This is a genomic window from Photobacterium halotolerans DSM 18316 (assembly GCF_000425165.1).
Taxonomy (GTDB): domain Bacteria; phylum Pseudomonadota; class Gammaproteobacteria; order Enterobacterales; family Vibrionaceae; genus Photobacterium; species Photobacterium halotolerans.
Window position 1 is genome coordinate 1 of record NZ_KE384325.1, and the last position, 48,234, is coordinate 48,234.

At 50.1% G+C, this 48,234-nt stretch carries 47 protein-coding genes; 31 read left to right on the forward strand and 16 right to left on the reverse strand.

What is annotated here, in order from left to right; genetic code table 11:
• Positions 1-441: IS110 family RNA-guided transposase (locus tag H511_RS0121120; protein WP_027254135.1), on the forward strand; the 441-nt coding region annotated here is incomplete at its 5' end.
• Between the two features lie 469 nt (positions 442-910).
• Entirely contained in the window at positions 911-3,280 is a 2,370-nt protein-coding gene (locus tag H511_RS0121125; protein WP_027254136.1) for a Lon protease family protein, read from the forward strand.
• Between the two features lie 67 nt (positions 3,281-3,347).
• On the opposite strand, the gene H511_RS0121130 is transcribed toward H511_RS0121125, so the two are convergent.
• Positions 3,348-3,755: a hypothetical protein gene (locus tag H511_RS0121130; RefSeq protein WP_027254137.1), complete on the reverse strand. Its 408-nt coding sequence runs from the start codon at positions 3,753-3,755 to the stop codon at positions 3,348-3,350.
• A gap of 112 nt (positions 3,756-3,867) precedes the next feature.
• Between H511_RS0121130 and H511_RS0121135 the strand changes: the two genes are divergently transcribed.
• From H511_RS0121135 to H511_RS0121150, 4 genes are all read left to right on the forward strand, one after another.
• Positions 3,868-4,776, forward strand: coding sequence for an aldo/keto reductase (locus H511_RS0121135; RefSeq protein ID WP_027254138.1), 909 nt, complete (start codon positions 3,868-3,870; stop codon positions 4,774-4,776).
• Positions 4,777-5,191: 415 nt separating this feature from the next.
• A complete protein-coding gene (locus H511_RS0121140) occupies positions 5,192-5,665 on the forward strand; it encodes a GNAT family N-acetyltransferase (protein ID WP_036760173.1) in 474 nt (157 codons plus the stop codon).
• 104 nt (positions 5,666-5,769) lie between these two features.
• Positions 5,770-6,621, forward strand: a complete 852-nt coding sequence (locus H511_RS0121145) for a GNAT family N-acetyltransferase (protein ID WP_027254140.1) — start codon at positions 5,770-5,772, stop codon at positions 6,619-6,621.
• Positions 6,622-7,145: 524 nt separating this feature from the next.
• Positions 7,146-7,883: a helix-turn-helix domain-containing protein gene (locus H511_RS0121150; RefSeq protein ID WP_027254141.1), complete on the forward strand. Its 738-nt coding sequence runs from the start codon at positions 7,146-7,148 to the stop codon at positions 7,881-7,883.
• Here H511_RS0121150 and H511_RS0121155 read toward each other — a convergent pair.
• The 6 genes from H511_RS0121155 to H511_RS0121180 all read right to left on the reverse strand — a co-directional run bounded on the left by H511_RS0121155 (position 7,880) and on the right by H511_RS0121180 (position 13,647).
• Positions 7,880-9,109 (reverse strand): ATP-grasp domain-containing protein, encoded by a 1,230-nt coding sequence (locus tag H511_RS0121155; protein ID WP_027254142.1) that lies wholly within the window; start codon positions 9,107-9,109, stop codon positions 7,880-7,882. The two genes, H511_RS0121150 and H511_RS0121155, sit on opposite strands and share 4 nt — an antisense overlap.
• Positions 9,110-9,126: 17 nt before the next feature.
• Positions 9,127-9,984: a DMT family transporter gene (locus H511_RS0121160; protein ID WP_027254143.1), complete on the reverse strand. Its 858-nt coding sequence runs from the start codon at positions 9,982-9,984 to the stop codon at positions 9,127-9,129.
• Positions 9,977-11,377, reverse strand: coding sequence for an FAD/NAD(P)-binding protein (locus tag H511_RS0121165; protein ID WP_027254144.1), 1,401 nt, complete (start codon positions 11,375-11,377; stop codon positions 9,977-9,979). Before H511_RS0121165 ends, H511_RS0121160 begins: the two co-directional genes overlap by 8 nt.
• Before the next feature lie 77 nt (positions 11,378-11,454).
• Positions 11,455-12,087: a LysE family translocator gene (locus H511_RS0121170; RefSeq protein WP_027254145.1), complete on the reverse strand. Its 633-nt coding sequence runs from the start codon at positions 12,085-12,087 to the stop codon at positions 11,455-11,457.
• Between the two features lie 8 nt (positions 12,088-12,095).
• Positions 12,096-12,821 (reverse strand): alanyl-tRNA editing protein, encoded by a 726-nt coding sequence (locus H511_RS0121175; protein ID WP_027254146.1) that lies wholly within the window; start codon positions 12,819-12,821, stop codon positions 12,096-12,098.
• 4 nt (positions 12,822-12,825) lie between these two features.
• The gene (locus tag H511_RS0121180; protein ID WP_027254147.1) at positions 12,826-13,647 is read right to left on the reverse strand and encodes a 2OG-Fe(II) oxygenase; all 822 of its coding nucleotides are present in this window, start codon (positions 13,645-13,647) and stop codon (positions 12,826-12,828) included.
• A gap of 277 nt (positions 13,648-13,924) precedes the next feature.
• Between H511_RS0121180 and H511_RS0121185 the strand changes: the two genes are divergently transcribed.
• On the forward strand, positions 13,925-14,308 hold the full coding sequence (locus tag H511_RS0121185) for a DUF1090 domain-containing protein (protein ID WP_051288348.1): 384 nt from the start codon (positions 13,925-13,927) through the stop codon (positions 14,306-14,308).
• A gap of 214 nt (positions 14,309-14,522) precedes the next feature.
• Here the strand turns inward: H511_RS0121185 and rcnR are convergent, their stop codons facing one another.
• On the reverse strand, positions 14,523-14,795 hold the full coding sequence (gene rcnR, locus H511_RS0121190; RefSeq protein WP_027254149.1) for a Ni(II)/Co(II)-binding transcriptional repressor RcnR: 273 nt from the start codon (positions 14,793-14,795) through the stop codon (positions 14,523-14,525).
• A gap of 155 nt (positions 14,796-14,950) precedes the next feature.
• Here rcnR and H511_RS0121195 point away from each other — a divergent pair, with 155 nt between their 5' ends.
• From H511_RS0121195 to H511_RS0121210, 5 genes are all read left to right on the forward strand, one after another.
• On the forward strand, positions 14,951-16,027 hold the full coding sequence (locus H511_RS0121195; protein WP_027254150.1) for a nickel/cobalt efflux transporter: 1,077 nt from the start codon (positions 14,951-14,953) through the stop codon (positions 16,025-16,027).
• Between the two features lie 51 nt (positions 16,028-16,078).
• A complete protein-coding gene (locus H511_RS0121200; protein WP_027254151.1) occupies positions 16,079-16,429 on the forward strand; it encodes a DUF3147 family protein in 351 nt (116 codons plus the stop codon).
• A 96-nt stretch (positions 16,430-16,525) separates the two neighbouring features.
• Positions 16,526-16,882, forward strand: a complete 357-nt coding sequence (locus tag H511_RS24730; protein ID WP_155804978.1) for a hypothetical protein — start codon at positions 16,526-16,528, stop codon at positions 16,880-16,882.
• Between the two features lie 55 nt (positions 16,883-16,937).
• Positions 16,938-17,681: a HupE/UreJ family protein gene (locus H511_RS0121205; RefSeq protein ID WP_027254152.1), complete on the forward strand. Its 744-nt coding sequence runs from the start codon at positions 16,938-16,940 to the stop codon at positions 17,679-17,681.
• A 19-nt stretch (positions 17,682-17,700) separates the two neighbouring features.
• A complete protein-coding gene (locus H511_RS0121210) occupies positions 17,701-18,336 on the forward strand; it encodes a hypothetical protein (protein ID WP_027254153.1) in 636 nt (211 codons plus the stop codon).
• Between the two features lie 646 nt (positions 18,337-18,982).
• Here H511_RS0121210 and H511_RS0121220 read toward each other — a convergent pair.
• Positions 18,983-19,657, reverse strand: a complete 675-nt coding sequence (locus H511_RS0121220; protein WP_027254154.1) for a GIN domain-containing protein — start codon at positions 19,655-19,657, stop codon at positions 18,983-18,985.
• 221 nt (positions 19,658-19,878) lie between these two features.
• Positions 19,879-22,458, reverse strand: a complete 2,580-nt coding sequence (locus tag H511_RS0121225; RefSeq protein ID WP_027254155.1) for a hypothetical protein — start codon at positions 22,456-22,458, stop codon at positions 19,879-19,881.
• A 249-nt stretch (positions 22,459-22,707) separates the two neighbouring features.
• On the opposite strand from H511_RS0121225, the gene H511_RS0121230 reads away from it, so the two are divergent.
• Entirely contained in the window at positions 22,708-23,091 is a 384-nt protein-coding gene (locus tag H511_RS0121230) for an MAPEG family protein (RefSeq protein WP_027254156.1), read from the forward strand.
• 59 nt (positions 23,092-23,150) lie between these two features.
• On the opposite strand, the gene H511_RS0121235 is transcribed toward H511_RS0121230, so the two are convergent.
• Positions 23,151-24,257 (reverse strand): anhydro-N-acetylmuramic acid kinase, encoded by a 1,107-nt coding sequence (locus H511_RS0121235; RefSeq protein WP_027254157.1) that lies wholly within the window; start codon positions 24,255-24,257, stop codon positions 23,151-23,153.
• Between the two features lie 326 nt (positions 24,258-24,583).
• Between H511_RS0121235 and doeB2 the strand changes: the two genes are divergently transcribed.
• The 4 genes from doeB2 (at position 24,584) to H511_RS0121255 (ending at position 29,771) form a co-directional block, all read left to right on the forward strand.
• Entirely contained in the window at positions 24,584-25,756 is a 1,173-nt protein-coding gene (doeB2, locus tag H511_RS0121240; RefSeq protein ID WP_027254158.1) for a N(2)-acetyl-L-2,4-diaminobutanoate deacetylase DoeB2, read from the forward strand.
• A gap of 105 nt (positions 25,757-25,861) precedes the next feature.
• Positions 25,862-27,121, forward strand: coding sequence for an aspartate aminotransferase family protein (locus H511_RS0121245; RefSeq protein WP_027254159.1), 1,260 nt, complete (start codon positions 25,862-25,864; stop codon positions 27,119-27,121).
• A complete protein-coding gene (doeA, locus tag H511_RS0121250) occupies positions 27,118-28,389 on the forward strand; it encodes an ectoine hydrolase (protein ID WP_027254160.1) in 1,272 nt (423 codons plus the stop codon). Before H511_RS0121245 ends, doeA begins: the two co-directional genes overlap by 4 nt.
• 17 nt (positions 28,390-28,406) lie before the next feature.
• The gene (locus H511_RS0121255; protein ID WP_027254161.1) at positions 28,407-29,771 is read left to right on the forward strand and encodes an NAD-dependent succinate-semialdehyde dehydrogenase; all 1,365 of its coding nucleotides are present in this window, start codon (positions 28,407-28,409) and stop codon (positions 29,769-29,771) included.
• Between the two features lie 33 nt (positions 29,772-29,804).
• Here H511_RS0121255 and H511_RS0121260 read toward each other — a convergent pair whose 3' ends face one another.
• On the reverse strand, positions 29,805-31,028 hold the full coding sequence (locus tag H511_RS0121260; RefSeq protein WP_051288349.1) for an MDR family MFS transporter: 1,224 nt from the start codon (positions 31,026-31,028) through the stop codon (positions 29,805-29,807).
• A 286-nt stretch (positions 31,029-31,314) separates the two neighbouring features.
• Here H511_RS0121260 and H511_RS0121265 point away from each other — a divergent pair, with 286 nt between their 5' ends.
• The 4 genes from H511_RS0121265 to H511_RS0121280 all read left to right on the forward strand — a co-directional run bounded on the left by H511_RS0121265 (position 31,315) and on the right by H511_RS0121280 (position 34,392).
• On the forward strand, positions 31,315-31,761 hold the full coding sequence (locus H511_RS0121265; protein WP_027254163.1) for a DoxX family protein: 447 nt from the start codon (positions 31,315-31,317) through the stop codon (positions 31,759-31,761).
• A 54-nt stretch (positions 31,762-31,815) separates the two neighbouring features.
• Positions 31,816-32,511: a pirin family protein gene (locus tag H511_RS0121270; RefSeq protein WP_027254164.1), complete on the forward strand. Its 696-nt coding sequence runs from the start codon at positions 31,816-31,818 to the stop codon at positions 32,509-32,511.
• Positions 32,512-32,698: 187 nt separating this feature from the next.
• Positions 32,699-33,232: a molybdopterin adenylyltransferase gene (gene mog / locus H511_RS0121275; protein WP_027254165.1), complete on the forward strand. Its 534-nt coding sequence runs from the start codon at positions 32,699-32,701 to the stop codon at positions 33,230-33,232.
• 140 nt (positions 33,233-33,372) lie between these two features.
• On the forward strand, positions 33,373-34,392 hold the full coding sequence (locus H511_RS0121280; protein WP_027254166.1) for an adenosine deaminase: 1,020 nt from the start codon (positions 33,373-33,375) through the stop codon (positions 34,390-34,392).
• A gap of 385 nt (positions 34,393-34,777) precedes the next feature.
• Here the strand turns inward: H511_RS0121280 and H511_RS24225 are convergent, their stop codons facing one another.
• Positions 34,778-35,365 carry a hypothetical protein gene (locus tag H511_RS24225; protein WP_155804980.1) on the reverse strand — a complete coding sequence of 196 codons (588 nt, stop codon included), beginning with the start codon at positions 35,363-35,365 and terminating at the stop codon, positions 34,778-34,780.
• Positions 35,366-35,504: 139 nt separating this feature from the next.
• On the opposite strand from H511_RS24225, the gene H511_RS0121290 reads away from it, so the two are divergent.
• Positions 35,505-35,993 (forward strand): glutathione peroxidase, encoded by a 489-nt coding sequence (locus tag H511_RS0121290; RefSeq protein ID WP_027254167.1) that lies wholly within the window; start codon positions 35,505-35,507, stop codon positions 35,991-35,993.
• Positions 35,994-36,153: 160 nt separating this feature from the next.
• Here H511_RS0121290 and H511_RS0121295 read toward each other — a convergent pair whose 3' ends face one another.
• Positions 36,154-36,492, reverse strand: a complete 339-nt coding sequence (locus H511_RS0121295; protein ID WP_027254168.1) for a hypothetical protein — start codon at positions 36,490-36,492, stop codon at positions 36,154-36,156.
• A 146-nt stretch (positions 36,493-36,638) separates the two neighbouring features.
• The gene (locus H511_RS0121300) at positions 36,639-37,601 is read right to left on the reverse strand and encodes a CHAD domain-containing protein (RefSeq protein WP_027254169.1); all 963 of its coding nucleotides are present in this window, start codon (positions 37,599-37,601) and stop codon (positions 36,639-36,641) included.
• Between the two features lie 434 nt (positions 37,602-38,035).
• On the opposite strand from H511_RS0121300, the gene hppD reads away from it, so the two are divergent.
• Together hppD and H511_RS0121310 are read left to right on the forward strand one after the other, a co-directional pair.
• Positions 38,036-39,115, forward strand: coding sequence for a 4-hydroxyphenylpyruvate dioxygenase (gene hppD, locus H511_RS0121305; RefSeq protein WP_027254170.1), 1,080 nt, complete (start codon positions 38,036-38,038; stop codon positions 39,113-39,115).
• Positions 39,116-39,353: 238 nt separating this feature from the next.
• Entirely contained in the window at positions 39,354-40,802 is a 1,449-nt protein-coding gene (locus tag H511_RS0121310) for a hypothetical protein (RefSeq protein WP_027254171.1), read from the forward strand.
• Here the strand turns inward: H511_RS0121310 and H511_RS23880 are convergent.
• Positions 40,799-41,863 (reverse strand): bZIP transcription factor, encoded by a 1,065-nt coding sequence (locus tag H511_RS23880; RefSeq protein WP_036760176.1) that lies wholly within the window; start codon positions 41,861-41,863, stop codon positions 40,799-40,801. The two genes, H511_RS0121310 and H511_RS23880, sit on opposite strands and share 4 nt — an antisense overlap.
• 447 nt (positions 41,864-42,310) lie before the next feature.
• Between H511_RS23880 and H511_RS0121320 the strand changes: the two genes are divergently transcribed.
• The 7 genes from H511_RS0121320 (at position 42,311) to rbsB (ending at position 48,201) form a co-directional block, all read left to right on the forward strand.
• On the forward strand, positions 42,311-42,838 hold the full coding sequence (locus tag H511_RS0121320) for a CbrC family protein (protein WP_027254172.1): 528 nt from the start codon (positions 42,311-42,313) through the stop codon (positions 42,836-42,838).
• A 279-nt stretch (positions 42,839-43,117) separates the two neighbouring features.
• Positions 43,118-43,567 (forward strand): acyl-CoA thioesterase, encoded by a 450-nt coding sequence (locus H511_RS0121325; RefSeq protein ID WP_027254173.1) that lies wholly within the window; start codon positions 43,118-43,120, stop codon positions 43,565-43,567.
• 81 nt (positions 43,568-43,648) lie between these two features.
• Positions 43,649-43,897 (forward strand): hypothetical protein, encoded by a 249-nt coding sequence (locus H511_RS0121330; RefSeq protein WP_027254174.1) that lies wholly within the window; start codon positions 43,649-43,651, stop codon positions 43,895-43,897.
• Between the two features lie 431 nt (positions 43,898-44,328).
• On the forward strand, positions 44,329-44,748 hold the full coding sequence (rbsD, locus tag H511_RS0121335) for a D-ribose pyranase (RefSeq protein ID WP_027254175.1): 420 nt from the start codon (positions 44,329-44,331) through the stop codon (positions 44,746-44,748).
• Positions 44,749-44,760: 12 nt separating this feature from the next.
• Positions 44,761-46,266, forward strand: a complete 1,506-nt coding sequence (gene rbsA / locus H511_RS0121340; RefSeq protein ID WP_027254176.1) for a ribose ABC transporter ATP-binding protein RbsA — start codon at positions 44,761-44,763, stop codon at positions 46,264-46,266.
• Positions 46,263-47,246, forward strand: a complete 984-nt coding sequence (gene rbsC / locus H511_RS0121345) for a ribose ABC transporter permease (protein ID WP_027254177.1) — start codon at positions 46,263-46,265, stop codon at positions 47,244-47,246. Before rbsA ends, rbsC begins: the two co-directional genes overlap by 4 nt.
• Positions 47,247-47,319: 73 nt before the next feature.
• Positions 47,320-48,201, forward strand: a complete 882-nt coding sequence (rbsB, locus tag H511_RS0121350; protein WP_027254178.1) for a ribose ABC transporter substrate-binding protein RbsB — start codon at positions 47,320-47,322, stop codon at positions 48,199-48,201.
• Positions 48,202-48,234 lie beyond the last annotated feature (33 nt).

Here is a 48,234-nt window from a genome sequence, read left to right on the forward strand (position 1 = left end):
CAAGAACAAAAATTAATCAAAATGACATCTGATAATGAAATCGGTGAATTGCTCATGACGATCCCTGGTATTGCTCATATCACAGCAAGCTCTTGCTTAGCAGAGATTGCCTCTCCGGGCAATTTCAAGTGTGGGCGTGATATGGCGGCATGGATAGGACTGGTTCCGAGACAGTACTCAACTGGCGGGAAAACCACATTATTAGGAATAAGCAAGCGAGGGAATAAAAGGCTCAGAACGTTATTTATTCATTGCGCCCGCGCTGTCTTATCTAAGCCAGAAACAACAGGGAAATGCTTCGAACCCTGGCTCACTAATCTGAGGGCAAGCAAACCTTTTAATGTCGTTGTTGTCGCACTCGCTAACAAGTTAGTGCGGATCGCCTGGGCTGTGATGAACTCACACCGAGCGTTCAACGCCAACAAACTTGCTTGCCAATAAACTCATTAACCCATTTTGCAATGACAATGATGACGATAACGGTCAATCGGCCAGATATGTAACCTGACGGCAAAAATAGCACTTAGATGCATTTACTCTTTTAAGGATTATCTGGCGCAGATATCATCGTGGAGCTGGAATGCGAGAGCTTCCAAGAGAGACTCCGAATACATTAGCGCAAACCACTCCCGTTAAAATTGTAGTTGCAAAAACGGGGCGGACCATACATTTGCCATAAAAGAGTACCTGGCGCGCATCAGAAAATGCTGAGGCAGGCACAAAAGTGAAAGCGCGACATACAAATTCACCTAAAGGTAGGCTGGACATTTTAGACATCCCAACCCCCTCCCATCGCACAAAAAACCACCAATCAAACGATTAACTCCTTAAAACCAAGCTAAGTCACTAAAAAGTAACTAATTGCTGGCTACACTGAAATGACTATCAGTGGAGAGATAAGGGGAAGGGTATGACAATGAAATCATTACAAGCAGATACCCTGTACCGCACCTGCACCTTAAACGGGCTGGATGCCGAGTTTTCATCAACCAAACATTTAGCACCCCTGAACGAAATTGTGGGGCAGGAGCGCGCTCAGCAGGCGGTTGAGTTCGCGATGTCGATTAAAGAAAAAGGTTACAACATATATGCCATCGGCCGGAACGGGCTGGGGAAACGGACCATGGTCCTGCGTTATCTGAACCGTCATGATCCGAACGGGGATGCCACGCCACTGTATGACTGGTGTTATGTCGCCAATTTTGAAGATACACGTACCCCTAAAGTGCTGAAATTGAAGCCGGGTACGGGCTTGCCGTTTAAGAAAGACATTGAAAAGCTGATGCTTCGCCTGGTGAAAGCCTTGCCGCTGGCGTTCGATAACGAAATGTATTATTCGCGCTCGGAACAGCTGAAAAATCAGTTGGCGGAGAAACAGCAAACGGCCCTGGGTAATCTGACCGAACAAGCGAAAGAGCAAAAGGTGAGTCTGACCCTGACGACTCAGGGCGATTATCAGTTAGTGGCGATGAATGGCGAAGAGCCACACACCGAAGAAAGTTTTGTCGCGCTGCCTGAAGAAGAGCAGGAAAAATTCGAAACGATTATCACGGCGCTGGAAGTGAAACTGCGCGGCATTGCGCGCCAGCTCACGGACTGGGAAGAAGAGTTTTCCGATAAGATCCAGAAGCTCAATGAAGAAGTGGCGCTGGAAGTCGTCTCGCATTTTGTCAAACCGCTCAAAAAGCAGTACCGCGGTCATACTGAGATAAAAGACTATCTCACGGCGATGCAAAAAGACATTCTGGACAACCTCGATATCTTTTTAGAAGAAAGTGAAGATCAGGTCGCGCTGTCTTATGCAGCCTTGGATAAGAAAATGCCCCGTCGCTATCAGGTTAATGTGCTGGTCAGCCAGGAGAGTGAGCGCTTCCCGATTGTGGTGGAAGAAAGCCCTAACTATCACGCCATCTTTGGCTACATAGAGAACGCGACCTACAAAGGCACTGTGTTTACCGATTTCTCGCTGATCCGCTCCGGCAGTCTGCACCGTGCCAATGGCGGCGTGTTGCTGATGGATGCGGTGAAGGTGCTTGAGCGGCCTTATGTGTGGGACGGCCTGAAACGGGCATTGCGTTCGCGCAAGCTGAACCTGAGCTCGCTGGAGCGGGAAGTCACGCTGTCGGGGACGATTTCGCTGGAACCTGAACCCATTCCGCTGGATGTCAAAATCATCTTGTTTGGTGATTATCAGACCTATCAGTTACTGGTTCATTATGATCCTGACTTCAGTGAGTTGTTCCGTGTCACTGCGGATTTTGAAGATGAAATGGAACGCACCGATGAGTCTGAGCTGCAGTATGCGCGTTTTATTTCCAGCATCGTGCACGATAACGGCATGCTGCATTGCGACCGCAAAGCCATTGCCCGCATCATTGAATACAGCTCCCGCCAGGCCGAAGATCAGAATAAACTGTCGCTGCATTCGGCGGATATTGCCAATCTGCTGCGCGAGACCAATTACACCGCTAAAGCGGCCAATGCCAACATGATACGTGTCGCGCATGTCGAACAGGCTTTGCTGCGCCAGGAAAAACGGGTCAGCCGCCTGCAGGATCAGATGCTGCATACCTTCAGGAACGGTACCACCCTGATAGATACGCAGGGTGACGTTATCGGCCAGATCAATGGCTTGTCTGTGGTATCGACCTCGGATCACCGTTTTGGCTTACCGAACCGGATCACGGCCACCACCTCTTGGGGGGAGGGCGAGGTGATGGACATTGAGCGCAGCGTGAAGCTGGGCGGGCGGATTCACTCAAAAGGCGTGATGATACTGACTGCTTACCTGTCGTCGCTGTTTGGCAAGAGCGCACGCATTCCGCTGACCACCCACCTTACCTTTGAGCAATCTTACGGTGGCGTGGATGGCGACAGTGCGTCGATGGCCGAGCTGTGCGCCATTATCTCTGCGTTTTCCGGCTGCCCGATCAACCAGTCTATTGCGATTACCGGCTCGATGAATCAGTTTGGTCAGGCACAACCGATTGGTGGCGTGAACGAGAAAATCGAAGGCTACTTTGACGTCTGTACCATCAAGGGACGGCATAATAACCAGGGGGTGATTATCCCGCAGTCGAATGCCCATAACCTGATGCTCCGCAAAGATATTCTCACCGCTGTTGAAAAAGGTGATTTCCACATCTGGGCCATTTCCCATGTCAGTGAGGCGATCAGCTTACTCACCGGTAAAGACGCCGGTGACTGGCAGGACGGTAATTACCCGCCGGAATCTGTACTGGGCATTGCGCAAAACAAGCTCAACGCGATGCGTAAATAAACGCGTGTGATTGGAAACCTGTTATCGGAAACAGAGAATGCCATCCGGCCGGATGGCATTTTTTCGGCTATACAGGTTCGCGCTGCCGGGCGACGGACAGAAAGGTCGCCATGGCCTGAATATCGAGAAACCCGTCTGTCTTCTTGTGGCTGCGCAAAAACTGATAGCCCGCCAGCACTTTGATTAACTCTTGTGCGCGAACACCCTCAAATGGCTGCCCTGTTACATGCTCCCAGGCTGCCGCCAACGCTTCTTTGTCAACCACTTCAGCCTGTCGGTACAGGTAACCACAGCCGGTGGCTAACCACTCCAGTGAGCAATTGGCTTTTACTGCAATTTGATTGGCTTTTTGCAGGCTGGGTTCGCTGCCGTTGAGGTATTTGCGGATCAGGGCTTCATTGAGATCCACCCGGCGGGCGAAGCCGCTGATACTTTCTTCACCAATCAGGCTGCGCAAGCGTTGAGCAAATGACATAGACTCGTACTCTGGTTCGAAACTTGTGGGTTATATCATTGCCCGAGGGGCCGATCCAGCCTAGGATACGTTCAGCGAATTATTTCGGGCAATGAATAAAGGAGTATTGACCATGGTGGCAAACGTCGAACTGACGCCAGAGGGGCCGCAGTTTTCTGAGTTGGTTCAGGGCTACTGGCGTCTGGCGGACTGGGGTATGACTCCGCAGGAACGTCTGACCTTCCTGAAACAGCACATTGAATTGGGCATTACGACCGTTGATCATGCCGACATTTATGGTGGTTACAGCTGCGAGCAGTTGTTTGGGGAAGCGCTGGCGCTGGATCCCAGCGTGCGCGAGCAGATTCAGATTGTCTCTAAATGCGATATCAAGCTGTGCGGCAGCCAGTATCCCGAGCAGAGAATCAACCATTACAACACAGGTAAAGCGCACATTACTGAGTCGGTGAACAATTCACTGCAACGTCTGGGCGTTGAACAGCTGGATGTGCTGTTGATCCACCGCCCGGATGTGCTGATGAATGCGGACGAGGTAGCAGAAGCCTTTGCCGCGCTGAAACAGCAGGGCAAAGTGGCCCACTTTGGGGTGTCTAATTTCTCTCCGGCACAGTTTGATCTGCTGCAGTCACGTCTGGATGCGCCTCTGGTGACCAATCAGGTGGAAATCAATCCGCTTAATTTTGAGGTTTGCCATGACGGCACGCTGGATCAACTGCAGATGAAACGCACCCGGCCGATGGCATGGTCCTGCATGGCCGGCGGTGAGATCTTTAATGGTCAGTCAGAGCAGGTGATCCGGGTTCGCAGCGAACTGGAAGCGATCCGCCAGGAAATCGGCGCCAGCTCCATTGATCAGGTGATTTACGCCTGGGTACGCCGTCTGCCGTCTAAGCCGCTGCCGATTGTCGGTTCCGGCAAAATTGAGCGGGTTGAAGATGCCGTCTCGGCGCTGGCATTTGAATTGAGCCGCGAGCAATGGTTTCGCGTGTGGGTGGCGTCCAAAGGCCACGGCGTGCCGTAAGCCGTTTTTCTTCTGCTATAACGACACAACCCCGCATCTGGCGGGGTTGTGGTTTTTATCGCGCTAAAGGATTAGCCGCTTATTTTTTCTTCTCAGTGGTTTCTTTCAGGATTTCTTTGATGCGCTTATTCGATACTCGTTTAGCCATAAATCGCTCCTTGTAAAAAGACTACTCATACTGAAAAAACGGTCGATGCCACTTGCTTGAGTGATCCTGCGGTCTTTGGTGGTGACGCTGTCACTTTGTGGAGTACAGAATGTCACTCCGTTGCATCCGACCTCACTCCACTATAGCGTCTGAGAGACTGAAAAAAGGGATCTGGCTCAACCTCTCGGGATTTGATGTTCGGAAAATGCGAGCCGCACACCTTACTATCACGTATATAACTAATTGTTTTTGATTGAGTCATGCGCCATGAAAGAGATTAGCATCCAAAGGATGACCCCAGCGCATTTACCGCAGGTGGCTGAGTTGTCGGTAGCCACAGAGCAGGTGAAATTTGTCGGCACTATGGAAGAGATTCTGGTCAATATCGACGATACCGTGCATCCGCACGTGATCATGGATAGTGACACGGTTGTCGGCTTTTTTCTGATCGATACGCAGTACGGGCACAGCTACGACTTCGCCGATTCAGCGGCGCTCGGTTTACGCGCTTTCTTTATCGATCACCGCCAGCAGGGCAACGGTTATGCCAAGCGTGCGGTTCTGGCCCTGAAAGCGTTTCTGGAAACCGCGTATCCCGGCTTTGAGCAGATTTATCTGACAGTGAACTGTAAAAATCCCGCCGCCAGACATTGTTATCAGCAGGGTGGGTTTACCGATACCCATGAGCTCTATCTCGGCGGAGCCGCTGGCCCGCAGCATATTATGAGAATGGCGTTATAGCACCCACAGCGCAGACTGGCTGAGCCAAACGGGTTATGTCACAGTGTCAGTGCTGATTTCAAACTATATTTTAATCATATCAGCTATCTGCCAGAGGGATGCGCATGGACAGCAAGCACTACAAGATCAGAGCCATGAAACCGGATGAAGTCAGCATTGCTGTCGAATGGGCCGCGCAGGAAGGCTGGAATCCCGGCCTGCACGATGCCGACAGTTACTATTATGCCGACAAAACCGGTTTTCTGGTCGGTGTACTGAATGATGAACCGATAGCGACCATTTCGGCGATTCGCTACGACGCGTCTTTCGGTTTTATTGGCTTTTATATCGTCAAACCCGAATACCGCGGCCAGGGCTACGGCATGCAGATATGGAATGCGGCACTGGCGCACCTCGAAGACTGCAATATCGGCCTGGATGGGGTGGTAGAGCAGCAGGACAACTATAAAAAATCCGGCTTTCAACTGGCCTACAGCAACCTGCGGTATGAAGGGGTCAGCGGCGGCGAATCACCCGATGACCATGCCATTGTGTCGCTGAAAGCCTTGCCGTTTGAAACCGTTGCCGCCTACGATCAGCTTTTCTTCCCTGCCCACCGGCCGGTGTTTTTCAAACACTGGATCACCCAGCCAGACAGCCATGCTTTGGGCATTCTGGAAAATGGCATGCTGTCAGGTATAGGCGTGATCCGCCAGTGCCGCAACGGCTATAAAATCGGCCCGCTGTACGCCGAGAATGCCGATCTGGCCGAGCGCTTGTTCGTCGCCCTGAAATCAGCGGTGGACCCCTCACAACCGCTTTTTCTTGATGTCCCGGAAGTGAATCAGGCCGCCATCGCGCTGGCGGAACAATACGACATGACGGTGACGTTTGGCACCGCGCGTATGTATACCCAGGAACAACCGGCATTACCGCTGGAGCGGGTATTTGGTGTGACCTCGTTTGAGATTGGTTGAGGTGAGTCAGGCTTGTGTGAGGCGGGTAAATAGGTTTGATGGTTTGTCGCGCTTAGGTTCTGTGTTTCTCTCCACATTTTCTTGTGCGCGCGAGGTACTCTTTTGGGGCAAAAAGCATACCCAGAAATGCTTTTTTGTTCTCTGGTGTGGTCCGGGTCGGTTGCAGGCGCTCCCTGCGCCGACAACCTGAAAATTCGTCCTGAATTTTTCCCTGGGTTGTACATTATGCTGAAACTCAGAATTGCTCATTTCTGCGTTAGCGAACAGCACGACTCATTCAACATAGATCACGGCTTGCAATAGAATAGTTTTGCTGATAACAATTCACGATACGTACAGATATATCCCAATTCATCGTATTTTCTCTCTCGCAGGAACAATATCGCCAGTTACAGTCTATGCAAAACAGCATGTTAAGATGTTTTTGGGTTAACTTAGGCTGTGAAAAGATCACTCAGTATGTGTATATTTTCGCTACCCGGTTGGGATCGTTAAATGCTGATAGATGGAAGTTAGGAATCGCAATGAGTCAAATTAGCTTCAAGAACGTAGAAACCGCTAAGCTTGTCACGCTTGATGTCAATCTAAAAATATTGAAATCTTCTGGCCGAGAAATGTTTATACAAGACTCTGCGGTGTATGTTCTCCTTCACCACCTTTTTACACAAAAAGCGTCTTTGATTAGCTATAGCGATATAGGCAGCATTGTCAGAGATCAGAAGTCGACATTTCACATGGAAGATAGCCCTGATAGCATCATCGCAAATAAATATGTCTTTAAATCTCGCGCTGTTTTAAAGAATGTATTGGTAGATGATTTCATAGTTACTGTTCGGGGGCTGGGATATAAAGCTTCCAGCAAATGGTTACCGGTTTTGGAAGAGAAACGGGACGAACAAAGCAAAAATTCCTGTTTGAAGGAAATCACGGCAATTATTGAAGACTGTATTGCGTATAGTGAGTCGGCCGATATTACTCAGGATAAGAGTGGCTTTTCCTTCATCAAACCAGACCAGGAAACGGCCTTGGAGCACTTTCGCCGTATGAACGATTGTTACCATGCTTTCTTAAGCAGATATTCGGCACCCGGAAACAGTATTGAACTGTTGGAGTTAAGAGAAAAAATCACCAAAGTACTTCTTTATGCAATATATTGGCGGGTGGGTGATAGCCTGACCGCTGAGAAATTCCGGTCAGACTATAAAAATGAACTGCAAGTACTTCTCAGGCAGGTAAAGCAAGCGGTAGACTTACTTGATTAAGAAGCGTACTGGACAGGTTTAAATTTGCTCATATATTTATAGGCACTATCAATTGCCGCTTTATCAACGGCAGAGCAAGTGATGAAGGCACTGAAATCCAGATTTGAAAAACATCCTTCATGCTGTTCTCCTATAATCGAATGATTAGAAAAATTCATCTCAATATCACCGTGACTCGAAGGTGTATTCAGAGCTTGAACTTGACCATTTCTCTTCGGATAAACTAAATAAAAGGCATGTTTCTGTCTCGCGAATGAGAAGTCATTTGGCACTGAACGGGTTTGAATCAATATATCGAGGTTAAGCAAATTGACACCTGTCGCTTTTTCATACATGGTTGTTACCAGCATGCCTGGCGGCCGGGCTCCGACTTCAAGAAAGACGAGATCTTTAGCATCATTATTCCGAACAAAAATTTCCATGTGATAAACCCCGTCACTTGAGTTAAGTGCGTTGAGTGAAGCTTTAGCGAACTCGATCAACTGTTCTCTTAATGGATTGTTGGTATCCATAACTCTTCCACCTAGCGGAGAGCCTGACTGAAAATCAATAGTAGGACAGAGGTATTCTGTACACTCTGCAAAGATGCTTTCTTTCATCCACAAAGCGATATCACAGTGATACAAGTCACCATCTATGTACTCTTCCGCTTCATAACCACGTAGAGATTCAGCGACTGCGTTCTTCATTTCTAAGAAGTCGTCTTTAGTGCGAATAATGTATATGTTGTTAGAGCCTGCAGATCGTTTTGGCTTTACTACAAACGGTGTTCCGACTTTAGCACTGATCTCATCAAATCCCTGATTTTCAGAAATGGTTTCTATAAAGAAAGGGGTTGGGATATTCCTTTTTTTTAACCATCTTTTCATTTCAATCTTATCTCTGAACCTTTCGATATTTTGGTTACTTTTTGATTTCTGGCGCAGAGAATCGGCAAGTTCGACATTGCCTTCATCAAAGCAGATAAAATCAACCATTGAATAAGACTGTCTGATAGAAGCGATGATCTTAATGATTTCGTCATGATCGTACTCGATAATCACACCATCATCGGCAGAGATTGATACAGGGAACTGAAGTGTAAAACGCGATGAGATGCGATCAGGTAAACGGTCAATCTCCTGCTTTGACGCGACAAGTATTAGGTCGTGTTCACTAAGAAGAGGCATAGTAAAGTCGACTTGCGTTAGCTGTCTTGTTGAAAGAAATAGGATTGCTGTTGTCATTCATTTTATCCTTGAAATTATGGATTTTTAAGCATGGTTTGGTAGAGCATCGCCAACGCCATGAGCAACGTCAGGCTGACTTCCAGCGCTGAAAAGCGTTCGTTCTCTACAAGCGTCATAAATATCAGGCAAAGGATTGGGGTAAGTGGCGTAAATTGGGCTGTGACTTTGGCACCTAATTTCTTGATCGATTTCTGCATCAAAAATAGCGGTACGATACATCCAGTAATCGCAATCACAGACAATAACGCGAGATCATGGAAGCTGATGCCATATTGATCAATAGAAAAAATGCTATAGGTACCACACAAAATGATGACCATGAAAAAGCGAACAGAGAGGATTTGCGAAGCCGATATACCCGTCTCCTGGTGAAGGTGAGCGCTCTCTCTCATGTAGAATGCACCAAAAAGTGTTGAGATAAGCGTCAGCCCCAGACCAACAATAGTGTCATATACTCCTGCGTTAGAAATTAAGAATGATATAGAAACAGCAAGTGCGAGTGCCGCGATGTTAATAAATTTTTCAAGGTTGCTGATCATACGATAGTTATGAAGCGCATTGAAAAATGACAGTCCTGCGAAAAAAACCATTATGTAAGCAATCGGGCTAATATATAGTACGACGTAAAACGCTAATAATGTGTTAATAAGAGTGGATAAATTAATTTTGAAAATAAGTTTCTTATTGCTGATCAAAATGTTTAGGATGAACTTCCGGCTCTTTACATTTACAGAGAAAAAGAAAATAGCTGCCAAGCCATAGGTGATAAATGTAGAGACAATGGGGTCTACGCTTTTCACGACTTTTGACATAAATACAAAAGACAGTGAGAAGAACATGCAGAATGCGATAATTTCTTTATATTTAAGCATAATAACTAAGTAATCCTTTCTTTGATGTCCGTGAGATGTGGACTATGTCTGAGACGATTTTTTTAGCCTGAATGACAGAAGAGCGTACATAGTTAGTAATTGGCACTTCTCCTGCGGCTGGTCCTCCAATTACATACAAAGGAACACTGTCATTCTCAGAGATCACCCTCATTGAATCGGGACTAATTTTTAAACCTCCTTGTTTATTTTTAGTAACGGAAAACTTAGATAAACTTTGAATGAGAGTGTCATCTATTGGCTTATGGGAGATCCCAGAGGCATTAATGACGATATCAAAATTCTTTATTCCGTACTTCTCTCTTCCAAAAATCTTATTATCCTTCATCACAACATAATCAGATATGTCCTTTCTAAGGATGATGAGGTTTCCAGACTTTATCGCTTTTAAAATGATTTCTGCATTTGATAGTGGAAACGATGAGACATAGTGTTTAATAAAGTATTGGTACTTAGAAATTAACTGTTGTTGTCGATCGGGTGTCATTGTAGGTATTTGTTCATTAAACTCCTCAATAAACTGACCTACTATGTCCTCCCAGTGATTGAGACTGGATTTACAACAGGTTATATCTTGTTCCAGCTTGTATTCTGCATTGACTCTACCGGTACAGGAAGAAGTGCTGAGCCTGCTTAAGATGTTGTAGTCTTGTGGGACAGCGTTCTTAATGAGGAGGGAACTTCGAACTGATGGAAGCTCTCCGGATCGTGAAATCATAGTCATCTGAGCATCGGGGTACTTGTTGTATATTGCTACAGAGACATCGATAGCTGACAGCTTAGAGCCGAGTATCAGAACTTTACTTTTATTGTTAACGCGGTTAAGAAATTGACTTTCAGGGTAAGGGTCTGTAATTAGGTTGGTACAGCTGTTATCTAATCCGCTAGGAGTTGTTGTCGTCACGCCAGTTGCTAAGATAACTGCATCAAAGAAAAAATTGATGTCGTTACGGCTCGTGACAATCATCCTGTCATTCTTGAAAGCAATTTTTTTAACCTCTGAATTTTCAACAAACGTTGAACACCCAAATGCATTTGCATATTCTTTTGATTGCCAGAAACGATCCTGACAATACTCTTTGAAATAATATCGGCTGATGAAGTCTGAAGAAGATACATTCAAATCTGATTTTTTGTCTTGTAGCCATTTGAAGTAATCAAGCTTATCATCAGCATATAAAGAGCTGACACCAATACTTGTATTGTTAAGGGACGATGCCAAATCAGTATTGAAACTGAAACTTTTAGCTATACCAAGCGGATCAAAAATGGTGATGGAGGTTAAATCGTTGTGCAGTTCTTTTACGAGTTGCAAATAAGTAGAAATCCCACTTGGCCCTGCACCAACAATCGCAATATTCTTGATGTTTGTCATAAATTTCCGTTCCATAGAGGATAGACTTTGAGGTTAAGGAATAGTTTTAGATGCCTGATAACCATCAAATAATGAACTTACCCAAAGGTATAGGTGGCAATCATATAAAACCCCATTAATGCCATGAGTGTTCCTAACGTGCGGTCAATCAGATAGACTTTACTGTCGAATTTCACTCTGACGCTTGGGATGGTCACAAAATAGATGAATGTCAGATACCATGCCATTTGCACTGCAATGATCGAGACAATGATCAGCAATAGTTTCTCTGCGCCCATAGTGGGTGAAATAATGATTGAAAATAAAGAGATGAAATAAATCGCAGCCTTCGGATTGAAGATGTTTACAATCAAGCCGCTCCAAAAAGCCGACTGAGTAGCGCTTTGTCTCCCTTCATTGACGATTATCTCTGCTTGTTCTGAGAATGAACCTTTTATGGATTTATAGCCAAGGAATACAAGGTAGCTTCCACCAAAAATCCCTATTCCCTGAGCAATATGTGCAGAGTGTCCCAGCGCGGTTGTTAATCCGGCTATGGAGTAACCGATGTGAACCAATAATCCAACACAAACACCAATACCGCAAAAAATACCGGCTTTTCGCCCTTGGAGCAGGGTTTTCTGAGAAACCACAACAAAATCCGGGCCTGGTGAAATTGAAGCCATTAAATGAATGGTTAAAATAGAAAACAATGCGGTCGTGAAATCCATGCCTTACCTCAATTGATTAAATAACTCACTTTTATGCGGTCTTTTTTACGTTTGATACGCGTTACCCGCAGCCCTTTCAGTTCTGAAGTGCTGCTGACATGAGTGCCTCCGCATGGGACGGGTGTAAATCCATCAATGGCAATCATGCGGATATGCGTACTTTGAGGTATGAACTTGCTTAATAGCGGACGAAGAGACTGAACCTCAGCCAAATCTAATTCGATCGACTGAATAGGTCTGGGGGTTTTATCCACCAAGGCGTCGATTTGCTCGTTAATCAACGCCACTGAGAAGGTATCGTTGGTTCTTTCACTTTCTATCAGCTCAATGTAGGCATCATCGGGATAGTGATGTCCCTTTGCCGGAGATAAATTGCTGTCCAGTTCTTCGAAGAGATGAGAAATAAGGTGTCCGGCAGTGTGAGACTTCGCATTGAACAGACGACGCTGTATATCAATACGCTGTATACATAGCTTACCAGTGCAGGTTAAAAGTAAAGGGTGCGATTCTAAAACATGAGCGATGCCATCTTCTGTTGTTTCAGTGTGATGCACTTGGTATGTGCAGCCGTCAATAACTATTATGCCAAGGTCACAAGGCTGACCTCCGCCTTGGGGATAAAAAATTGTGTCATCACAATACACTGCCACAGAGTCATCCATTTCGATCACTTTGGTAATTTTTGCTGTGAATTCTTCTAGATAAGTGTCCGTAAGATATTTAGGTGTTGTCATAGAATCAGCTCCAGATTTGAAGTGCATTGGTATCGTTCTCCAGACCTATGAAGCATGACCAAGTGAGCCTGGAGCCTTGCAGGATTTTTTCTACAGAGTGAATACGCATAGGATTAAACAGAATCAGCTCGCCTGCTTCAGGTGTGATTTCAAGGTAGCTACCGTTTAGCCGTTCTTCTTTAACGCCATAGCTACCTTCAATGCGGATACTGTCGTATTCTTCTTTCGTCGCTGGCCACTCGTGCCAGAGTCTCAGCTCTCCACCTCTTTCCGAGGTCTCTAAATACACATTGGCAGCAAGCTGGTTAGTAATGCCTGTATTCATTTCATTGACGAGATCCCAGTTTAGGACGTCGTTGTGGGGCTCTGCGTAAGAACCTTCTTTGAACTCTCTTACTAAGCCAGCGAAAGCCTTGTGACCATCAATCTCAGCAAGGTTGCAATGGGAAGGCCAAACTTCACCTAGTTCTAATCGCAAGCGATCGATCGGGGACAGAAACGGGCTTACTTCTTTGCGCATTTCTTTTATCCAAACTTTCGCAAATTCGCGGTAGCGGCTTAACGAAATTTCGTCGTTCTGACATTCGAAAAAGGCTTGTCCAATACGTCCAATTTTTGGAGCATTCACATAGCTGCCAAAAAGCGCACTTTGTTTTATTTTATTTGCGATCGCCGCGGCATTCTGTTTGCTGAAGTATTCAGGCACTCGCACCACATCAATAGTGCGGTTGAACAGGCCATCTAAATGCCACTTCTCAAGTTCATTGGTGAGGATGATGTTTTCTGATTGTTGCGGGAGCGCTGTAGCGAGATTCGAAAGAGACATATTGATACCTAGCCTTGTATGGTTGTTTTCGTGATTTACATGCTAAGTAATCTGTTGAAATGAATAAAATACGAATAAATCCAGAATAAAAAAATAAAGCGGGAGTAATTCGAAGAATCGTTTCGTAAACGAGATGTGTGGATAGCTTTTGAATTTATATGCGAGTAGCTCGGATCACTTTTCCCAAACTCAGGCATCCTGTTCATCCCTCCAGAATAATCACTTTTAATCCATAGTATTTATGTGGATAATGCATGCATTCTACAGGAGGACATTCATGTTAAAGACGATTACCGGTCTCAGCTTTTTGGCGACAATTGTCACTTTTCCCAGCCTGGCTCAGGAGTCTCTTAAGGGATGTGACGCCAAAGCTTATGAGATACAGCAGCAAATCGAATATGCGAAAAGTAATGACAATACTCATCGTATAACCGGTCTGGAAAAAGCGCTGAAAGAAGTACGGGATCATTGTACGGATGAAGGATTAATGCGCGAGAGACTTGCAAAAGTTAATGAAAAAGAACAGGAAGTTGCTGAGCGCACGCTTGAACTGAAAGACGCTCAGGAATCTGGCAGGCCCGATAAAATTGAGAAAAGAATGAATAAGCTGCAAGAAGCAGAGGCAGAGCTTTCCGCCGCAAGAAGTGAGCTGAACAAGTAGGATCAGCTCACGGCTTGCTCTGCAATAACCTGACCTCAAGAAACCCTCAATCCACGGGGAAAATTCGTCCATGAATTTTTCCCCTCGGGGAGTGGGATACTTGAGTTTATAAATTGTGAATGCCCCTAAATGAGTTATGAGCGCTTAACTTCAGATGACAAAAACTAATAGCCTTCAGTACGAACAATGGCACAGTTGATCAACTATAACCGGGTTATTTGATGTAAGAGTCCAGAACTTTAAGCACTACTTCCAAATCGGCTTCACGTTGCTCTTTGTCTTCCTCAAGCACTACGTGTTCAAGCAAGTGGCCTTTAATCACTTCTCGCATCAAACCATTTACCGCACCTCGAATTGCAGCGATCTGCTGCAACACATCTTGGCACTCGTGTTCTTTTTCCAGCATTTTTTTTAGGCCATTCACCTGCCCCTGTATTTTGCTTACTCGGGCGTTGAGCTTCTTCTGATCTTTGGTTGTATGTGACATGGCATATCTTCTTTAAATTATGGGCTGGGTGATTCTAACCGATAATGTAGCACTCAATTTATACTGGGGGGTAGTATTTAATACTAGGGAGGAGTATTTAATACTAGGGGGGAGTATAGTTTATGTCAAATGTGAAATAACAACAGAGAACAGCAATGGATTTTGTTGCACTACTACAACAAGGTAACGGATGGTTCTTTATTCCCAGTGCTATCTTACTAGGTGCTTTGCATGGCTTAGAGCCAGGACACTCGAAAACGATGATGGCGGCTTTTATTGTTGCAGTTAAAGGGACGGTCAAACAGGCGGTGATGTTGGGGTTAGCCGCCACACTTTCTCACACTGCTATTGTGTGGTTAATTGCTGTTGGCGGGATGTATATCAGCCAGAAATTCACGGCTGAAGCTGCTGAACCGTGGATGCAACTCATCTCAGGGATCATTATCACAGCGACAGGTTTATGGATGTTTTGGCGAACGTGGGGCGATGAGCGTGCTTGGCATAAAGCCCATAGTCATGCTCATGAATGGACAACTCAAGTTGTCGATACAGGACATGGACATGTTTCGCTCTCTATCGTAGAAGAAGGGCTTCATCACCGTTTCCAATTACGAACACTCAACGGCAAGCCTTTAACGGCTGAAGGTGTGAAGATTTTAGTACCGAGTAAAAACTCCCAAATTGCTGATACTTATCATTTTGTTGAACGTGATGGATATTTGGAATCAGCCTCCTGCATTGAGGCATCAGATGACTTTTCTGTCGCACTGATTATCGGACACCATGATCATACTCATGATTTTGAAGTGAGTTTTCATCCGGATTCACACTCAGGAAAAGAGAACAAAGAATACCAGGATGCTCATGAACGCGCGCATGCTTTAGATATTCAAAAGCGCTTTGAGAATAGAGACGTGACTAACGGGCAAATACTGCTTTTTGGTTTAACAGGTGGGTTAATTCCATGTCCTGCTGCTGTAACAGTTCTGCTGATTTGCTTACAGCTCAAGGCGATGACGCTTGGTGCGACCTTGGTTGTATCATTCAGTGCCGGTCTGGCTCTTACTCTGGTTGCGGTTGGCGTTGTAGCGGCAGTGGGTGTGCAGAAAGCCACATCTAAATGGAGTGGGTTGAATGATGTTGCTCGCCGGGCACTTTACCTATCAGGTGTTTTGATTAGTGCGGTAGGCTTGTATATGGGTATGCACGGATACACAGCACTAATGAGCTAAGCTTTTTGTAATCATGACTTTTCTCTCGCTTTAGCTAAGGGTGGCTGTCTAATGTTATGGATTATAACGAAATATGTACTGACCGCAGGAATTGTGGTTTTGATATCTGAAGTCGCGAAAAGAAGTGACAAAGCGGGAGCGCTGATTGCGGCGCTGCCTACTGTCACTATTTTGGCTTTGATTTGGATGTATATTGAAGGCCAGGGTCAGGAAAAGCTCGCCAACCATGCTTACTACACATTTTGGTATGTGTTGCCGACGCTGCCGATGTTTCTGATCTTTCCTTTCTTGTTAAATCGATACTCGTTTTGGTTCTCGCTGGGTATTTGCGCCATTATTTCAATCACCTGCTTTTTTATCGTAGCCTTGGTGGTTAAAGAGTTTGGAATAGAGCTTACATAATTTAACAAATGGCGGTTGATATCTTAGTTTTGTTATAATATAACAGTTTGGTTTTTTGTATCTCTCAATGATTCATCCAAATGTCGGCGATGGTGTATGGTTTCTAAAGCACTAACACAATGTATTAGTTTGATCATGCTACTTATCGTCGCATTAGGTATGACTTCTTCTGCTATAGGCGAATTTCGTTCTCACAGTCTGTTTGCGGTATCTTCAATTGATAGTGGGCATACTCACTTACCGAGTCATCCTCATGCTGTCGATGATGAGTACTCCTTTCAACATGATGCGAGTAATCACAATCACACGTATGACAGCGCGACATTAAAAGCTGCGAATCATGCTGTCTTTACGAGAGTGATGATTTCAACCTATGGCACACAAGCCAGCGGAACACCTATTCGTAAACCCTTCAAAATAGAGCGTCCTCCAAGAAGGTTGTTGTTTGCTTGATAACTGCCGCAACTAACCTGCGGCTAGAGAAGATTCAACAAATAATGGAGTTACTATGAACTTACTCTCTTTACGCGAGGTGAGTACGTTGCCTATTGATTTGGCGACGTCGCTTCGCAAGGGGATGCTTTATCTTATCCTTGCCTTACTCATGGTGATGAGCACTGACGTTTTTGCTCATGCCGTGGCACAGGGTGACAAAGGTTATATCCAAGAAATCACAGGCACCAATATCATTGCGTTTATGTATCTAGGTGCGAAGCACATGGTGACAGGATACGATCATATCCTGTTTTTATTTGGCGTGATTTTCTTCCTCTACAAAATGAAACACATCGCGTTGTATGTGAGCCTTTTTGCGCTCGGACATTCGTCCACCATGCTGCTTGGTGTGTACTTCAATATGGGCATTAACAGCTACATCATTGATGCCATTATCGGATTGTCTGTGGTCTATAAGGCAATGGATAATTTAGGGGCATTTCAACGGTGGTTTGGCGTACAGCCCAATACCAAACTTGCAACTTTGCTGTTTGGGTTTTGTCATGGCTTTGGGTTATCGTCAAAAATCATTGAATATGACATTTCTCCTGACGGATTAATTCCTAATCTATTAGCGTTCAACATTGGTGTGGAAATTGGGCAATTGATTGCGCTTGGCACCATTTTGATTGTGATGGGCTTCTGGCGGCGACATACCCGTTTTTATCGTCAAGCCTACTCAGTCAATGTTGTTATGATGAGCTTGGGTTTCATGCTTATTGGCTATCAACTAACGGGCTACGTTGTCGCTCAGTGAATAGAAAAAGGAATTAATCATGTATAACACAAATATACCAGCTCGCGCCGAGCTACCGACAACCAAACAACTTGTCCGTTCGACCTTTATTGCGTTAGGAACCGCCATCGTGTTGCTCGTTATGGTGATTTTACCTGCCGAGTACGCCATTGACCCAACAGGGATGGGGCGAGCGCTGGGGTTAACAGAGATGGGGGAGATTAAGGCTCAATTAGCTCAAGAAGCTGAAGACGATCTGGCAAATAATGAAGCGGATATGGTCGCAAAAGTCGTTGAGACTGCGCCTGTTTCTAGCCTCAAGACATTGCCAGACCCTGTACAGGTTGAACCTGTGGAGCCCGTGTGGAAAGACAAAATCATGCTGACTCTGAAGCCAGGTGAAGGTGCTGAAGTGAAGCTTGTCATGGAAAAAGGTCAGACTGCCAACTTTGAATGGATCTCTAAAGGTGGTCCAGTCAATTATGATACGCATGGTGACGGCAATGGTAACTCAGTCAGCTATGAGAAAGGGCGCGGTGTACCTAGTGATCAAGGTGAGTTAGTGGCAGCTTTCACTGGTAATCATGGTTGGTTCTTCCGTAACCGTAACGACAAAACAGTCATGGTTATTCTCAGAACTAACGGTGATTATGCGCAGATGAAGCGTGTTCTCTAACTGAACCTAGCTCCTATGATGAGGAATATCATAGGGGCTATTTTGATCAGTTTTACCATTATTTTTCTGTTAAGGGCTAACGTGGTTTTGTCCAATAACATGTTTTAAACCCAAGTTTCCCACTCTCCAGGGGAAAATTCAGGACGAATTTTCAGGTTGTCGGCGCCGGGAGCGCCTGCAACCGGCCCGGCCAACATCAAAGAACACAAAGGGGCTTTCTGGGTACTCTTGTGCCAGCAAAGAGTCACTGGCGCGCATACAAAGATGCTGAGAGAAGCCCCGAACTCAAGCGCGACAAACCAGTAACCCCTTAGAAATTGCACTCGTTTTCTGAATTCCTGCCTGCGCGATAACGACGTCGGTAGCGTAAATATGCCTAAGATCGTTTTTGTCTAATAACGAGCTATAAACCCAAGTATTCCACTTCCCAAGGGAGAAAATTCAGGACGAATTTTCAGGTTGTCGGCGCCGGGAGCGCCTGCAACCGGCCCGGCCAATACCAAAGAACACAAAGGGGCTTTCTGGGTACTCTTTGCACCAACAAAGAGTACCTGGCGCGCGTACTGAGATGCCAAATGAACCACCAAACTCAAGCGCGACATACCTCAGATCTCCCAGTGTGTTCAACATGAATTATTGACCCCCCTCAACACTCATCAAACACCAGCGCCGTCCCATAACTACTGTTGATACGGGTTTGAGTGTCGGGTGAAACCGACAGTTTGGTGCCGGCAGACTGCCTGCCCGAGACCGATTTGGCATGGCACAGGCTGGCGCTGGCCCCCATACCGAGTTCAACCGTGGCCTGGTTGACGAGCAGAGGCTGGTCGGCGTGATCGAGTGTGGCACCCATGGCCAGATCCAGCGTCAGCGTTTCTGTGCTGCCGCTCAGCACCAGTTTGCTGCCCATTTTGCCGATGGCTGCGAAACTGTCGCTGGCGAGAGCGCAGCCGTCCACGGTAGCGTCGATGCCATATCTGGCGTCCAGGCGCTGAAGGGGCTGTGACGTGTAAATATGTACAGTCAGCGGTTCAATGCTCTCCCCATCGTCACCCGAGCGATTGCTGATCTGCAGGGTGTCCTGCTTTTCAGTCACCGTCAGCTTATCCAAGGCGGCAGCCTGACCTGTGGCTTCAAGATAATTGCTGTCGCTGCAATGCACGTTAACCTCAAGGCCTTTTTCGACAGACAGCTTATTGAATGCACGGACAGATTCTGTGCGTGTCTGCTCGTCGGCAAAGCTGAAATTTATGATGCCGGTATACAGCGCAATACCAGCCAGGGCGGCAGGAAGAATCACTTTTTTCAGGGTCGGTTTCATCGAATCATCACATCCGGTTTGTGGAAAGTGACATTATCTAATCAATAGTCGTGCCAATATGCATCAAGGTCTGCAGTACAGGCTGTATGCGGGTTGGCGCTGATTCGTTTCACAGCACCTCAGCGTATTGATATTAGTGTTAGCCGAAAAAACTAACAGGTGGCAAATTTCACCACCTGTTTTTCTCGTTAGTTATTGTTTTTGTTATTGCCGGTAACGCTTTACATCATCCGGGATACCGTAAAGCGGGTTTGCTGAATAACGCCATGATCCGGGTTCAGCTGCCAGTCCGGATTTTCCAGAAAGCCCAGGGCTGAGAAGCTCAGGCCATCGCTATCCTGCAACTGCCAGGTCATGGTTTTATCGCTGTCGGTAAAGTGGATCACTAATTGCCCTTTGGCATTGATCACCCAGCTGAAGGCTTCTGTTACTGGTTGCTCTTGACCCGGCACACTATAGGTACCGTTACCGGAGAGCAGACCGTCTGCATTGCTGACCGGTACACCGCTGAATGCCATGCTGTGGCCGTTATCCAGCGTCAGCAGAGCAGTGCTCAGCAGGTTGCTGGTAAAGGTCAGAGGTGTCGCCGTCCAGGGCGAGCCGCAGCTTGCGATGGCCTGATCATAGTCGGCTGGTGTCGCGCCGTTGTCGGTCGGGCTTTGCGTGCTGTCATTCCAGCCGGTGTCGAAGTCATCACACTGGGTCAGTAAACGGCCGGGCAGGGCACTTTGCACCAGTGAACCGGAACTGATCGCACCTTGTTGATCGGTAATTCCCTCCGGCGTATTGTCCTTGACCCACTGCTCATTCGCCGTAAAGACTTTCCAGCCGGTTTCACCGTTGGCCTCAGCTTCCGCCAGCAGAGAAAAGCTCTGCGCCCAGTTAGTAGCATTAGGGATATCACGGCCCTGAATGACCAGCAGGTTATTATCGATCTCCCATTGATAGCTCTCTGCTTTTTCGCCCGTCAGACGATAGCCGAAGCCCTGATTGTCGCCACTGCTGGTCAGGAAGGTGTAGCGGCTGCTCAGGTTTTCCCCCGGTTTGCCCCACAGGAAGGACTGGCTGGCCAGGCGATCAACCGTCACGGTGAGCTCACCTCCGGAGGTGCTTTGTTTGCACGTCTCAACGGCCGTATCAAACTGGGCTTGGGTGGCGGCCACTGTAGGGGCGTTATTATCACTCATCACGGAGTCACCCGTTGTGCAGGGCGACAGGGTCGCGCTGCTGACAGGGACAGGATCGCCGGACTGACGGTAATCCAGGCTGCGCATCTGCCACAGGGCTTGGGTATCTATGATGTTGTCGCCGTTGCTGGCGTATTGCGAGAAGACGATAAACAGGTTTTGCTCGCCGGTTTTGTTGAGCATCGCCCAGACTTCGGCATCGCCATTGCTGTTGAACAGCTTGATCATGCCGGAGGCGAACCCGTCTTTGTCGTTGCTGCCGGTAATGCTCCAGGTGTAGTTCCCGGCCGCGACGCCGTTCAGATAACGCACGGCTGTGCCGTTGTCTGCAAACTCATAGGCTTCGGTGGAACCGGACTCTGACTGGCTGCCGTAGCTGGTACCGCTTTCCATCACGCGGTTACGTCGCAGTGCGGTCAGCGCTTTGACATCGTTACTGCCCAGCGGCAGGTAGCCGCCACATTGCAGGATGATGTTGTGCATTGTGTTGGCGTCCAGCTCGAACGAGTTGGAAATAACGGCATCAAACTGGCAACTAAGTTTGGTGGGATCCTGCGGATCTTCATCGTACTCATCGCTGACGCCATCGTTATCATTGTCAGGATCGGCATTGTCACCGATACCATCGCCGTCGGTATCGACGGTTTCGTTTTTATCTGTCGGGAATGCATCTTCACTGTCTTTCACACCGTCACCGTCGGTGTCGGGATTGAACGGGTCAGTCTTGAGCATCTCTTCCTGCACATCGGTCAGGCCGTCATTGTCGTCATCCGGGTCGAGGTTATCGCCAAGACCGTCGTAATCGAAATCGGCGTTTTCATTGGGATCGTTCGGGAAGGGATCTGCGGCATCTATGACGCCGTCGCCGTCGCTGTCGGTTTTCAGCGCCGTATCATCCACCACGATTGGCAGGTTATTGCCGTCGAGCACGACGCGGTCATGGGCATCAAACACCAGGTGATGATGGGTATCCAGCTGCTTTAAGACATCTCGTAAACGGCGAAATTCAGCCAGCGGGACGGCGAGCTCGTCTTCACTGCTCACTTCCTGTTTGAGCAGTATGCCCAGGCGTACTATGGCCCGTGCTTTGACTGCGATATCGTCCAGGCCATTGGCGATATAATCGCCCATCACCTGACCGGCACCGATACCCAGCGACTGCGCGGTGGCAGAAATCGCCGTCGACTCGGCCAGTCCTTCAAACATGTAGAGATGCACAATACTGGTGAGAGGAGTGACTGTGGTGTAGCCGATCGGGGCGGACATCAAAAACCCTTTGCTGATCGGCGTATCCGGATTGTCCAGATCTATCGTCTGTCCGGCAATCGCCAGTACGAAAGAAGCATATTGCGACGGGTTTTCCAGTCCGTTCAGGGCAATTGATGCCTGGCCCGACGCGTTGGTTGTCCCCTGGCGATCGCCGGATTCAAAGCGGAAATTCTGCCCCACATCCACCCAGGCCCGTGCGCTTTGCAGATACCCGTCAATGGCAGTAATGGTATAGGAAGGTATGGTTTTTACCGGCGCGACAGGCTGTTTGGCATCACCACCACAGCCAGCCAGCAGGCTGATACCAATCAGCCCACACGCGCACTCCCATGATCTGTTCATCATGTTCAGCCCCTAAGTCAAACGCACCGCGCTCCGCGGTCAAGAAGAAGGTGTCGCGGATCTGTATCAGCACAGAACCGCTTTTTATTGCTTTCTGACTGTTAGCTTAGTGTTGTCCAGCTAGACCTTCATAAACGCCGGAGAAAATGGGTGTCGCGAGAATAAGAATGGACAGGCTTAGCAATGAGGCAAAATGGCAATCATGGTGTAAGATTATGAAAATTTTGCAGAATAACAGGGAGCGTTCAGAGTATGACAACAAGTTTTTTTGCAGCCGTGCTGGCATTGTGGCTGTGCTGGTTATCCATGCAGGTGATTAAGGCGCGCAGGCGGCATCAGATTGGTTACGGCGACGGGGGAAGCGAAGCAAAAGATCTGCAACTGGCTTGTTCAGCGCAGTCAAATGCGGTGAATTACATCCCAATTACCCTGATCTTGCTGTTTCTGCTCGAAGATAACGGCGGTGCTGGCTGGCTGATAGTGATTATCGGTCTGCTGTTTAGTGCCGGGCGGGTGATTCATGGCCGTGGCATCTTAGCCGACAGCCTGAAAGGGCGGATATTGGGTATGCAACTGACGTTGTGGCCGATCATCGCACTGGCGGTTCTGAATCTGCTGTATTTTCTTTTTGACTGAATGAAAGGGGCCGCCATAGTGCGCAGCCCCTTTTTGAAATACTCAAAATAAACAACATATTAAGCGAAATAGAGCACACCCAGTGATGCGGTCCGGCTGGCGCCTGTCACTTCCGGTAAATTGCTCGGCAGACCATGAATGCGGCGCTGCGCCAGCCAGGCAAAGGCCATGGCTTCCATGTAATCGCTGTCGACGCCATAATCGCTGGTCGGTGCGACCTGCCAGTCGCTCAGCAGGGCCGACAGGCGCGCCATCAGTACAGGGTTTCGCGTACCGCCGCCGCACACCAGTAACTGGGGAGCCGGGCCGGTTTTAAAGCGTCCGACTTCTCTGGCAATGGTCGCAGCGGTGAATTCACACAGGGTGCGTTGCACATCTGGCGCACTGACAGCGCTATTGACCAGTTTGGCGTCAAGCCAGGGCAGATTAAACAGCTCACGGCCGGTACTTTTGGGGGCAGGTTGCGCCAGATAGGGCTCGCTGAGCAAGCGGTTCAGTAACGCCTCGTCCACTTTGCCCTGTCGGGCCAGGTCGCCGTTGCGGTCGAACTTGTGGCCGGTATGCCGCTCGCACCAGGCATCCATCAGCATATTTCCCGGCCCGGTATCGAAACCGAGCACCTTTTCATTGGGGCGAATCACGGAAATATTGGCAATCCCGCCTATGTTCAGCACCACCACGCTGGAATCGGTCGACTGGAAAATGATCTTGTGGAAAGCCGGGACCAGCGGCGCGCCCTGTCCGCCCAGCGCCATGTCTTTGCGGCGAAAATCCGCGACAGTTTCGATGCCGGTTTTCGCGGCGATGATATTGGCATCGCCAAGTTGCAGCGTGAACGGCGCATCGCCCAAGGGCTGGTGATATACAGTCTGACCATGATTGCCGATAGCGCGGATCTGACCGGCCCGGTAACCGGATTTTTCCAGCAGGGCATTGACGGCATCGGCAAACAAATGACCCAGCAGATGGTCCAGCTCGCCGATTTCAACCAGCGTGGTTTGCTGGCCGAGGCAGACATTGAGCAGACGCTGTTTGAGCAGATCCGGCATGGGATAATCATCATGGGCCAGCAATTGAATCTGGTCACCGTCAAAAGAGACTAACGCCGTGTCTACGCCGTCCATGCTGGTGCCTGACATGACACCGATATACAACTCCTGAGTCATTCCTGTTCTCCCGATCTGTTGTCGATCGCTGTTCAGTGAAATTTTGCTATGGCACATAGTGTCCCAGACTGCCGGCCAACACGATATCTAAATCGTGCTCTGTGCAGCATGGCGTGAGCAGATTGTGAATAGGCTTACAATTCTGCGCGGTGAAACCAGACCGTCTGTACAGGGCGTCGCTGTGTGAAGCCTGTGCGCAGTCCAGGATCATCACACAGAGTCATCAACATTGAGAAACCGACTCTTTCTGACTAGGCTTGCTGGTAAGTGCCGAAATAATAAATAAAATTTGTTTTGGTCTTTTCAGTATTCTAGCAGGAACCCCTATGTCCGACTTCTGGCAAAAGAACCTGTCGACGGCTAAAACCTTTCGGCAGGATTTACACCGCCATCCTGAGCTGGGATGGCAGGAGCACCACACGGCCGCCGCCATTCGTGATCGCCTGACCGCAATGGGTATCGACTGGCGACCTTGCGCGCAAACCGGCACGCTGGCGCATATTGCGTCAGGTAATCCTGACGGTCGCCACATTGCCCTGCGGGGTGACATCGATGCTTTACCGATTCATGAAGACAGCGGCCGTACCTGGTCATCACAGCAGCAGGGCTGTATGCATGCCTGCGGTCATGATGGCCATACGGCGGCGCTGATGGCAACGGTCGCCTGGCTGAAACAGCATGAAGAAACGCTGCCCGGCCCTGTCACTTTTCTGTTTCAGCCCGCGGAAGAAGGCGGGCACGGTGCGCGGGAAATGATTGCTGACGGGGCGCTTGAAGGGGTGGATGAAATTTACGGCTGGCACAACTGGCCGGCGATCCCGTTCGGTAAGATGATCTGCCCGGATCATCTGGTGATGTGCGGTAACGCCACGTTTTCCATTACGGTAAAAGGACGCGGCGGCCATGCCAGCCAGCCGGAGCTCTGTGCCGATCCTGTGCTGGCGGCGTCGGCGATTACCCTCAATTTACAGCAGATTATCAGCCGCCGCTTACCGCCTCAGCATGCCGCCGTTGTCAGTGTAACCTCGATAGAAGCCGCCAGTGGTCTGACGGTGATCCCACAGCAGGCGGTGCTGAGTGGCAGTATCCGGGTGCCTGACGATCAAACCAAAACCCGAATCAATCAGCTGATCGAAGAGATCAGCCATCATACTGCCATGAGTTATGGCGTGGACTGCGAGGTGGCGATCCAGCCGCGTTACAGTGCCACGATTAATCATGCCAGACAGGCCGAAAAAGCCCGTACTGCCTGGCTGGCAGATCAGGGGCAACAGCTTGATCATGCCATTTCCCTGCCTGTGATGGCCTCGGAAGATTTCAGCTATTATCTGCAGCAGTTGCCCGGGGCGTTTGCCCTGATCGGAGCCGATGACGGCGAGCCTGTCCATCAGCATCCCTGCCACAGTCCACACTACGATTTTAATGATCGACTGCTCGAAAAAGTCGTTCGCTGGTATGCCCGGCTTGCGGGAGCGCCATTACCGAACTACACAGGGTAGAGAGGGTTAAAAAAATCAAAGGGCTGTTGAAGGCTGACTGAGCGAATCAGCACAGCGCAACAGCCCTGTTCACACCAGAGATTTTAAAGCACAAGGAGATGTACGATGAGCATTTTTGAACAGCGCGAATCCGAAATCCGGGCTTACTGCCGGGTCTACCCAGTCGTTTTTGATACGGCTTTCAATGCCAGGCAGACAGATGAGCAGGGTAAAGAGTACATCGACTTTTTTGCCGGTGCAGGGGTGTTGAACTTTGGACATAACAACGAACGCATGAAACAGGCGGTGATCGACTATCTCCAGCGCAATGGGGTGACACACAGTCTGGACATGCATACCAGCGCGAAACGCCGGTTTATGGAGCGGTTTCATCACGTCATTCTTGAGCCGCGCAACATGCCTCACAAAATGCAGTTTATGGGGCCAACCGGCACCAATGCCGTTGAGGCGGCGCTGAAACTGGCACGGCGGGTCACAGGGCGGCATGAGGTTGTCGCCTTTCAGCACGGTTTTCATGGCATGACCTTAGGCGCACTGGCCTGTACCGCGAATCAGTATTTCCGGGGCGCGGCGGGTGTGCCGCTGACCCATGTGTCACATACGGCTTTCGGTGCCCAAGGCAAAGCAGCAGAGCAAGCCTTGCAGGCGCTGGAACTGCTGGAAGCCAGCTATCAGGACGGTTCAAGCGGCGTCACGCCACCGGCGGCGTTTATGGTCGAAGTGGTGCAGGCCGAAGGGGGCGTGAATATTGCCGATAAAGCCTGGCTGCAGCGGCTGGCATCGCTGGCGAAATCGGTCGGTGCATTGCTGATTGTCGATGATATTCAGGCCGGAATGGGGCGAACCGGCTCGTTTTTCAGTTTCGATGATTATGGCATCGACCCTGATATCGTTTGTCTGGCGAAAGGGCTGGGTGGCATGGGCACCCCGATTGCGATGAACCTGGTGAAACCCGAGCTGGATAAGCACTGGTCGCCGGGTGAGCACACGGGTACTTTCCGCGGGCAGTGTCTGTCCTTTGTGGCGGGCTGTGAAGCGTTGAGTTATTTCGAAGACAGCCACCTGATGGAAGAGGTGCAGCAAAAAGGCGAGATGATGCACGCGGCACTGGCGCCGCTGGCAGATCTGGCCGGGGTGGACGTTCGCGGCAAAGGTATGTTGTATGGTGTCGATGTGGGTCTTGGTGAACTGGCGAAAACCATTGTCGGGCGCTGTTTCGAAGCAGGGCTGCTGGTCTCGGCCTGCGGCAGCGGCGGCCGGGTGATTAAGCTGATCCCGCCACTGACAACGCCGGAGGCGGACTTGCAGTCAGGGCTGGCCATTCTGGTGGAAGTAACGCAAAACGTGCTTCGGGAGGCGGTATGAAAAAACGCGACGATATGACCTTTCCTTTTGAGGAATATGAGCGACGTCTGGGCGAGTTGCGACAGCGTATTGCCCAGCGCCAGTTGGATGCGGTGGTGATCACCGATCCGGAAAACATCATGTACCTGACCGATTACCAGACAACCGGCTATTCTTTCTTTCAGGCGCTGGTTGTGCCGCTGGAAGACGAGCCCTTCATGATCACCCGGGCGATGGAAGAGTCGAACATTTTTGCCCGTACCTGGATTGAGCGGACCCGGCCCTATCCCGATACCGGTGATGCGATTCAGATGCTGGTGGATGCGTTGCGGGAATTTGGTCTGTCGCGAAAACGCATCGGCTACGAAAGAAACAGCTACTTCTTTCCGGCCTATCAGCAGGACACCATACACACCACGCTGACCGAAGCAAAACTGCTCGACTGCTTCGGCATTGTCGAACAGGGACGGATCTGCAAATCTCCGGTCGAAATCGAACTGATGCGCAGGGCGGCGGTTGCCACCGAAGCCGGTATGAAAGCCGGTATTGCGGCCTGTCAGGCCGGAGTGACAGAAAACGAAATCGGCGCGGCCATCAGCTCGGCGATGTTCAAGGCGGGCGGGGAGCCCCCTGCTGTGATGCCATACGTGACATCCGGCCCCAGAACCATGATAGGTCATGCGACCTGGGAAGGGCGGGTAGTGCAACCGGGCGAGCACGTGTTTCTCGAAGTGGCCGGCTGCTACCGTCGCTATCACACCGCCATGATGCGCACTGTAATTCTGGGCGAACTGACCGATTCCATGCACAAGGCGCAGGAAACCATGAAGCTGGCGCTGCAATCGCTGCATGCCTATATCCAGCCCGGGATGACGGTGTCGGATGCCGATAACCTGATCCGCAATATCATTTCTCACAATGATGTGGGGGCCAGGCTGATCACCCGCTCCGGCTATTCCATCGGTATCGCTTTCCCGCCCAGCTGGGACGAAGGGTATATTGTCAGCCTGAAACAAGGTGAGTCGACCGTGCTGCAAGAGGGCATGACGTTCCACATCATTCCCTGGATGTGGGGAGTGGATGGCGACAAAACCTGTGGGATTTCCGATACCATTGTTATCACGCCAGATGGCTGCGACTCTTTTTTCACGCTGCCGAAAGACTTCACAGTCTTACCTGAACAGGGCAAATCGGCCAAGCCTGAAGCCGTCACAGCCAGCGTGTCGCCTGACAAAGCGACATCCATAGATAAAGCCCGCAAAGGCAAACAGCAGCAGGCTAACGGATAGCCGAGCAAGGGGGAGATATGTCATTAACAGCAATCAATCCGGCCAATGGCACACTGATTGAAGAATACCCGACGCTGAATGCCGATGCGCTGGCCAGCCAGATAAAAGCGGCGAGAGCCGCGCAAGCTGACTGGCAGCGCTTAACCTTTGCCGCGCGCGGTGAGGTATTGCGGCGCGTCGCAGAGCAGTTGAGGGAGCATAAAACCCGTTTAGGCGAACTGATGACACTGGAAATGGGTAAACCGGTGAAGGAAGCCGGTCCCGAAGTGGAAAAAGCGGCCTGGTGTGCGGAGCATTATGCCGAGCATGCTGAGTCCTACCTGGCAGATCAAAGCCTGCCCTCTGATGCCAGCCACAGTTATGTCTGCTATCAGCCCTTAGGCACAGTGTTAGGCATTTTGCCCTGGAATGCGCCGTTGTGGCTGGCGTTCCGGTTTCTGGCGCCGGCGCTGATGGCCGGGAACACCTGCGTGATGAAGCACGATCCGCATGTGCCGGGTTGTGCCCGCGCGATCGCCGAAATGTTTGCGCTGGCAGGGGCGCCCGCCAATATCATGGTCAACCTGCCGGTTGGCAATGAACTTGCCGAGCAGGCGATTCGCCATCCCGACATTGCAGCAGTTTCGTTTACCGGCTCGGACCGCGCGGGTGCGAAGGTCGCCGCGACCGCAGCCAGTGAGATCAAACCGGCAGTGCTGGAACTGGGCGGCTCCGATCCTCTGGTGGTACTGGCTGATGCTGATTTGGAAACGGCCGCTGATGTCGCGACACTGTCACGCATTATCAACGCCGGTCAGTCCTGCATTGCTGCCAAACGGATAATTGTTGAAGCGCCTGTGTATGACATCTTTACCCAACTGGTGGAAAGACGGCTGACGCTGCTGAGAGTCGGTGATCCCGCTTCACCGGACACGGATGTCGGGCCGCTGGCCCGTGATGATCTGCGCCAGAACCTGCATCGTCAGGTGCAGGCAACGATAGAGGCCGGCGCACGGTGCCTGATGGGCGGGCAACCAGAAGCTGGGCTAGGGTATTTTTACCCGGTGACCTTGCTGGCGGACGTAACACCAGAGATGTGCGCGTTTCGTGAAGAAACCTTTGGCCCTGTGATGGTGCTGGTCAAAGCGGACGATGCCGAACATGCTCTGCGGCTGGCTAACGATACTGCGTACGGACTGGGGGCCGGGGTCTGGACGGCTAACCCGGCACAGGCGCAGCGTTTCATTCGTGAGCTGCAGGCGGGTCAGATCGCCGTGAACGGTATTGTGAAAACAGATCCTCGCCTGCCGAGCGGCGGTATTAAACGCTCGGGTTACGGGCGGGAGCTGGGACCGCAAGGCATTCACGAGTTTGTGAATGCCAAGCAGGTTTGGGTGAAGTAACGGGTATCGAAAGCGCGCTGCCGGTACCAGTCACTAGGGTTGAGTGGCTGGTACCGGTTCGCTGTTTTGCTGTTGCAAACGGGCAGAGCAGCGGTATAAATAACCCGCCACAACCAGCACACAGGCGGTGGACAGGAACAGCGCCGGACCGCCGTATAACGACAAAAGAATACCGCCAGCCAATGGCGATAAACTCACGCCGATAGACGCCAGATTCCCTGCCCCGAAATACGCGCCGCGCAGATGATCCGGTGCCGCTCTGTCAATCAGCAGATTAAACGTCGGGAACAGAATCACTTCACCCAGGCTCAGCACGAAGGTGGCCAGCAGCCAGTACCACTCAGGAGCATCAAGCGGGAAACTGGCATACAGCACAAAGGCGCTGGCAAACAGAGCAACGCCCAGATACACACGGCGATACAGCGACCAGCCACTGAGCAGTTTCAGCAGTGGAAATTGCAGCAGCACAATCACACTGGCATTGACAAAAATCATGCTGGTGTACAGTGCGATGACTTTATCGCCCAGACCATTGAGATACTGTACCAGCGAGGTTTCCTGATGCAGGTAAGCGTACATCACCAGGGTGTTGGCCAGAATCAGCACCATGAATGCCTTGTCTCGCGCTAATACTTTCAGGGTCTGGCTGAAATTCTGCTCGTTTTTGGGTGGCTGCGGGGTGTTGCGGATCTGCCAGAATGCCAGAATAAAACACACGCTGTAGATCAGGTAAGCCAGCGCCACCAGATAAAAAGAGGATTGCTCACCGGTAAAGCCAAGCTGTAAGCCCACTAACGGCCCGAAAGCCGCACCCAGATTGATGCAGTAATAACGCACCTGGTGTGCCATTTCCCGAACAGGGATCTCAGGCAATAAGTCCGAAATCATCGCCCGTGCCGGCGGCTCCAGCATAGCTCGGCTGATGCCCGCCATCAGCGCCCCGGCAGCGTACAACCAGCTTTGATCTGCCTCGGCCAGAATGACAAACGTCGCAACATGGGCCAGACAGCTGATGATCAGTAAATTTTTCCGGCCAAGCTTATCAGACAGGTAGCCCACATACAGGGCGACAACAGCGCCGCCGAGTGCCGCCAGACTCATTATGGTGCCGATTTCAATTTCAGACAGACCAAATTTCCGGTGCAGCATCACGGCCATATAGGGCCAGACCATAAAAAAAGAGGCGCGGGTCAGCAGAGTACCGATTAACACAGCCCAGATAGGTGCTGAAAAACGGCGTACGTGAGACAACTCCATGTCTTTGATTTTCCTTTGAACTATCAAGTGGTTCATAGTGTCATAGCCCCTGATTTTTGTCTGTAATTTTTCTATTCAGGCAGCAAATTATTCTATTGTTCGATTTATTCGAATTAGTTACTCAATTTCAACCAGTGTTGTTTGGCTGTGACTGCCACTACACTTGCTCTCAATCGAGGAAGACAGGGCTGAGACCCGTGCGTGAGCAGTCAGTACAGCTTCTGTCACTTTTAACGATAACAACTTTGAATACCTATTTTTGTTCAACTTTTTTGAGGAAACCCTTATGAATACTTCTTTTATTAAACGCCTGTTAACGTCTTCAGACAGTGTTGCCCCTCTGGCGCTGCGTGTGCCTGCCGGTATCATTTTCATGGCCCATGGTGCACAAAAACTCTTTGGTGCCTTCGGTGGTCATGGCCTGGAAGGCACGGGTCAGTGGATGGCATCGATTGGTCTGGAGCCTGGCATGCTGATGGCGTTTCTGGCCGGTAGCGGTGAGTTCTTCGGCGGCCTGTTTATCCTGATCGGTTTACTGACACGTCCGGCAGCCTTGGTGCTGGCAATCACTATGATTGTGGCTATTGTGAGCGTTCACTTACCGAATGGACTGTTTATGTCTAACGGCGGCTACGAGTTTGGTCTGTCTCTGTTGGCTATCGCGGTATCACTGGTTTTCTCCGGGGCAGGCAAATTGTCGGCTGACTCACTGCTGGCAAAACGTGTTCGCTAAGGACACGTTTACCCTGACATATTCCTTTATCGACATCATTTAAGAGGTGACATTATGCTGGAAATCAGACGTGCTGCAGATCGTGGAAGAGCTTCGTTCGGATGGCTTGACAGTCGTCACACCTTCTCGTTCGGTCATTATTACGATCCCGAGCATATGGGCTATTCGGCGCTGCGGGTGATCAATGATGATACCGTCCGCGCCGGTGCCGGGTTTGATACCCATGGTCATAAAGACATGGAAATTATCAGCTATGTGCTGGAAGGCGAAATTGCCCATAAAGACAGTGCAGGTAACATCAAGCGTTTGCCCGCGGGTGAATTTCAGCTGATGTCGGCCGGTAAAGGGATATATCACAGCGAGTTCAATGCCTCGCAGCAAGACACACTGAAATTTCTGCAAATCTGGATTCAGCCGGATCAACTGGGTGGCGAGCCGGGTTATCAGCAGAAAAACTTTGGTCAGCGTGAAGGCTTGACCCCTGTGATCACGCCAGACGGTGAGAACGGCACTTTGTCAATTAAGCAGGATGCCCGGCTCAGCCAGCTGATATTACCGGCGGGTGAATCTCTGGCGCTGACACAGCAGGCCGGACGCCGGTTCTATTTGCATCAGATCAAAGGTCAGCTGGCGGTGGAAGGGGAGATCTTATCACCGGGGGACGGACTGAAGGTGGATCATCGGCCTGAGCTGATTGTATCCAATCAGGGCGATGTTTCGGTCACAGCTCTGGTGTTTGACTTACCCTAAAGGTTTTCCGAACGGCCAAGATTGCTTACACTAGCACAGGGGCCGTTTATCTGTATGTGATTAAATACAGTCGTAATGTCAGACAGCTGTGATGACGACAGGTTGTGATTGCAAACAGATAAGCGGCCCCTGTTTGCCACGTGGTGTGGCAGTTCGCAATGACAAGGCAATGGCCTGAGGAGAAAAAATGACAACAGCGAAGATTGGGATTGTCACCGTCAGTGACAGGGCGAGTGCGGGTGTGTATGAAGACCTTTCCGGGCAGGCAATCATTGATACGCTGAAAGCGTACCTGACCTCGCCGTGGGAACCTGTCTACGAAGTGATTCCTGATGAGCGTGATGTCATTGAGTCCACCTTAATTCGCATGGCTGATGAAGAAGAATGCTGCCTGATAGTCACAACCGGCGGAACAGGCCCGGCAAAACGGGATGTGACCCCGGAAGCGACAGAAGCTGTGTGCGATCGCATGATGCCTGGCTTTGGTGAGCTGATGCGTGCCGAGTCACTCAAGTTTGTGCCAACCGCTATTTTGTCGCGTCAGACCGCAGGACTGCGCGACGATACACTGATCGTAAATCTTCCCGGCAAGCCTAAGTCTATCCGAGAATGTCTGGACGCGGTATTTCCGGCCATCCCGTATTGTATTGATCTGATGGAAGGCCCTTATCTGGAAAACGATGAAAGCGTGATCAAGGTGTTCCGTCCAAAACAGAAATAAACCGCAGCTTTCCCTGCTGGTCATTGCGTCACACCGGCAGGGAAAATCTCCCCCCTCTTCTCCATCTTACTGATTTTGCAATCTACACTTTAAACAATATCTCCAAATTACCTGTGTAGAGCGTTTAAGAGGTCAGTGCTATGGAAAGCTTCATCCGAACCCTGCCGAAAGTTGAACTGCATGTCCATATTGAAGGGACATTAGAGCCAGAACTGATGTTTGAACTGGCGCAACGCAACCAGATCCCTTTGCCCTATGCCAGTGTTGAAGAAGCCCGGGCCGCATATCAGTTTGATGATCTTCAGTCTTTTCTGGATATGTATTATCTCGGTGCGGCTGTCCTGCAGACTGAACAGGACTTTTACGATCTCACCTGGGCGTATCTGCTGCATTGTAAAAAAGATCATGTCATGCACACTGAACTCTTTTTTGATCCGCAAACCCATACTGAGCGCGGCGTGACATTTCAGACCGTGATGGCCGGTATTACCCGGGCACTGGCCGACGGGGAGCAGCAGTTATCAATATCAAGCCGGCTCATTATGTGCTTTCTGCGCCATCTCAGTGAGGATGCGGCGTTTGAAACTCTGGCCCAGGCGATGTCGTATCAGGAATACATTATTGGTGTTGGCCTGGATTCTTCTGAGAATGGTCATCCGCCGGAAAAATTCCGCCGTGTGTTTGAAAAAGCGCATGAGGCCGGGTTTTTGACTGTCGCTCACGCCGGCGAAGAGGGGCCTGCCAGTCATATTCGTGATGCGATATCGCTGCTGCGGGTGTCCCGAATCGATCATGGCGTGCAATGTAGCCAGGATCCGGCACTGGTGGATGAATTGATCCGCAATCAGATGCCTTTGACTGTTTGTCCCTTGTCGAACGTTAAACTCAGGGTGTTTGATCACATGGCGGATCACAACATCATTGAGCTGCTGCGCAAAGGCGTGTGCGTGACGATCAATTCCGATGATCCGGCTTATTTTGGGGGTTACATGACGGACAATTTTCTGGCTGTAACCGAGGCGTTTGAGGTAACAAAAGAAGAAATGGCTTTATTTACCGCCAACGCTATCAGGGCCAGCTTTTTGCCGGATGAAGAAAAAGCGCAGTTGCAGGAGCGCCTGGAGCATTATCTGTCTGTTCAGCTCCATCCGATACTGTAAAACAGATAAAAAAAACGCCTGTCAAAGGCATGACAGGCGGGGGAAATAAATCAACTCAAACTGCGTTAAAGACCCTGGCGGTTTTCCGCTCCGGGCATCTTTACTGCAGGAGTTTTAAAGGAACAACATACTTGGTTAAAGCGTAGGCGGTATTATAGGGGTGATTAAAAAACGCGCAACGATCACTTTTGTAAAAAATGTATAGCAAAATGTTAAACATTAATCCTGTCAAAATATTAGGTGGATAACTTTTCTATTCGCAAAGCCATGAAAAACACAGCTGGCCAGTTAGATTTATGATTTAACATGATTTAATTGTGGTATTTTCACTTTTTTGTCTCAGCGGTGTTCCTGGTTGTTTGGGGGTTATTGTCTGTTTTCAGTCTCACCGATCAAATATACGCTGGAACCAGTCTCTGAGTGAGTTTACGAAACTGACGGAGGGCTTATTCTGCTCTGCGTTTCTCGCAGTGTGGCGGGCTGATGCTTTGCCTTGATAATACGCTTGCATTAAGCGGCGCCGGGTTTGCTCAGCGCGGCTGTGGCTCGGCCCTGTGGCGTCATCCGGAAACAGCAGGCTAGCGCTGGACTGCGCATGATCGGCGGCATAGCTGAGATCGATCTGCTGATAACCGAGTACCAGCATCCACAGGCGTGTGACCAGCAGAAAATGACCATGATGCTGGTTCTCAAAGCGTGCCGCATGTTCCTGGCCAAGTTGCTGTACGAACAGATCATTCATTGCATGACTTTGGCTCTCTGTCGTCTGATATTGCTCAAGCGCAGATAAATGCGTTTTGGTCATCAGCCCCAGTAAAAGATCGTCGCCTTTACTGTTTGGCCGTTGCTGCTGCAGTGAGGAAAATTCTGTATCGAGCTGGCTGAGCAGGGCGTCTAAGCTTGCGGCTTCAGCCTGGTTAAAGTCTAAACTTCTGAGGCCCATAGTGGTCAGTTGCTGGCTAAATGAAGACACGGCGGCTCCCGGCAGTGAAGGTTGCAGATGTTGTTGGGGGCCAGTATACGGTTTTGAAGCACAATTCCCAGTTGAACAGCGGTGCCTGATAAACTGGCCACATGAATACATGATTGTATGACAGGTAAGGAACAGAGTTATGGCGGCATTTTATGATTTTTCAGTTACCAGCCTGCAAGGCGAGGTACTGCCATTGAGCACTTACAAAGGGAAAGTCGTGTTGGTGGTGAATACTGCCAGCAAATGCGGCTTTACGCCGCAATATCAGGGTCTGCAGTCGCTCTATCAGACATACCGTGAGCAGGGCCTGGTGATACTCGGTTTTCCCTGCAACCAGTTTGGTCAGCAGGAACCGGGTAACAGTGAAGCCATCAGCGAGTTTTGCGAAATCAACTATGGTGTTGATTTTCCTATGTTTGAAAAGGTGGATGTCAAAGGAGCGGCCAGCCATCCGCTGTTTGTCTATCTGACTGACGCCTTACCCGGACTGCTGGGAAAAAATATCAAATGGAACTTTACTAAGTTTCTGATTGGCCGGGATGGCCGGCCGATTAAACGTTACGCACCGCTGACCAAGCCAGAGGCGCTGGAAGCGGATATTAAAGCTGCCATCAACGCAGATATCTGAGACAGAGGCTGAGACTAAGATCGCGTCAGTCTGTTGTGAGCAATGCATGCCGGCCAGTCGCAGGACAGGCTGGCATGACTCTATGATTCGCTCAAGGCTCTGATTAGCTGAGGGCTTTCTGATTCGCTACAGGCTCTTTGACCAGCTAAAGGCTATCTGCTCAGCTTGAAGCGGGCGCATTGGCCCGGCAGTCGCTGATTTTGCTCAGTGCCGGTTGCATGGCTTCAATCGACAGGCGAACGCGCTTTGCACCTTCCGTCTGCAGGGGGCCGGACTGGGTTAAGGAATGAACGGGGTGCTGCTCTGGCTGGCTGCATTGAATGGCTGAGATGGTGTTAAAAACACCCAGGGCGTAACCCAGGCACAGGGACTCATTCTGATAAGTGCGAAGACAGTCGTTCATGAAGGCTTGTTGCGCATCGGCCGCTGCAGCCTGGGGTGTTAAAGACAGTGCAAACAGGGAGGAGAGAGCCAGTGTTATTGTTCTGATTGTTTTCATACGCACTTCCTTTCATTTATGTTTCATTAATTAATAGCAAAGCGCTGAAAATAAAGCGTGATTGGGCTCTCAGCCTGTATTGCTGTTTAATGAAGCTTTTGTGAAATGTGCATGATGCCGCAAAAATCTCCCGCTCAGTGCCCTGCTCAGGGTTTATAGATCTTTTCAAAAGATTTTTGAGGAGCAGCAAAGGCATATTGATTGACATGATCAATCACGCTGATTTTATGATCGGCATGCTGCTTTTGGCTGAATGTCAGTAAACGCGAGATTGCATTATGGCGTTTCGAACCTGGCTTTTGCTGCTCAAGATACTGATTGAGAAAATCAATCTGTACCGCACTGTCATTAAAGTAACCAAGGGAATCCTGCAGCGCTTTCAGCTGCTTGATGTGATCTTTCATGACTTTGCGCGGAAAAATCGGGGCAAAATACTCCAGAAGATAGCGGAGCTTTTTGCAGGAAATCCTGAGCTCGTGAATGTGTTCGTCCGGGTTGGCGTAACCGATGGACTGACAGACACTCTGCGTTTTGTTGAAGTGCTTCCAGATACATTTTTTTGCAAACGGCAGGCAGGGCTTTTTCCCTGCTTCTGTTGGTTTCACGTTCAGTTCATCCAGTAAACCGATTATCTGGGCACATTGTTGCTGGTAGTCTGCAGATTTCAGCCATTCTTTGATTTGTTTTTGCAACACTATCCGTCTGTCCTGCAGGTCGTTAAAGAACAGGATCAGTCCCTGATGATACTCGTGATCCAGCGCATCGAAATAGGGTTCCATGTTGCCTAAATACACATCCAGATCCCGCAGTTCATTGGTTTTCTGCATCAGGGTTTTCAGCGCATTCTGAATCATCTGTTTTTGCTGCGGCAGGAAAATGGCACTGAGCAGGCTGAGCAAGGCACGACAGCGCCGGAGTGACACGCGGTACTGGTGCAGAAATTCTGTATCGTCGTCGCGGATCAGCCCAGGCTCGTGGCGGCGGGCATGCTGAAATTCGCTTTTCAGAAAATGATAGGTTGGTAAGTAAATTGCGCTGTCTTTTTTCAGGGCAACTGACGCTTTTTTCCGCTGCGGTAAACGCAGTTTATCCCTTTTATTTACGCTCATTACAATGACCTCCTCCGTAACCATAGTCAGGGGCTGTTTATCTTTCGAATCCCGGCAAAGCTGTTAATCCGGTCTCGCCGGGTGTGATTTACCGCGAAGGGGCGTTGCTTCTCTTGCGTAGCTATTTCGGCAACAACCTCAGAGCAGTACTCCAGCGCATACGCCTATGTAAAGCTTTCTACACTATTTTTCAATTTTATGAAATGGCTTGATTTCATGGTGTCTCAGGTTCTTACGCTGTTCTCATTGCCTGTAATGGATGGGGTGCTCATTGAGCGCAAATGGTTGGCAAGCAGGCTTTACAAACTGATTTTACATTGCGTTAACCTTAGTTTTACAACTGGCTTCTCAACCCCTCTCTGTGGTGCTAATTCTATAGGTAAGGAATCGCTGAACAGGCGTCAGCTAAGTAACCAATATGTGAGGATATACGGATGAGTGAAATGATGAAAAATCCTATGGGCACGGACGGCTTCGAGTTTGTTGAGTATACCGCACCGACGCCAGAGGGTATTGCCAATCTCAAAAACCTGTTCCGGCTGATGGGCTTTGCTGAAGTTGCCAAGCATAAACATAAATCAGTCTGGTTATACCGCCAGGGTGATATTAACTTTATCGTTAACGGTGAACAGCATTCTCAGGCTGCCGGTTTTGCCGGTGTCCACGGTGCGAGCGTTAACGCGATGGCATTTCGGGTGAAAGACTCGACGCTGGCTCTGGAACACGCGGTGGAAAACGGCGCGACAGCCTGTCCTGCTCAGGCCGGTCCGATGGAGCTGAACATTCCGGCTGTGTACGGTATCGGTGAATCTCTGATCTATCTGGTTGATCGCTATGGTGAGCACGATATCTATGAGATCGACTTCGACTACTACCCGGATTATCAGGAGCGCCTGGCTGACCAGGATGCCGGTTTACATACCCTGGATCATCTGACTCACAACGTGAAGCAAGGGAACATGGATCTGTGGGCTGGTTTTTATGAGCGCATTGCCAATTTCCGCGAAATCCGCCATTTTGACATCAAAGGTAAAGTGACAGGCCTGCTGTCTCGCGCCATGACAGCACCATGCGGCAAAATCCGTATTCCAATCAATGAATCCAGCGACGATAAATCACAGATTGCAGAGTATCTGGATCAATACAATGGTGAAGGCATTCAGCATATCGCTTTGAGCACGGACAATATTTTCGAGACGGTGTCACGGCTGAAAAAGAACGGTCTGGCTTTCATGGATACCCCAGATACTTATTATGAAGGGGTGAACAAGCGGATTCCCGGTCATCAGGAGGATCTGGCGAAACTGAAAGATCTGAAAATCCTGATTGATGGTGATGAAACCGGCATTCTGCTGCAAATCTTCACCGATACCGTGATTGGCCCTGTGTTCTTTGAAATTATCCAGCGTAAAGGCAATGAAGGCTTTGGCGAAGGTAATTTCCAGGCGCTGTTTGAATCGATTGAACTGGATCAGATCCGCCGCGGTGTGATTCAGGTACCGGATAACGCTTAACGTTACTCGCTTATTTATAAGAATATGAACAAGCCCGCACGGCCAGGTGCGGGCTTTTTTGTTGTCACCCCTAAACCACCGCCTATGGCGGTGGTGATTTTTACATAACGTGCCCGGTTTCGCATCGTTTTGACTCACTGACATTGCCGGCAGACACCAGACCTGACGTTTATCTGCTTCACTTACAGGAGCCGGGTTCAGTTATTTATCGTCACCGGGATCATCAGGAGAAGGGGATATGATGCGTTTGCTGACTCTGTGGGCTTTCCTGTTGGTGACAGCCTGTACATCTCTGCCCGAGCCGATCCCGGATTCCATTCCGGCCCAGCAGCAAATTTACACAGGATCACAAGCCGATTGTGTTGATCTGCTCACTGAATTTAAGCGTACCGTTCAGCAACAGGGCGTACAGGATGCGCAGCTGGTATGGGACCCGAGATTTCCGCACCTGGCGTTCGACCGCTTCAGTCTATCCTGGTTACCTGAGCTGACTGACCGTGAAAGCAAACGCCAATGGCTGGAATATGTGGCACATCAGGCCGCCGTACAGCGGCAGGCGGAATATCAGAACCTGCCGGATAACACCGCTTATGCGCTAAAGCCGCTCGATCTGTGTGCAGAGAAACTGGTCAGCCGCAGTCTGTATCAGCCCGCGCTGTGGTCGGCGTTAATCGCTGAACCACCTGAGCTGCCATCTGGCTACGCCACCTGGCAACGGGTGCTGGGGCTGTACCCGGTCACACAACATTTTGCCAGACCCTCAATCGATAAGGAAAAGCGGCGTCTGATCAGTCACTTTATCCAACCTGTCGAGGGTTATGCGATCCGGTATGCGCCTGATGACAGGGCATCCCTTGACCGCTTGCAGATACAGGAGTGGTTTCGTCAGGCAAGGGAGCGGTCGGCACGGTCATGGCCACAGCTAAGCACAGAGCAGCAGCAAAGTCTGCTTAGCTATTACGCGCCGGTTTTTCAGATCGAAACCCGCTCGCGGGATGACTTTCCCGGTCAGGTGAAGTACGTCACCGCCAGCCAGCCAGAAGTCGTTTCCCAGCAGCCGACCCTCTATACCCATGTCAGCTATACCCGCTTTTATGGACAAACCCTGATGCAACTGAACTACACGTTGTGGTTTGCCAACCGAACTGCGCGCTCAGGGTTTGATCCGTATGCGGGTCAGTTTGATGGCGTACTGATCCGGCTTACGCTGGATGCTGACGGGCAGCCTTACATTCTGGACAGTATTCATCATTGCGGCTGTTATCACATGGTGTTTGCCCTGTCACCGGCACTCACTTTTGCGCCGCCGGACCACAAAACGGAATGGCCTGTCACCCTGCAAGTCTATGCCGGGCATCAGACAGATACGCTGGGAGTGACCTTGTCCTTTGGCGAGCATATGGTGAAAGACGTGCAATGGTTACGGCATGATGTCCGCACACGTTCACTGACCGAACAACCCTATGATCAGTTGCGTAGCCTGCCTGCCGCCACAAGCCATAATAAGAGCCTTTTTAACCAGCAGGCTATGTTACCGGCCAGTGTGCGCGCAGAGCGGTTTTATCTCTGGCCGCTCGGGGTTAAATCGCCGGGGACTCAGCGTCAACTGGGCCATCATGCGACCGCGTTTATCGGCAAGCGTCATTTTGATGAACCTTTTCTGCTGGAAACCCTGTTTAAGCCCTAGCCCTGCTGACCGTCAGTGTCCGTCTGAGCCTGTAGCCCGTGCCACTGGAAATGGTGGTTCGGTTTCTTACTGACCAGGCCTTCACCCATCATGCGGTGGAACACCTCATCGACGTCATCCGCCGAGAGCTTCAGCGCCCGTATAATGGCCCGCTTTGAGCAGCTGACGGAACCAGAGGCCAGGGCATCTACCACGCGATCATAAGGTGACTGAGCTGCCTTCTCTTCAGCGCTTGCAGACTGAGATTCACGGGCCGCTTCAATGGCCAGGGTTGCCATACTGGCTGCGCCTGCATGGTCGATCTCTGGGGTATTTTCAGGTCCTGGCGGGTTGGAACCTGCAGCAGATTGCCTGACAGTCGTGTCTGAGACATAAATGGCGTGGCGCTGGTTAAATTGCTGACGAAAACGCAGCTCTTCACCGATCAATCCGACAAAGAAAGCGGCAAAGAAATCCAGCAGGACAGAGAGGAAGATCACCAGCCCGAGTTGCGCTGCTTCATTGCTGACTTTGAGGGTTTTGGCCAGGCCATCAATCAAACCCAGCACTGAGCCCTGGCTGACCACAGGCAGGTTGTCCCGCTCCATTGCCAGCGCTTGCTGCTGCTCGCGCAGCTTGCTGTTCTCACGTTGAATACGGGTGACACCCGTGGCGATACGCTCCATCTTGATGTATTTCTGCGCCGCCTCATTGTTCAGATCGATCTGCTTTTCAATGGCGTCAATCTGCATGTTATAAGCGTTGATTTTGCTCTGCTGCACAGTGACATGGCTTTGAGCCTGATTGGTGGCACTTTGAATGCCGCCGACCGAACCGCCGATGGAAATCGCCGCCAGCACAGAGTAAAAAGCCAACGCGCAGGCGGCCCCTGAGTAGCTGCGTCTGGCGCGGCGTTCACCAAATTCATACCAGGCGAAGAATTTACCCAGTTCGAAAATAACGGCCAGGCCGCCAAAGAGGATCTGCATCACCGGATTGTCGTCGATAGACAAAAACAGCAGCAGTGAAAAAATGATGGAAGCCAGAATGGAAGCACTGGTAAAGCTGTATACCGTCCACATGGCAAACCGGCCTTTTGGAAAGCGAACAGTGCCTGTTCCGGGTAGAGCGTTGTCTGAAACCATAATAGTGTTTTAATGCCGGCAGGGCTTGCAGCCCCAAAATAGAGTGACTAATTAGCGGGGTAGGATACCGGAAAATCCGGGGCTAGCGGCATGAAAAAGGGCGTTGCGCGTGTCTTGAGCCGGAAATTTGCACAGCGTTGTCATAACTGGTGAAAGCTTGTTCATCCTTGTGCTCAGGGCTTCATTGCTGCGTGGTTTAAAAGCGGCCCTGTTTAAAAAGTGATCGTGCTTCGGAAATGGCGCTTTGCAGGGCCTGAAGCTCACTTTGTCGCTAAATCTTAACCTGATCTTGCCGCATAAGACTGATGCCAGAGTGGCTCTTCACTTTGCTGTGTATGACAAGAATGGCTACAAGCCATCGGTTAAGACAAAGGAATACAAATAGTGACTCTTCCGAAATTCACCTATCACCCCGATCCGCTGGCGACTGGTGCTGTAGTGAAAAGCATGAAAGTGTGCGATTGCTGTGGCGAGGCGCGTGGTTATCTGTACAGCGGCAGTATTTATTCCCAGCGCGATGTCGAATGGCTGTGCCCCTGGTGCATCGCTGATGGCTCGGCAGCCAGAGAATTCAAAGCCTCGTATTCTGATGATTTTCCGCTGGACGGCGCTGGCCTGAAGCGGGAAGTGATTGCAGAGGTTTGCCAGCGCACCCCTGGTTATCAGTCCTGGCGTCAGGAAGTCTGGCTTGATCATTGTGGCGATGCCTGCGAATTCCATGGCTTTGCTGATCATGATGAGCTCAAAGCCTTAAGCGGACAGGCACTGCAGGCTTTTTTGAGCCGCCACATGCTCAAAGCGAATTTATGGCAGGACATCCTGGATACCTATGAAAAAGGCGGTAACCCGGCGGTGTATAAGTTCAGGTGCCGGCATTGTGGTGACATTCTCTACGGCATGGATTTTCTCTGATTGCGGATTACGAATACAGCGTTCTGAACAGCTCCGGCCTGATCCTTTCGCTCTCCTTAGAAGGGGTGAATATTCGCTGCTTCAGCAAACTCAGTACGATTCCTCCCCCTTTTCAAGGGGGAGGCTAGGAGGGGGTTACCGGGGCACAAAATCCAAACCTGTGCACATTTCAAGCACTATTGTCTACTTCTCATTTCTGTGGTTCGATGTTGTGGTAATGTTGCAAAACGGTTAGATTAAATGCTCTAACATAACGTATTTTGCCTCTGAGGAGCCAACATGGACGCAATTCTTCAACAGTACCCTGTGGTCACTGAAATTCCGGTCGCCTGGGGGGAGATGGACGCCCTGAATCACGTCAACAATGTGGTTTATTTTCGTTACTTTGAAACCGCCCGTCTGGATTACTTCAAAGAAGCCGCGCTGATGGACGATATCAAAGACACCGGTGTCGGCCCGGTCCTGAGTGACACCAGCGCCCGCTACCGCCTGCCTGTCACGTATCCTGATACTTTGCTGGTCGGCTCCCGCGTCACCAAAATTGAAGATGACCGTTTCACCATGGAGTACGAAATTTTCAGTAAGAAAATGGGCGCGATTACGACCCGTGGCACGGCCCAGGTTGTGATGTTTGATTTTAAAAACAACAGCAAAGCCAAAATCTCTCCTAAGCTTCGCGACACCATTGAAGCCATCGAAGCGCGCAAGGAATTACCGGCAAGCGCCTGATCTGACCAATGACTCCGAATGAAATGAAAGACGCCTTATTCCGCTTCTATAATCAGAAGTAGCACGAATAAGGAGTCTTTCATGTTTATTGCTACAGAGCACAAGATCACGGATCTGGAGACATTCTCGCAAAAAGCCGGCCCGGCACTGGGGCAACCCCCTGCGGGCATGCGTTTACAAACAGCGCTGCTGGATAAAGACGATCATTGTTGTCGCTGTATCTGGGAGGCGGATTCGATTGAAAGTGTGCAGAATTATCTTGATCCTGAACTGGGCTCAACATCCGTCACTGCGTATTACCTGCTCGATCCCGAGACAGCGATCGGTTGAAAAGCGCTCCGCCGCAGCGACAAAAATCGTCCAGCGAAAGAGTACTGGCCCGCCATCTCAATGCCTCGTTGATACCGTATAAGATAAGTTGTCCTGAAAAGCAGAGGCACCGGATGTCTCTGCTTTTGGCTGTTTCTTAGCTTCTTTATTCCCCATCTGACCGCGACATAGATCACTTTTTGAGTGTGCCTTACTGATAGTTCTGACGATCCCAATCACAGTTCAACTTTTCACCTGCTGCAAAGAAATCAAACTTGATTAAAATTCATCGAAACGTTTCGATGGTGTTTGCCAATCATATAAAAACGGGATAGCGGAAATGTGTTTCTGCCTTTGTTGAGATAGATAAATTGCTATTTTGACGACGTTAGAAGATTTTCCGGCTATTTCATGACTTGAAGCCAGTGATTGCCAAGCCAAGGTGATGAAGAATGAAAAAAAGTACTCTACTGCACGCGGAACTGTCCTATCTGGTGGCGACATTAGGGCATACCGATGAAGTGACGATTTGTGACGCAGGACTGCCTGTTCCGGAAACGGTTCAGCGGATCGATCTGGCGCTCACTCACGGTGTGCCCGGTTTTATTGAAACCGTTCGTACCTTCTTGTCTGAGTCGCAAATTGAAGGTGTGGTGATGGCAGAAGAATTCCGGCAGGTGAGCCCGGCACTGCATCAGGCGATGATTGAGACGCTGCGGGAAGAGCAAATACGCAGCGGTCGTGAAATTAGCGTTTCTTACCTGTCTCACGACGCTTTTAAGGCACGAACGCATAAAAGCCGTGCGGTTATCCGGACCGGGGAATGCACTCCCTATGCGAATGTGATTTTTCAGGCTGGCGTAGTGTTCTGAGGAGGATGGGGTATGGCGCAGGCCATTTTACAGTTGAGTGAGATTGAAAAAGCCTTTCCGGGCGTCAAGGCATTGGATAAAGCCAGCCTGAATGTGTATCCGGGACGGGTGATGGCGCTGATGGGGGAAAACGGTGCCGGGAAATCTACCCTGATGAAAGTGCTGACCGGTATTTATCTCAAAGATGCAGGCAGCATGAGTTATCGGGGACAGCCAGCAGCTTTTCAGGGGCCACGGGATTCCCAGCAGGCAGGGATCAGCATCATCCATCAGGAACTGAACCTGATCCCCGAGCTGACGATTGCCGAGAATATTTTTCTGGGGCGCGAACCGACCGGACCTTTCGGCCGCATTCAATGGCGCCGGATGTACGATGAAGCGGATCAATTGCTGGCGCGTCTGAATGTGAAGCACAGCGCCAAAACCCTGCTGTGTGATCTGAGCCTGGGTGAGCAGCAAATGGTGGAAATTGCCAAGGCGATCTCGTTTGAATCCAGCGTCATTATCATGGATGAACCGACGGATGCGCTGACGGATACTGAAACTGCCTCGCTGTTTCAGGTGATTCGCGAGCTGCGGGATCAAGGTTGCGGCATCGTGTATATCTCGCACCGCCTGAAAGAAATTTTTGACATCTGTGATGACATCACTGTCCTGCGCGACGGTAAGTTTATCGGTGAATGCCCGGTGGCGGAGACCACCGAAGACAGGCTGATAGAAATGATGGTCGGACGCAAGCTGGAAGAGCAGTATCCCCGCATCGCGGTCACGCACGGCGAGACCTGTCTGGAAGTGATTGGTCTGACTGGATCGGGTGTTCATGATGTGAGTTTTTCACTGAAGCGTGGTGAGATTCTGGGCGTTTCCGGGCTGATGGGCGCAGGCCGAACCGAACTGATGAAAGTGATTTACGGTGCCTTGCCCAGCGAACGCGGGGTGATCAACCTGAACGGCAAAACGATCAATCCGGTCAGTCCTCAGGATGGACTGCTCAACGGTATTGCCTATATCTCGGAAGACCGTAAAGGCGATGGTCTGGTGCTGGGGCTGTCGGTGAAAGAAAACATGTCGTTGTGTGCCTTGGATCAGTTGAGTCAGGGTATGCAAATCCGCCACAGCGACGAAGTGATGGCGGTGGATGATTTTATCCGGCTGTTTAACATCAAAACGCCGGGCCGGGATCAGATCATCGGTAACCTGTCAGGCGGTAATCAGCAAAAAGTGGCAATAGCCAAAGGGCTGATGACCAAACCCAAAGTTCTGATTCTGGACGAGCCGACTCGTGGGGTCGACGTTGGTGCGAAGAAAGAAATTTATCAATTGATCAATCAGTTCAAGGCCGATGGTATGAGCATCATTCTGGTGTCTTCTGACATGCCGGAAGTGCTGGGCATGAGCGATCGCATTCTGGTGATGCATGAAGGCCGTATCTGCGGCGAGTTTGATGCAAAAGATGCGGATCAGGAAAAACTGCTGGCCTGTGCTGTCGGCAAAACCATCAATGAGGAAGCGGCATGAATACCAAGACCTTACCCACATCCACTGAGTCCGGTGAGAAAAAGTGGTTCAGTACAGCCTGGCTGATCGAACAAAAATCACTGATTGCGCTCATTTTTCTGATTGTTGTGGTGTCTTTTCTTAACCCGAATTTTTTCACAGCAGACAACATTCTCAATATCCTGCGTCAGACGTCGGTTAACGCCATTATCGCCGTCGGCATGACGCTGGTGATTCTGACGGCGGGCATCGATCTGAGTGTCGGTTCAGTCCTCGCGCTTTGTGGTGCCTTTGCGGCCAGCCTGATCGCCATGGAAGTGCCGGTATTGATTGCGGTACCTACTGCTTTACTGGCCGGTGCGGCGCTCGGGGCTATCAGCGGCATCATTATCGCCAAAGGCAAGGTACAGGCGTTTATTGCCACGCTGGTGACCATGACTCTGCTGCGCGGTGTGACCATGGTGTATACCGATGGCCGGCCTGTTTCGACCGGGTTTACGGAGACTGCGGATGCCTTTGCCTGGTTTGGTACCGGCTATGTGCTGGGGATCCCAGTGCCGGTGTGGCTGATGGTGGTGGTCTTCGCCGCGGCCTGGTACCTGCTCAATCACACCCGTTTCGGCCGTTATGTTTACGCGCTGGGGGGCAATGAGTCAGCTACCCGCCTGTCCGGTATCAATGTGGATCGGGTGAAAATCGGCGTGTACGCCATCTGTGGTCTGCTGGCCGCGCTGGCGGGCATTATCGTGACTTCCCGGTTGTCGTCAGCACAGCCGACTGCAGGCATGGGCTACGAACTGGACGCGATTGCCGCTGTGGTACTGGGCGGTACCAGCCTGATGGGCGGTAAGGGCCGCATCATGGGAACCCTGATTGGTGCACTGATTATCGGCTTTTTGAACAACGCCCTGAACCTGCTCGATGTGTCTTCTTACTACCAGATGATTGCCAAAGCAGTTGTGATTTTGCTGGCTGTGCTGGTGGACAATAAAAACAAGTAAATCCAGAGGATTTACGGACAACAAGAGAGCCGGGTGACGTGTACCGGCTCCCCCTACACGAAGGATAATCATGATGAAAAAACTGGCAACATTAATCTCTGCTGCACTTCTGACATCCACCGTTTCTGTGTCTGCACAGGCGCAGGACACACTGGCGATTGTGGTGTCAACGCTGAACAATCCGTTCTTTGTGACCATGAAAGACGGCGCGGAAGCCAAGGCAAAATCACTGGGTTACAACCTGATTGTGCTGGATTCGCAAAATGATCCGAGTAAAGAACTGTCGAATGTCGAAGATCTGACGATTCGGGGGGTAAAAGCCATTCTGATCAACCCGACTGACTCTGATGCCGTGTCGAATGCCATTCGCATGGCGAACCGCTCAACGATCCCTGTCCTGACCCTTGACCGCGGTGCAAGCCGGGGCGATGTGGTGAGTCATATTGCTTCAGACAATGTTGCCGGTGGTGAAATGGCAGGCAAATACATCATGGAGAAAGTGGGTGAGCAGGCCAAAGTCATTCAACTGGAAGGCATTGCCGGAACATCAGCAGCCCGCGAGCGGGGCGAAGGTTTCATGAAAGCCGTGAAGGGCAGTCAGATGGAGCTGCTGGCCAGTCAGCCTGCTGATTTCGACCGGACCAAAGGCTTGAACGTGATGGAAAACCTGCTGGCGGCGAATCCTGATGTGCAGGCGGTGTTTGCTCAGAATGATGAAATGGCGCTGGGTGCGCTGCGTGCGGTTCAGGCATCTGGCAAGCAAGTAATGATTGTCGGTTTTGATGGGACGGATGACGGTATTGCCGCTGTTAATCGTGGCAAACTGGCGGCGACCATCGCCCAGCAACCGGATCAGATTGGCGCACTGGGTGTAGAAACTGCAGTTAAAGTACTGAAAGGTGAGCAGGTTGAAAAATACATACCTGTGCCGCTGAAAGTGGTCGTCAAGCAGTAAACATCAGGAATATTCCCTCCCCTTGGTAAGGGG

Coding starts and splice junctions, on each gene's coding strand:
- H511_RS0121150 (WP_027254141.1), top strand. CDS start 7,146: ATGAGTCAAATTAGCTTCAAGAACGTAGAAACCGCTAAGCTTGTCACG.
- H511_RS0121205 (WP_027254152.1), top strand. CDS start 16,938: ATGAACTTACTCTCTTTACGCGAGGTGAGTACGTTGCCTATTGATTTG.
- H511_RS0121295 (WP_027254168.1), bottom strand. CDS start 36,492: ATGAAAACAATCAGAACAATAACACTGGCTCTCTCCTCCCTGTTTGCA.
- H511_RS0121310 (WP_027254171.1), top strand. CDS start 39,354: ATGATGCGTTTGCTGACTCTGTGGGCTTTCCTGTTGGTGACAGCCTGT.
- H511_RS0121155 (WP_027254142.1), bottom strand. CDS start 9,109: ATGACAACAGCAATCCTATTTCTTTCAACAAGACAGCTAACGCAAGTC.
- hppD (WP_027254170.1), top strand. CDS start 38,036: ATGAGTGAAATGATGAAAAATCCTATGGGCACGGACGGCTTCGAGTTT.
- H511_RS0121210 (WP_027254153.1), top strand. CDS start 17,701: ATGTATAACACAAATATACCAGCTCGCGCCGAGCTACCGACAACCAAA.
- H511_RS0121165 (WP_027254144.1), bottom strand. CDS start 11,377: ATGACAAACATCAAGAATATTGCGATTGTTGGTGCAGGGCCAAGTGGG.
- H511_RS0121195 (WP_027254150.1), top strand. CDS start 14,951: ATGGATTTTGTTGCACTACTACAACAAGGTAACGGATGGTTCTTTATT.
- mog (WP_027254165.1), top strand. CDS start 32,699: ATGACAACAGCGAAGATTGGGATTGTCACCGTCAGTGACAGGGCGAGT.
- H511_RS0121170 (WP_027254145.1), bottom strand. CDS start 12,087: ATGGATTTCACGACCGCATTGTTTTCTATTTTAACCATTCATTTAATG.
- rbsB (WP_027254178.1), top strand. CDS start 47,320: ATGAAAAAACTGGCAACATTAATCTCTGCTGCACTTCTGACATCCACC.
- H511_RS0121265 (WP_027254163.1), top strand. CDS start 31,315: ATGAATACTTCTTTTATTAAACGCCTGTTAACGTCTTCAGACAGTGTT.
- H511_RS0121160 (WP_027254143.1), bottom strand. CDS start 9,984: ATGCTTAAATATAAAGAAATTATCGCATTCTGCATGTTCTTCTCACTG.
- rbsC (WP_027254177.1), top strand. CDS start 46,263: ATGAATACCAAGACCTTACCCACATCCACTGAGTCCGGTGAGAAAAAG.
- H511_RS0121145 (WP_027254140.1), top strand. CDS start 5,770: ATGGACAGCAAGCACTACAAGATCAGAGCCATGAAACCGGATGAAGTC.
- rbsD (WP_027254175.1), top strand. CDS start 44,329: ATGAAAAAAAGTACTCTACTGCACGCGGAACTGTCCTATCTGGTGGCG.
- H511_RS0121300 (WP_027254169.1), bottom strand. CDS start 37,601: ATGAGCGTAAATAAAAGGGATAAACTGCGTTTACCGCAGCGGAAAAAA.
- rbsA (WP_027254176.1), top strand. CDS start 44,761: ATGGCGCAGGCCATTTTACAGTTGAGTGAGATTGAAAAAGCCTTTCCG.
- H511_RS0121255 (WP_027254161.1), top strand. CDS start 28,407: ATGTCATTAACAGCAATCAATCCGGCCAATGGCACACTGATTGAAGAA.
- H511_RS0121175 (WP_027254146.1), bottom strand. CDS start 12,821: ATGACAACACCTAAATATCTTACGGACACTTATCTAGAAGAATTCACA.
- H511_RS0121290 (WP_027254167.1), top strand. CDS start 35,505: ATGGCGGCATTTTATGATTTTTCAGTTACCAGCCTGCAAGGCGAGGTA.
- H511_RS0121135 (WP_027254138.1), top strand. CDS start 3,868: ATGGTGGCAAACGTCGAACTGACGCCAGAGGGGCCGCAGTTTTCTGAG.
- H511_RS0121235 (WP_027254157.1), bottom strand. CDS start 24,257: ATGACTCAGGAGTTGTATATCGGTGTCATGTCAGGCACCAGCATGGAC.
- rcnR (WP_027254149.1), bottom strand. CDS start 14,795: ATGTCACATACAACCAAAGATCAGAAGAAGCTCAACGCCCGAGTAAGC.
- H511_RS0121180 (WP_027254147.1), bottom strand. CDS start 13,647: ATGTCTCTTTCGAATCTCGCTACAGCGCTCCCGCAACAATCAGAAAAC.
- doeA (WP_027254160.1), top strand. CDS start 27,118: ATGAAAAAACGCGACGATATGACCTTTCCTTTTGAGGAATATGAGCGA.
- H511_RS0121185 (WP_051288348.1), top strand. CDS start 13,925: ATGTTAAAGACGATTACCGGTCTCAGCTTTTTGGCGACAATTGTCACT.
- H511_RS24730 (WP_155804978.1), top strand. CDS start 16,526: ATGGTTTCTAAAGCACTAACACAATGTATTAGTTTGATCATGCTACTT.
- H511_RS0121325 (WP_027254173.1), top strand. CDS start 43,118: ATGGACGCAATTCTTCAACAGTACCCTGTGGTCACTGAAATTCCGGTC.
- H511_RS0121200 (WP_027254151.1), top strand. CDS start 16,079: ATGTTATGGATTATAACGAAATATGTACTGACCGCAGGAATTGTGGTT.
- H511_RS0121230 (WP_027254156.1), top strand. CDS start 22,708: ATGACAACAAGTTTTTTTGCAGCCGTGCTGGCATTGTGGCTGTGCTGG.
- H511_RS0121130 (WP_027254137.1), bottom strand. CDS start 3,755: ATGTCATTTGCTCAACGCTTGCGCAGCCTGATTGGTGAAGAAAGTATC.
- H511_RS23880 (WP_036760176.1), bottom strand. CDS start 41,863: ATGTGGACGGTATACAGCTTTACCAGTGCTTCCATTCTGGCTTCCATC.
- H511_RS0121330 (WP_027254174.1), top strand. CDS start 43,649: ATGTTTATTGCTACAGAGCACAAGATCACGGATCTGGAGACATTCTCG.
- H511_RS0121280 (WP_027254166.1), top strand. CDS start 33,373: ATGGAAAGCTTCATCCGAACCCTGCCGAAAGTTGAACTGCATGTCCAT.
- H511_RS0121140 (WP_036760173.1), top strand. CDS start 5,192: ATGAAAGAGATTAGCATCCAAAGGATGACCCCAGCGCATTTACCGCAG.
- doeB2 (WP_027254158.1), top strand. CDS start 24,584: ATGTCCGACTTCTGGCAAAAGAACCTGTCGACGGCTAAAACCTTTCGG.
- H511_RS0121225 (WP_027254155.1), bottom strand. CDS start 22,458: ATGATGAACAGATCATGGGAGTGCGCGTGTGGGCTGATTGGTATCAGC.
- H511_RS0121270 (WP_027254164.1), top strand. CDS start 31,816: ATGCTGGAAATCAGACGTGCTGCAGATCGTGGAAGAGCTTCGTTCGGA.
- H511_RS0121125 (WP_027254136.1), top strand. CDS start 911: ATGACAATGAAATCATTACAAGCAGATACCCTGTACCGCACCTGCACC.
- H511_RS0121245 (WP_027254159.1), top strand. CDS start 25,862: ATGAGCATTTTTGAACAGCGCGAATCCGAAATCCGGGCTTACTGCCGG.
- H511_RS0121220 (WP_027254154.1), bottom strand. CDS start 19,657: ATGAAACCGACCCTGAAAAAAGTGATTCTTCCTGCCGCCCTGGCTGGT.
- H511_RS0121260 (WP_051288349.1), bottom strand. CDS start 31,028: ATGGAGTTGTCTCACGTACGCCGTTTTTCAGCACCTATCTGGGCTGTG.